Annotated in this window: 61 protein-coding genes (1 of these 61 cut by a window edge); 34 read left to right on the forward strand and 27 right to left on the reverse strand. The window is 59.6% G+C overall.

From position 1 onward, the window contains the following. Nucleotides 1-20: 20 nt before the first annotated feature. The 8 genes from BFQ03_RS05375 to BFQ03_RS05410 all read right to left on the reverse strand — a co-directional run bounded on the left by BFQ03_RS05375 (nucleotide 21) and on the right by BFQ03_RS05410 (nucleotide 8804). A complete protein-coding gene (locus BFQ03_RS05375; RefSeq protein ID WP_032859910.1) occupies nucleotides 21-755 on the reverse strand; it encodes an amino acid ABC transporter ATP-binding protein in 735 nt (244 codons plus the stop codon). Further along, on the reverse strand, nucleotides 752-1423 hold the full coding sequence (locus BFQ03_RS05380; protein ID WP_032859909.1) for an amino acid ABC transporter permease: 672 nt from the start codon (nucleotides 1421-1423) through the stop codon (nucleotides 752-754). Before BFQ03_RS05380 ends, BFQ03_RS05375 begins: the two co-directional genes overlap by 4 nt. Next, nucleotides 1423-2169, reverse strand: a complete 747-nt coding sequence (locus BFQ03_RS05385; RefSeq protein ID WP_032859908.1) for an amino acid ABC transporter permease — start codon at nucleotides 2167-2169, stop codon at nucleotides 1423-1425. Before BFQ03_RS05385 ends, BFQ03_RS05380 begins: the two co-directional genes overlap by 1 nt. A 192-nt stretch (nucleotides 2170-2361) precedes the next feature. Then, complete coding sequence (locus BFQ03_RS05390; protein ID WP_029295166.1) at nucleotides 2362-3294, reverse strand: glutamate/aspartate ABC transporter substrate-binding protein; 933 nt, start codon at nucleotides 3292-3294, stop codon at nucleotides 2362-2364. A 385-nt stretch (nucleotides 3295-3679) separates the two neighbouring features. Next, nucleotides 3680-5218: a glycerol-3-phosphate dehydrogenase gene (glpD, locus tag BFQ03_RS05395; RefSeq protein ID WP_065942642.1), complete on the reverse strand. Its 1539-nt coding sequence runs from the start codon at nucleotides 5216-5218 to the stop codon at nucleotides 3680-3682. Nucleotides 5219-5512: 294 nt separating this feature from the next. Beyond that, a complete protein-coding gene (locus BFQ03_RS05400; RefSeq protein ID WP_032859906.1) occupies nucleotides 5513-6268 on the reverse strand; it encodes a DeoR/GlpR family transcriptional regulator in 756 nt (251 codons plus the stop codon). Nucleotides 6269-6365: 97 nt separating this feature from the next. Beyond that, nucleotides 6366-7871 carry a glycerol kinase GlpK gene (gene glpK, locus BFQ03_RS05405; protein WP_065942643.1) on the reverse strand — a complete coding sequence of 502 codons (1506 nt, stop codon included), beginning with the start codon at nucleotides 7869-7871 and terminating at the stop codon, nucleotides 6366-6368. 78 nt (nucleotides 7872-7949) lie between these two features. Then, nucleotides 7950-8804, reverse strand: coding sequence for an MIP/aquaporin family protein (locus BFQ03_RS05410; RefSeq protein WP_065942644.1), 855 nt, complete (start codon nucleotides 8802-8804; stop codon nucleotides 7950-7952). A gap of 371 nt (nucleotides 8805-9175) precedes the next feature. Here BFQ03_RS05410 and ybaK point away from each other — a divergent pair, with 371 nt between their 5' ends. Then, a complete protein-coding gene (gene ybaK, locus BFQ03_RS05415) occupies nucleotides 9176-9646 on the forward strand; it encodes a Cys-tRNA(Pro) deacylase (protein WP_032859903.1) in 471 nt (156 codons plus the stop codon). 153 nt (nucleotides 9647-9799) lie between these two features. Here ybaK and BFQ03_RS05420 read toward each other — a convergent pair whose 3' ends face one another. Then, nucleotides 9800-10909 (reverse strand): ABC transporter ATP-binding protein, encoded by a 1110-nt coding sequence (locus BFQ03_RS05420; RefSeq protein ID WP_032858450.1) that lies wholly within the window; start codon nucleotides 10907-10909, stop codon nucleotides 9800-9802. After that, nucleotides 10906-11826, reverse strand: coding sequence for an ornithine carbamoyltransferase (gene argF, locus BFQ03_RS05425; protein ID WP_065942645.1), 921 nt, complete (start codon nucleotides 11824-11826; stop codon nucleotides 10906-10908). Before argF ends, BFQ03_RS05420 begins: the two co-directional genes overlap by 4 nt. Before the next feature lie 435 nt (nucleotides 11827-12261). On the opposite strand from argF, the gene BFQ03_RS05430 reads away from it, so the two are divergent. Together BFQ03_RS05430 and grxD are read left to right on the forward strand one after the other, a co-directional pair. Continuing rightward, complete coding sequence (locus BFQ03_RS05430) at nucleotides 12262-14370, forward strand: molybdopterin oxidoreductase family protein (RefSeq protein WP_032858448.1); 2109 nt, start codon at nucleotides 12262-12264, stop codon at nucleotides 14368-14370. A 103-nt stretch (nucleotides 14371-14473) separates the two neighbouring features. Next, on the forward strand, nucleotides 14474-14812 hold the full coding sequence (gene grxD / locus BFQ03_RS05435; RefSeq protein ID WP_032858447.1) for a Grx4 family monothiol glutaredoxin: 339 nt from the start codon (nucleotides 14474-14476) through the stop codon (nucleotides 14810-14812). A 166-nt stretch (nucleotides 14813-14978) separates the two neighbouring features. On the opposite strand, the gene bfr is transcribed toward grxD, so the two are convergent. Both bfr and BFQ03_RS05445 read right to left on the reverse strand, forming a co-directional pair. Then, on the reverse strand, nucleotides 14979-15449 hold the full coding sequence (gene bfr / locus BFQ03_RS05440) for a bacterioferritin (protein WP_032858446.1): 471 nt from the start codon (nucleotides 15447-15449) through the stop codon (nucleotides 14979-14981). A gap of 201 nt (nucleotides 15450-15650) precedes the next feature. Continuing rightward, entirely contained in the window at nucleotides 15651-15869 is a 219-nt protein-coding gene (locus BFQ03_RS05445) for a bacterioferritin-associated ferredoxin (RefSeq protein ID WP_032858445.1), read from the reverse strand. Between the two features lie 236 nt (nucleotides 15870-16105). On the opposite strand from BFQ03_RS05445, the gene BFQ03_RS05450 reads away from it, so the two are divergent. Next, complete coding sequence (locus tag BFQ03_RS05450; RefSeq protein ID WP_032858443.1) at nucleotides 16106-16708, forward strand: peroxiredoxin; 603 nt, start codon at nucleotides 16106-16108, stop codon at nucleotides 16706-16708. Between the two features lie 70 nt (nucleotides 16709-16778). Here BFQ03_RS05450 and rnt read toward each other — a convergent pair whose 3' ends face one another. Together rnt and pyrC are read right to left on the reverse strand one after the other, a co-directional pair. Beyond that, nucleotides 16779-17450, reverse strand: a complete 672-nt coding sequence (gene rnt, locus BFQ03_RS05455; RefSeq protein ID WP_029295237.1) for a ribonuclease T — start codon at nucleotides 17448-17450, stop codon at nucleotides 16779-16781. Further along, a complete protein-coding gene (gene pyrC, locus BFQ03_RS05460) occupies nucleotides 17447-18493 on the reverse strand; it encodes a dihydroorotase (RefSeq protein WP_065942646.1) in 1047 nt (348 codons plus the stop codon). Before pyrC ends, rnt begins: the two co-directional genes overlap by 4 nt. Before the next feature lie 156 nt (nucleotides 18494-18649). On the opposite strand from pyrC, the gene BFQ03_RS05465 reads away from it, so the two are divergent. The 3 genes from BFQ03_RS05465 (at nucleotide 18650) to BFQ03_RS05475 (ending at nucleotide 22162) form a co-directional block, all read left to right on the forward strand. Next, nucleotides 18650-19558, forward strand: a complete 909-nt coding sequence (locus BFQ03_RS05465) for a flagellar protein MotY (RefSeq protein WP_032858438.1) — start codon at nucleotides 18650-18652, stop codon at nucleotides 19556-19558. A 128-nt stretch (nucleotides 19559-19686) separates the two neighbouring features. Then, a complete protein-coding gene (locus BFQ03_RS05470; protein ID WP_003208700.1) occupies nucleotides 19687-20904 on the forward strand; it encodes an argininosuccinate synthase in 1218 nt (405 codons plus the stop codon). 625 nt (nucleotides 20905-21529) lie between these two features. Further along, on the forward strand, nucleotides 21530-22162 hold the full coding sequence (locus tag BFQ03_RS05475) for a response regulator transcription factor (RefSeq protein WP_032858436.1): 633 nt from the start codon (nucleotides 21530-21532) through the stop codon (nucleotides 22160-22162). Nucleotides 22163-22223: 61 nt separating this feature from the next. On the opposite strand, the gene BFQ03_RS05480 is transcribed toward BFQ03_RS05475, so the two are convergent. The 8 genes from BFQ03_RS05480 to metG all read right to left on the reverse strand — a co-directional run bounded on the left by BFQ03_RS05480 (nucleotide 22224) and on the right by metG (nucleotide 29137). Further along, nucleotides 22224-22406, reverse strand: coding sequence for a PA3496 family putative envelope integrity protein (locus tag BFQ03_RS05480; RefSeq protein WP_065942647.1), 183 nt, complete (start codon nucleotides 22404-22406; stop codon nucleotides 22224-22226). Between the two features lie 107 nt (nucleotides 22407-22513). After that, nucleotides 22514-23152, reverse strand: a complete 639-nt coding sequence (gene nth / locus BFQ03_RS05485) for an endonuclease III (RefSeq protein ID WP_032858433.1) — start codon at nucleotides 23150-23152, stop codon at nucleotides 22514-22516. A gap of 16 nt (nucleotides 23153-23168) precedes the next feature. Then, entirely contained in the window at nucleotides 23169-23672 is a 504-nt protein-coding gene (locus BFQ03_RS05490) for an Rnf-Nqr domain containing protein (protein WP_032858431.1), read from the reverse strand. After that, nucleotides 23665-24270, reverse strand: a complete 606-nt coding sequence (locus tag BFQ03_RS05495) for an RnfABCDGE type electron transport complex subunit G (RefSeq protein ID WP_065942648.1) — start codon at nucleotides 24268-24270, stop codon at nucleotides 23665-23667. Before BFQ03_RS05495 ends, BFQ03_RS05490 begins: the two co-directional genes overlap by 8 nt. Beyond that, nucleotides 24267-25232, reverse strand: coding sequence for an RnfABCDGE type electron transport complex subunit D (locus BFQ03_RS05500; protein ID WP_065942649.1), 966 nt, complete (start codon nucleotides 25230-25232; stop codon nucleotides 24267-24269). Before BFQ03_RS05500 ends, BFQ03_RS05495 begins: the two co-directional genes overlap by 4 nt. Further along, on the reverse strand, nucleotides 25219-26427 hold the full coding sequence (gene rsxB, locus BFQ03_RS05505) for an electron transport complex subunit RsxB (RefSeq protein WP_032858427.1): 1209 nt from the start codon (nucleotides 26425-26427) through the stop codon (nucleotides 25219-25221). Before rsxB ends, BFQ03_RS05500 begins: the two co-directional genes overlap by 14 nt. Further along, the gene (locus tag BFQ03_RS05510) at nucleotides 26424-26975 is read right to left on the reverse strand and encodes an Rnf-Nqr domain containing protein (protein ID WP_065942650.1); all 552 of its coding nucleotides are present in this window, start codon (nucleotides 26973-26975) and stop codon (nucleotides 26424-26426) included. Before BFQ03_RS05510 ends, rsxB begins: the two co-directional genes overlap by 4 nt. 110 nt (nucleotides 26976-27085) lie before the next feature. Then, the gene (gene metG, locus BFQ03_RS05515) at nucleotides 27086-29137 is read right to left on the reverse strand and encodes a methionine--tRNA ligase (RefSeq protein ID WP_032858424.1); all 2052 of its coding nucleotides are present in this window, start codon (nucleotides 29135-29137) and stop codon (nucleotides 27086-27088) included. A gap of 171 nt (nucleotides 29138-29308) precedes the next feature. On the opposite strand from metG, the gene apbC reads away from it, so the two are divergent. Next, a complete protein-coding gene (gene apbC / locus BFQ03_RS05520; protein WP_065942651.1) occupies nucleotides 29309-30403 on the forward strand; it encodes an iron-sulfur cluster carrier protein ApbC in 1095 nt (364 codons plus the stop codon). Between the two features lie 497 nt (nucleotides 30404-30900). On the opposite strand, the gene fdxA is transcribed toward apbC, so the two are convergent. After that, nucleotides 30901-31224, reverse strand: a complete 324-nt coding sequence (fdxA, locus tag BFQ03_RS05525) for a ferredoxin FdxA (RefSeq protein WP_032858421.1) — start codon at nucleotides 31222-31224, stop codon at nucleotides 30901-30903. A 142-nt stretch (nucleotides 31225-31366) separates the two neighbouring features. Beyond that, nucleotides 31367-33958 carry a DNA mismatch repair protein MutS gene (mutS, locus tag BFQ03_RS05530; RefSeq protein ID WP_032858420.1) on the reverse strand — a complete coding sequence of 864 codons (2592 nt, stop codon included), beginning with the start codon at nucleotides 33956-33958 and terminating at the stop codon, nucleotides 31367-31369. Nucleotides 33959-34327: 369 nt separating this feature from the next. On the opposite strand from mutS, the gene BFQ03_RS05535 reads away from it, so the two are divergent. From BFQ03_RS05535 to recX, 23 genes are all read left to right on the forward strand, one after another. After that, nucleotides 34328-35056 carry a LexA family transcriptional regulator gene (locus BFQ03_RS05535; protein ID WP_082445537.1) on the forward strand — a complete coding sequence of 243 codons (729 nt, stop codon included), beginning with the start codon at nucleotides 34328-34330 and terminating at the stop codon, nucleotides 35054-35056. Nucleotides 35057-35657: 601 nt separating this feature from the next. Beyond that, nucleotides 35658-35990 carry a phage holin family protein gene (locus tag BFQ03_RS05540; RefSeq protein ID WP_032858418.1) on the forward strand — a complete coding sequence of 111 codons (333 nt, stop codon included), beginning with the start codon at nucleotides 35658-35660 and terminating at the stop codon, nucleotides 35988-35990. Nucleotides 35991-36011: 21 nt separating this feature from the next. Continuing rightward, complete coding sequence (locus BFQ03_RS05545) at nucleotides 36012-36524, forward strand: hypothetical protein (protein WP_065942652.1); 513 nt, start codon at nucleotides 36012-36014, stop codon at nucleotides 36522-36524. Nucleotides 36525-36527: 3 nt separating this feature from the next. Beyond that, nucleotides 36528-37139 (forward strand): phage baseplate assembly protein V, encoded by a 612-nt coding sequence (locus tag BFQ03_RS05550; protein WP_032858415.1) that lies wholly within the window; start codon nucleotides 36528-36530, stop codon nucleotides 37137-37139. Between the two features lie 9 nt (nucleotides 37140-37148). Further along, nucleotides 37149-37481, forward strand: a complete 333-nt coding sequence (locus BFQ03_RS05555; RefSeq protein ID WP_065942653.1) for a phage baseplate protein — start codon at nucleotides 37149-37151, stop codon at nucleotides 37479-37481. Beyond that, nucleotides 37478-38473, forward strand: coding sequence for a baseplate J/gp47 family protein (locus BFQ03_RS05560; protein WP_032858412.1), 996 nt, complete (start codon nucleotides 37478-37480; stop codon nucleotides 38471-38473). The genes BFQ03_RS05555 and BFQ03_RS05560 overlap by 4 nt, the downstream gene beginning before the upstream one ends. Further along, nucleotides 38470-39108, forward strand: a complete 639-nt coding sequence (locus BFQ03_RS05565; RefSeq protein WP_032858410.1) for a phage tail protein I — start codon at nucleotides 38470-38472, stop codon at nucleotides 39106-39108. Before BFQ03_RS05560 ends, BFQ03_RS05565 begins: the two co-directional genes overlap by 4 nt. Continuing rightward, complete coding sequence (locus BFQ03_RS05570) at nucleotides 39105-39638, forward strand: phage tail-collar fiber domain-containing protein (protein WP_032858408.1); 534 nt, start codon at nucleotides 39105-39107, stop codon at nucleotides 39636-39638. The genes BFQ03_RS05565 and BFQ03_RS05570 overlap by 4 nt, the downstream gene beginning before the upstream one ends. A 33-nt stretch (nucleotides 39639-39671) precedes the next feature. Continuing rightward, on the forward strand, nucleotides 39672-40424 hold the full coding sequence (locus BFQ03_RS05575; protein WP_032858407.1) for a hypothetical protein: 753 nt from the start codon (nucleotides 39672-39674) through the stop codon (nucleotides 40422-40424). Nucleotides 40425-40435: 11 nt separating this feature from the next. Continuing rightward, on the forward strand, nucleotides 40436-40672 hold the full coding sequence (locus BFQ03_RS05580; RefSeq protein WP_032858406.1) for a tail fiber assembly protein: 237 nt from the start codon (nucleotides 40436-40438) through the stop codon (nucleotides 40670-40672). Nucleotides 40673-40762: 90 nt separating this feature from the next. After that, nucleotides 40763-40966, forward strand: a complete 204-nt coding sequence (locus BFQ03_RS05585; protein WP_032858404.1) for a hypothetical protein — start codon at nucleotides 40763-40765, stop codon at nucleotides 40964-40966. 2 nt (nucleotides 40967-40968) lie between these two features. Beyond that, nucleotides 40969-42135: a phage tail sheath protein gene (locus tag BFQ03_RS05590; protein WP_032858403.1), complete on the forward strand. Its 1167-nt coding sequence runs from the start codon at nucleotides 40969-40971 to the stop codon at nucleotides 42133-42135. Beyond that, entirely contained in the window at nucleotides 42135-42641 is a 507-nt protein-coding gene (locus BFQ03_RS05595) for a phage major tail tube protein (protein WP_032858402.1), read from the forward strand. Before BFQ03_RS05590 ends, BFQ03_RS05595 begins: the two co-directional genes overlap by 1 nt. A 154-nt stretch (nucleotides 42642-42795) precedes the next feature. Further along, the gene (locus tag BFQ03_RS05600; RefSeq protein ID WP_032858401.1) at nucleotides 42796-43362 is read left to right on the forward strand and encodes a phage tail assembly protein; all 567 of its coding nucleotides are present in this window, start codon (nucleotides 42796-42798) and stop codon (nucleotides 43360-43362) included. Between the two features lie 128 nt (nucleotides 43363-43490). Next, nucleotides 43491-44861 (forward strand): glycine zipper domain-containing protein, encoded by a 1371-nt coding sequence (locus BFQ03_RS30535; protein ID WP_032858399.1) that lies wholly within the window; start codon nucleotides 43491-43493, stop codon nucleotides 44859-44861. Further along, nucleotides 44861-45244, forward strand: coding sequence for a phage tail protein (locus tag BFQ03_RS05610; RefSeq protein ID WP_032858398.1), 384 nt, complete (start codon nucleotides 44861-44863; stop codon nucleotides 45242-45244). Before BFQ03_RS30535 ends, BFQ03_RS05610 begins: the two co-directional genes overlap by 1 nt. Next, nucleotides 45237-45449 (forward strand): tail protein X, encoded by a 213-nt coding sequence (locus tag BFQ03_RS05615; protein ID WP_032858397.1) that lies wholly within the window; start codon nucleotides 45237-45239, stop codon nucleotides 45447-45449. The genes BFQ03_RS05610 and BFQ03_RS05615 overlap by 8 nt, the downstream gene beginning before the upstream one ends. Nucleotides 45450-45458: 9 nt before the next feature. Further along, the gene (locus BFQ03_RS05620) at nucleotides 45459-46469 is read left to right on the forward strand and encodes a contractile injection system protein, VgrG/Pvc8 family (RefSeq protein ID WP_032858396.1); all 1011 of its coding nucleotides are present in this window, start codon (nucleotides 45459-45461) and stop codon (nucleotides 46467-46469) included. Between the two features lie 19 nt (nucleotides 46470-46488). Then, nucleotides 46489-47037 carry a glycoside hydrolase family 19 protein gene (locus BFQ03_RS05625; RefSeq protein ID WP_032858458.1) on the forward strand — a complete coding sequence of 183 codons (549 nt, stop codon included), beginning with the start codon at nucleotides 46489-46491 and terminating at the stop codon, nucleotides 47035-47037. After that, on the forward strand, nucleotides 47028-47531 hold the full coding sequence (locus BFQ03_RS05630; RefSeq protein ID WP_032858395.1) for a lysis system i-spanin subunit Rz: 504 nt from the start codon (nucleotides 47028-47030) through the stop codon (nucleotides 47529-47531). The genes BFQ03_RS05625 and BFQ03_RS05630 overlap by 10 nt, the downstream gene beginning before the upstream one ends. A gap of 81 nt (nucleotides 47532-47612) precedes the next feature. Next, a complete protein-coding gene (locus tag BFQ03_RS05635; protein ID WP_032858393.1) occupies nucleotides 47613-48113 on the forward strand; it encodes a CinA family protein in 501 nt (166 codons plus the stop codon). Between the two features lie 83 nt (nucleotides 48114-48196). Then, nucleotides 48197-49255: a recombinase RecA gene (gene recA / locus BFQ03_RS05640; RefSeq protein WP_029295312.1), complete on the forward strand. Its 1059-nt coding sequence runs from the start codon at nucleotides 48197-48199 to the stop codon at nucleotides 49253-49255. 8 nt (nucleotides 49256-49263) lie between these two features. After that, entirely contained in the window at nucleotides 49264-49731 is a 468-nt protein-coding gene (gene recX, locus BFQ03_RS05645) for a recombination regulator RecX (RefSeq protein WP_032858392.1), read from the forward strand. A 171-nt stretch (nucleotides 49732-49902) separates the two neighbouring features. On the opposite strand, the gene BFQ03_RS05650 is transcribed toward recX, so the two are convergent. After that, a complete protein-coding gene (locus BFQ03_RS05650) occupies nucleotides 49903-51015 on the reverse strand; it encodes an LOG family protein (RefSeq protein ID WP_032858390.1) in 1113 nt (370 codons plus the stop codon). Between the two features lie 332 nt (nucleotides 51016-51347). After that, nucleotides 51348-51782 carry a PA3611 family quorum-sensing-regulated virulence factor gene (locus BFQ03_RS05655; RefSeq protein ID WP_032858389.1) on the reverse strand — a complete coding sequence of 145 codons (435 nt, stop codon included), beginning with the start codon at nucleotides 51780-51782 and terminating at the stop codon, nucleotides 51348-51350. Nucleotides 51783-51974: 192 nt separating this feature from the next. Here BFQ03_RS05655 and BFQ03_RS05660 point away from each other — a divergent pair, with 192 nt between their 5' ends. From BFQ03_RS05660 to BFQ03_RS05670, 3 genes are all read left to right on the forward strand, one after another. Continuing rightward, entirely contained in the window at nucleotides 51975-52685 is a 711-nt protein-coding gene (locus BFQ03_RS05660; RefSeq protein WP_065942654.1) for a tRNA-uridine aminocarboxypropyltransferase, read from the forward strand. A 162-nt stretch (nucleotides 52686-52847) separates the two neighbouring features. Continuing rightward, complete coding sequence (gene erdR, locus BFQ03_RS05665; protein ID WP_032858386.1) at nucleotides 52848-53495, forward strand: response regulator transcription factor ErdR; 648 nt, start codon at nucleotides 52848-52850, stop codon at nucleotides 53493-53495. A gap of 77 nt (nucleotides 53496-53572) precedes the next feature. After that, nucleotides 53573-53935 (forward strand): diacylglycerol kinase, encoded by a 363-nt coding sequence (locus BFQ03_RS05670; protein WP_032858385.1) that lies wholly within the window; start codon nucleotides 53573-53575, stop codon nucleotides 53933-53935. Here the strand turns inward: BFQ03_RS05670 and BFQ03_RS05675 are convergent. Next, nucleotides 53932-54265: the 3' end of a LysR family transcriptional regulator gene (locus BFQ03_RS05675; RefSeq protein WP_032858383.1), read on the reverse strand. 593 nt of this gene lie beyond the right edge of the window; the window shows 334 of its 927 coding nt (coding positions 594-927); its start codon lies beyond the right edge, outside the window; the stop codon is at nucleotides 53932-53934. The two genes, BFQ03_RS05670 and BFQ03_RS05675, sit on opposite strands and share 4 nt — an antisense overlap.

Raw genomic sequence — 54265 nt, forward strand, 5'->3', positions numbered from 1 at the left:
AGGAGCGAGTTGCGGCTTTTTTAGTGCTGCAGGATTTTTTCGAGGAAGTGCTGCGCACGTTCGGAACGGGCGCTGATATCACCGAAGAACTCCTCTTTGGGGCAGTCTTCGATGATCTTGCCGGCGTCCATGAAGATCACGCGGTCGGCCACTTTACGGGCGAAGCCCATTTCGTGGGTCACGCACATCATGGTCATGCCTTCCTGGGCCAGTTGCACCATCACGTCCAGTACTTCGTTGACCATTTCCGGGTCCAGGGCCGAGGTCGGTTCGTCGAACAGCATGACGATCGGGTCCATGGCCAGTGCACGGGCAATCGCCACGCGCTGCTGCTGGCCGCCGGACAGTTGGCCCGGGTGCTTGTCCTTGTGCGCCGACAGACCCACACGTTCCAGCAATTGCAGGCCTTTCTTCTTGGCCTCTTCTTCGCTGCGACCCAACACTTTCACCTGCGCGACGGTCAGGTTCTTGATGATGGTCATGTGCGGGAACAGTTCGAAGTGCTGGAACACCATACCGACGCGCGAGCGCAGTTTTGGCAGGTTGGTCTTCGGGTCGGCAATCGAGGTGCCGTCGACCACAACGTCACCTTTCTGGAACGGTTCCAGGGCGTTGACGCACTTGATCAGGGTGGATTTGCCCGAGCCGGACGGCCCGCACACCACGATCACTTCGCCTTTTTTGACATCAGTGCTGCAATCGGTCAGCACCTGGAAGTCGCCATACCACTTGTTGATATTCTTGATAGAGATCATACGGCAAACCTTTTTTGCAGACGCTTGACCAGCAGCGAGGCGGCAAAGCTGATGATGAAGTAGACGACACCGGCGAAGATCAGGAACTCATTGGAACGCCCGATGATGTCGCCATTGGCGCGCGAAGCATTGAGGAAGTCCACCAGGCCCACGGTGTAGACCAGCGAGGTGTCCTGGAACAGGATGATGCTCTGCTGCAACAGCAGCGGGGTCATCTTGCGGAACGCCTGGGGCAGGATGATCAGGCGCATGGTCTGGCCGTAGGTCATGCCCATCGCTTGTGCTGCAGCCATCTGGCCCTTGGGGATCGACTGTACGCCGGCCCGCACGATTTCGCAGAAGTACGCCGCCTCGAACATCATGAACGCTACGACGCAGGAGGTGAATGCACCGATTGGCGTGTCTTCGCCGGTGATCCAGCGCAATACGAACGGCACCGCCAGGTAGAACCAGGTGATCACCAGCAGCAGCGGGATCGAGCGGAAGTAGTTCACATAGGCGCCAGCCACGCGCGACAGCAGTTTGCTGGAGGACAGGCGCATCAACGCCAGGATGGTGCCGAGGATGATGCCGCCGACCACGCCCATGACCATCAGCTTCAAGGTCATGACCATGCCGTTCCACAGGCCGGGGATGGCCGGGATAATGCCGCTGAAATCGAATTCCATTATTTACCCCCCACGGAAATCAGGCCGGGCACTGCGACTTTCTTCTCGACCAGGCGCATCAGCAGCATCAGGCTCATGTTCAGGGTGAAGTAGATCAGCGTGGCCAGGGTGAAGGCTTCGAACAGGTTGGCCGAGAATTCGGCGGTCTGCTTGGTTTGCGCCAACAGTTCCATCAGGCCGATCAAGGACGCCACGGAGGAGTTCTTGAAGACGTTGAGGAACTCCGAGGTAAGCGGCGGAATGATGATCCGGTAGGCCTGGGGCAGCAGCACGTTCCAGTAGATCTGCGACAGGCTGAAGCCCATGGCGCGCGCGGCGGCTTCCTGGCCACGGGGCAGCGCCTGGATGCCGGTACGCACTTGTTCACATACGCGGGCGGCGGTGAACAGGCCCAGGCACACGACAACGCTCAGGTAGGCCGAGGTGGTCGGGTTCAAGTCTTGTTTGTACCAGTCCTGCAGGTTCTGCGGCAGCAGGTCGGGTACCAGGAAGTACCAGATGAACAGCTGAACCAGCAGTGGCACGTTACGAAAAAGTTCTACATAGCAGGTCGCGATGCCGGCCACGAGGCGGTTAGGCATCGTACGCATCACGCCTAGCATCGAGCCCAGCAGCAAGGCGACGATCCAGGCCACGATGGCGATGGCGATGGTCCAGCCCAAACCGGAGATGAACCAGTCGAGATAGGTCTCGCTGCCCACGCCGGTGGACTTGAAGAATACGCCCCAGTCCCAGTTGTAATTCATTAGGGTCTCCCCCGAAATCGATCGATGTACAAGCACCCGCTTGGGGAAAATCCATTCCCGCCTGACGGTGAACGTCAGGCACACGCGATCGGCTCGGAAACCGCCAGGTCGAGTGTTCCAAATAATGCCAGCAGGTAGTAACAGGCACCTGAGGGAGGGTTGGCTCCCTCAGGGGATAAGGTTAGTTCGGAATCAGGACTTTTTTTCAGCCGTTTTGTCGTCAGCCGCTTTGTCAGTCGGGTTGGCGATCAGGGCCTTGAGTTCGTCGCTCATCGGGAACATCAGGTTCAGGCCTTTTGGTGGGATCGGCGAGCTGAACCACTTGGTGTAGATGTTGTTGATTTCGCCGGACTTGTAGGTAGCGACGATGGCGTCATCCACAGCCTTCTTGAACGGGGCATCGCCTTTGCGAACCATGCAGCCGTAGATTTCGAAGGATTGTGGGGTGCCGGTCACGGCCCAGTCGGTTGGCTTCTTGGCCTTGGCCATTTCACCGGCCAGCAGTGCGTCGTCCATCATGAAGGCAACGGCACGGCCGCTTTCCAGCATCTGGAAGGATTCACCGTGGTCCTTGGCGGAGATGACGTTCATGCCCATTTGCTTGTCAGCGTTCATGGACTTGAGGATGCGCTCGGAGGTGGTACCGGCGGTGGTTACGACGTTCTTGCCCTTGAGGTCAGCGAAATCCTTGTAGGTCGAGTCCTTTTTGGACAGCAGACGGGTACCGATTTCGAAGATGCCGACGGAGAAGTCGACTTGCTGCTGACGCTCGACGTTGTTGGTGGTGGAACCACATTCAACGTCCACGGTGCCGTTCTGCACCAGCGGGATACGGGTTTGCGAGGTGACCAGGTTGTATTTGACCTTCAGCTCGCCTTCTTTCATGCCGAGGTCTTTCTCGACAGCCTTGACGATGGCCAGTTGAATGTCGTGGGAGTAGCCCACTGGCTTGCCCGAGCCGTCTGCGATGTAGGAGAACGGGATGGAGGCGTCGCGGTGGCCCAGGGTGATGGTGCCCGACTCTTTGATTTTCTTCAGGGTGCCGGTGAGCTCAGCGGCAAAAACTGGAGTGCTAATCAGAGCGGCAGCGATAGCTGCGCCCAAAATATGGGGAACGATACGCATCAATACTTCCTCGACATTTGTTTTTTTTATGAAGCCTGGACGGCTCTTTCGATACAGCGAATGCCTGTGACGGCTCCTGAAGCATCTCAGGCAAACACGTACCAAGTGTAGAGCATGAGTCGTGCCAGACCGTTAATAAAAGTCTAACTATATGATTTATATGGTTATTAACTTTATGTGACGCTGTTTAATCGATGTTTAAGTCCGGCAAACCGAATCGGCGACAGCAGCGTGTTCGGAAAACCGAATCCATAGGTGTTGGCTTACCGTCGATTGTCATCAGTCAGTCCGCCATCGCAGGCAAGCCAGCTCCCACATTGATCGCATTTCACATTAAGACGGCCATAAAAAACCCCTGGACCTTCCGGTGCAGGGGCTTCGTTAATCAGGCCGCTTCGATCTTGCTGCGGTTCTGCTCGACCTTGATCAGGTAGCGCTGCAGGTTCTCCTGCTCTTCGGGGGTGGTGAACAGCCCGAGTTTGGTGCGGCGCCACAGGATGTCGTAGGCCTGGGTCGCCCATTCCTCGGCGCACAGGTAGTCGACTTCCCGGGTGTAGAGGCCACCGCCCAGGTGCTCACCCATGTCTTCCAGCGATTGCACGCCTTCAAGCAGGCGCCAGGTGCGGCTGCCATAGGTCGTCGACCAGCGCCGGGCGATTTCGCTGGGGATCCACTCGAACTTGCTGCGAATATCCGTGGCCAGGGCTTCTGGTGTGGTCATGTCTTCGCCGCCGGGCAGGCTGGCCTTGGCGGTCCAGCTTGGCTTGATATGTGGGAAGTACGGGGCCAGTTGCGCCAGTGCCGATTCGGCCAATTTGCGGTAGGTGGTCAGCTTGCCGCCGAACACCGACAGGATCGGCGCTTCTTCGCCCGTGCCCGACAGCGCCAGGGTGTAGTCGCGGGTAATGGCCGACGGGTTGTCGGATTCGTCGTTGCACAGCGGGCGCACGCCGGAATAGGTGTGCACGATGTCGTCGCGGCTCAACTGCTGCTTGAAGTGGGCATTGACCACATTGAGCATGTAGTCCGTTTCACCTTCGGTAATCGCCACTTTTGCCGGATCGCCGGTGTACTCACGGTCGGTGGTACCGATGATGGTCAGGTGATTGAGGTACGGAATGGTGAAGACGATGCGCCCGTCTTCGTTCTGCAGGATGTGCGCGTGGGCACCTTCGTACAGTTTCGGCACGATCAGGTGGCTGCCCTGGATCAGGCGGATGCCGTAGGGCGAATCCAGCTTCAGGTCATCCTTGATGAACTTGGCTACCCACGGGCCGGCAGCGTTCACCAGCGCCTTGGCGCGGATCGAGAACAGGCTGCCATCGGCACGTTCCAGGTGCAGATGCCACAGGCCCTTGCTGCGACGGGCGCTGACGCAACGGGTCTGGGTGTGGATATGTGCACCTTTTTCCCGGGCTGCCATGGCATTGAGCACTACCAGGCGCGCGTCATCCACCCAGCAGTCGGAGTATTCGAAGCCTTTGGTGATTGTGCTTTTCAGCGGGCTGTCGGCGCCGAACTTCAGGCTTTTGGAGCCGGCGAGTTTTTCGCGTTTGCCGAGGTGGTCATACAGGAACAGGCCGGCGCGAATCATCCAGGCCGGGCGCAGGTGCGGGCGATGGGGCAGCACAAAGCGCATCTGCTTGACGATGTGCGGGGCCTTGGCCAGCAGCACTTCGCGCTCTGCCAGGGCTTCGCGCACCAGGCGGAATTCGTAATGTTCAAGATAGCGCAGGCCGCCGTGGATCAGCTTGCTGCTGGCGGACGAAGTGTGGCTGGCCAGGTCGTCCTTTTCGCAAAGGAAAACCGACAGGTCGCGACCGGCCGCGTCTGCCGCGATGCCCACGCCATTGATCCCACCGCCAATAACGGCGACGTCATAGACTTCGGCTAGGGGTGGAGCAGGCAAGGTAGAAAGGGGCATCGGCGGGCCTCACGATGTATTTTTAATATTGGAATTCGAACATTAATGTTCATTTGCGAAAATGGTAGCTCATAAACGCAGGCGCAGCCAGTCGACTTCGATTGAAAAAACTCATCGAAGGGCCGAAAAAGGAAAATTTGTGAACATTGAGCCGGGTGCTGGCTCAAGAGAGTTGTTGCCCTACAGGCAGCCATCGCGGGCAAGCCCGCTCCCACAGTTGGAATGCGATCAACCTGTGGGAGCGGGCTTGCCCGCGATGACGGTGGTCCAGGCGCCAGAGATCTCAGGGATAGATCAGACGACTTCCAGGCGAATCTTATGCTGATTGAGCAACTGCACCAGCGCCGGCACCGGCGGCTGATCGGTGACCAGGCAATCAATCAAACTGATCGGCCCCAGGCGAATCATGGCATTGCGCCCGAATTTGCTGGAGTCCGCCGCCAGGATCACCTTGCGCGCATTGGCAATGATCGCCTGGGAAACCCGCACTTCCTGGTAGTCGAAGTCCAGCAGGCTGCCGTCCTCATCAATGCCGCTGATACCTACCAGGGCAAAGTCGACCTTGAACTGGTTGATGAAGTCCACGCTGGCCTGGCCTACCACACCGCCGTCACGGCGCACATTGCCGCCGGTCAGCAGCACATCGAAGTCGTCCTTGGCGCTGAGCATCATGGCGACGTTGAGGTTGTTGGTGATGATTTTCAGGTGGCTGTGGTTGAGCAGCGCCCGGGCGATGGATTCGGTGGTGGTGCCGATATTGATGAACAGCGAGGCGTGATCGGGGATCTGTGCGGCAATGGCTTCGCCGATACGCTGTTTTTCATCGCGCATCTGGTCGGCACGCATGGCGTACTCGGTGTTTTCGACACTGGAGTCATAGGCCGCGCCGCCGTGGTAGCGCCGTAGCAGGTTGGCATCTGCCAGTTGATTGATATCGCGGCGGATGGTTTGCGGGGTGACAACGAACAGCTGCGCCATTTCCTCGATGCTGACGTAGCCGCGTTCGCGGACCAGTTCGAGGATTTGCTGCTGACGGGGAGGCAGATTCATGGGGCGTCCTTTGGGCTGCCGTACAAAAAAGTGGCCCATGATGACGCAGGAATCTGCTCCCTGCCAGTTACAACCCTAAGTGGGTCCGGCGCTTGGCTTATTCGGCGCCTTCGTGGGGTTCCCAGTCGCGGGTGCGGCTGACCGCTTTTTTCCAGCCGGCGTAGAGTTTTTCTTTGGCTGGCTCGTCCAGTTGCGGTTCGAATTCACGCTCGATCACCGCCTTGCCACGCAGTTCTTCCAGGCTGCCCCAGAAACCACAGGCCAGGCCGGCCAGGTAAGCGGCGCCCAATGCAGTGGTTTCGCGCATTTGCGGTCGTTCGACCTGGGTGCCAAGGATGTCGGCCTGGAACTGCATCAGGAAGTTGTTGGCCACTGCGCCGCCGTCTACCCGTAGGGATTTGAGGCGTTCACCGGAATCCTGCTGCATGGCGTCGAGCACGTCGCGAGTCTGGTAGGCAATCGACTCCAGGGCTGCACGAATGATGTGATCCACGCGTACGCCACGGGTCAGGCCGAACAGCGCGCCACGGGCATACGGGTCCCAGTACGGCGCGCCCAGGCCAGTGAAGGCCGGTACCAGGTACACGCCGTTGCTGTCCTTGACCTTGTTGGCGAAGTATTCGGTGTCGTGGGCATCGTTGATGATCTTCAGCTCGTCACGCAGCCATTGCACGGTGGAGCCGCCGTTGAAGACAGCGCCTTCGAGGGCATAGGCCACTTCGCCACGGGGGCCGCAAGCGATGGTGGTGAGCATGCCGTGCTTGGATTTGACTGCCTTGTCGCCGGTGTTCATCAGCAGGAAGCAGCCGGTGCCGTAGGTGTTTTTCGCCTGGCCCGGCTCGACGCACATCTGGCCGAACAGGGCGGCTTGCTGGTCACCAGCGATACCGCCGATGGCAATCCCGCTTTTGGTACGGCCATAGATTTCCGAGGAGGATTTAACTTCTGGCAGCATTTCCCGTGGGATATCCAGCACCTCCAGCATCTTCGCGTCCCACTCCAGGGTGTGGATGTTGAAGAGCATGGTGCGCGAGGCGTTGGTGTAGTCGGTGACGTGGGTCTTGCCACCGGTAAATTTCCAGATCAGCCAGCTGTCGATGGTGCCGAACAGCAGCTCGCCATTGCGCGCGCGTTCACGGCTGCCTTCGACGTTATCGAGGATCCACTTCAACTTGGTGCCGGAGAAGTACGGGTCGGTGACCAGGCCGGTGGTGTCGCTGATGTATTGCTCGTGGCCGTCGCGCTTGAGCTGCTGGCAGATCTCGGTGCTGCGGCGGCATTGCCAGACGATGGCGTTATAGATCGGGCGGCCGGTGATCTTGTCCCAGACCACCGTGGTTTCACGCTGGTTGGTGATGCCGATGGCGGCGACCTGATCGTGGTGCAGGCCGGCTTGCGCCAGGGCCTCGACCATCACGGCGCTCTGGGTGGCGAAGATTTCCATCGGGTCATGCTCGACCCAGCCGGCTTGCGGGTAGTGCTGGACGAATTCACGTTGGGCGGTGCACACCACGTTGGCGTCACGATCAAAGATGATCGCCCGTGAACTGGTGGTGCCCTGATCAAGGGCAATGATGTAGTTCTTATTCTCTGTGTCGGTCATGTCGATTGCCTTGGACGGAAAAAGGGAGTGGGTGAGTAGCCTGGGCCGCAAAGGGCAGGAGGGCTCAGGCTACCGCTATCAGGATGTTCGGGTATTACCGCTGGCGGCGGTGTCGGCTGCATCAGTTGTAGCAGGTGCGGCGTTGGGCAAGTGGCGGGCAATCAGCCCGCGATAGGCCGCAGCGCCGAGGCAGGCACCGACAATCGGTGCAAAGATCGGAATCAGGAAGTACGGAATGTCGCGCCCGCCAGTGAAGGCCATTTCACCCCAACCGGCGAAAAAGGTCATCAGTTTGGGGCCGAAATCACGGGCCGGGTTCATCGCAAACCCAGTCAAAGGGCCCATGGCGCTGCCGATGACGGCGATCAACAGACCGATCAGCAGCGGGGCCAGGGGGCCGCGGGGCAGGCCATTATTGTCATCGGTCAGGGCCATGATCACGCCCATGAGGATGGCGGTGATGACCATTTCCACCAGAAACGCCTGGGCTGTATTCAGCAAGGCGTGAGGGTAGGTGGAGAACACCGAGGCCAACTCCAGGCTGGCTGCGGAGCCACGGACCATCTGGTGGGTTTGTTCGTAATCGAAAAGCAGGTTGCTGTAGAGCGTGTAAACCAACGCGGCGGAACAAAAGGCGCCGGCGACCTGGGCGATGATATAGAAGGGCAGTTTGCGTTTGTCGAAGTCGGCAAAAATGCACAGCGCGATACTGACGGCTGGATTGAGATGAGCCCCGGAAATGCCGGCGCTCAGGTAGATCGCCATGCTCACGCCGATCCCCCAGATGATGCTGATTTCCCACAAGCCAAAGCTGGCACCCGCGACCTTGAGCGCAGCGACGCAGCCGGTGCCGAAGAAGATCAGCAGCGCGGTGCCGAGGAACTCGGCCATGCATTGGCTTGAAAGTGAAGGCTGTTGAAGAGCAGTTGTCATTGAAAACCTCGGTTTTTTTTCTTGTCTGGCGCGTTGTCACAACGGACAAGGCGCGATTTTCACCATGGACAGGATCCCCATCCTGTTTGTGGCTTACTGCTCGATTACTGCAGGAAGATTCGTACGGTATTCGGAAACGAAAAAATATAGACAAGAAACACTGCTGTCAAAGGTCGAAAGTGAACGGTCGGTCATTTTCTAACTATTAGTGTGATGAATGATCGCGACAGCACGACAAATGAATGGGCGGCAAGCGGGGTCAGGCTCTGCGCGGATTCGCCGCACGGCGCCCTGCACTAGAGCGTTTTGCCTGGGTTTGTCCTAGAATCGGCGGTCTGCTTTGCCACGTTTTCCCCAAGCCTGGAGCCTCCATGACACCCGCATTGGACTTGTTGAAGAAAGTTCGCGCCGAACATCGTATCCACAGTTATGAACATGACCCCAAGGCCGCCTCTTATGGCCTGGAGGCCGCGGAAAAGTTGAGCCTTGACCCGGCGCAGGTGTTCAAGACCTTGCTCGCCAGTAGCGAAAAAGGTGAGTTATTGGTGGCGGTGGTGCCAGTCGTCGGAAGTCTGGATTTGAAGGCCCTGGCTCACGCAGCAGGCGTCAAGAAAGTCGAGATGGCCGACCCGGCTGCGGCGCAGCGTTCTACCGGTTATTTGTTGGGCGGGATCAGCCCGTTGGGGCAGAAGAAACGCTTGCGCACGTTCATCGATGTGAGTGCCCAGCCTTTTGCGACAATTTTTGTCAGCGCCGGCAGGAGAGGGCTGGAGGTAGAGTTGGGAGCAGCAGTGCTGGCAGAGCACACCCAGGGTAAATTTGCGCCGATTGGCCGGGCCTGACGTCAACTTCGAAGGTATCGGCAATCTAAATGTGGGAGCGGGCTTGCTCGCGAAAGCGGTGGGTCAGTCAACCTCTATATTGGCTGATCTACCGCTATCGCGAGCAAGCCCGCTCCCACACAAGCCTGCTCTCACATTTTGGATTTGGTTGCTTCAGCTGGCAGTGCTATAGCGCCGCACACCGGACTCCACCTGCGGAATCTGCGCCGCCGTGCTCCCCGAGGCCTGGAACAGCACCAGGTGTTCGGCCGCCACGCGAATCCCGACCTGTACACCCACCTGATGATCGGCATGGCTGGGGAAGATCGACTCTAGCTGGGCCCCGGTCGGCAACTGCAGGCGGTACAAGGTCGAGGCACCCAGGAAGGTCTTGCCGACGATCTGTGCTTTCAGCGCGCTGTCCGGTGCGTAAACGATGTCATCCGGGCGCAGCAACACGTCCACTGCACAGCCGGCCGGCCAGGTGTAGGCACGATTACCGCGCAACTCACCCAGTTCAGTGGTGACCGACTCCGGCGTAATCAACTGCCCACGGATGAAATAGCCCTGGCCAATAAAGCTCGCGACATAAGGTGTCAGCGGTTCGTGATAGAGGTTGTAGGGCGTATCCCACTGCTCCAGGCGGCCCTCCTTGAACACGCCTACATGGTCACTCACGGCAAAGGCTTCTTCCTGGTCATGGGTCACCAGGATCGCACTGGTGCCACGGGCCTTCAGGATGTCCCGCACTTCATGGCTGAGCTTGCGCCGCAGTTCGCCGTCGAGGTTGGAGAAGGGCTCGTCGAGCAACAGTAATTGCGGTTCCGGCGCCAATGCACGGGCCAGGGCCACGCGTTGCTGCTGCCCGCCAGACAGTTCGTGGGGGAAGCGTTTGCCCAGGTTCTTCAGGTTGACCAGCTCCAGCAGCTCACTAACCACGCGCTCTTTGTGCGGGTGTTTGCGGATACCGAAGCCGATGTTGTCGGCCACGCTGAGATGGGGAAACAGTGCGTAGTCCTGGAACACCATGCCAATGCGACGTTTCTCCGGAGCCAGGGTAAACCCTGCACTGGAGATGACTTCGCCGGCCAGGTTGATTTCGCCTTCGTGCACCGGCTCGAACCCGGCAATTGCCCGCAGGGTGGTGGTCTTGCCACAGCCCGAGGAGCCCAGCAGGCAGCCGATATCACCTGCGTTGAGGTGCAGATTGAGGTTCTGCACCACCCGTTGGTCCTGATAGCCGCATGCCAGATTGCGCAGGTTCAGCAGAAGTGGCTGGCTCATGCGTGGTGGTACGCCGGTGGGACCAGGAACTCCAGCAAGGCCTTCTGGGCGTGCAGGCGGTTTTCTGCCTGGTCCCAGGCGACGGAGCGCGGGTCGTCCAACAGGTCGAGGCTGATTTCTTCACCGCGATGCGCCGGCAGGCAGTGCATGAACAGCACATCTGGCGCGGCGAGGTCGAGCAATTCACGGGTGACCTGATAAGGCGCAAACAGGGCCAGGCGCTTGGCGGTTTCGTCTTCCTGGCCCATGGAGGTCCAGACGTCGGTGCTCACCAGGTGCGCGCCGATCACGGCGTCTTTCGGGTCACGCACAATTTGCACGCGGGCGTCGGCCTTGGCCAGGAATTCGGCGCTGGGCTCATAGCCCACAGGGCAGGCAATGCGCAGATGGAAGTCGAACTGGATCGCCGCTTCTATATAGCTGTTGCACATGTTGTTGCCATCGCCGATCCAGGCCACGGTCTTGCCCTGGATCGAGCCGCGATGTTCGAGGAACGTCTGCATATCGGCCAGCAACTGGCACGGGTGCAGGTCATCGGACAGCCCGTTGATCACCGGTACCCGCGAGTTGGCGGCAAATTCGGTGAGCGTGCTGTGGGCGAAGGTACGGATCATCACCGCGTCGAGCATGCGCGACATGACGATGGCGCAATCGCTGATCGGCTCGCCACGGCCCAGTTGGGTGTCCCGTGGCGACAGAAAGATGGCCTGGCCGCCGAGCTGGATCATGCCGGCTTCGAAGGACAGGCGGGTACGGGTGGACGACTTCTCGAAAATCATCCCGAGTACGCGGTTTTTCAAAGGCTCGAACAGTACGCCGCGATTACGCAGGTCTTTAAGCTCAATGCCTCGACGGATCACGCTGACCAGCTCTTCGGGCGTGCAATCCATCAGGGAGAGAAAGTGCCTTGCGCTCATCATTAACTACCTTTTTGCAACAGACCGCAGATACTCAAAGCCTTGTTTATTGTGACAACGGGCGAGACCTGCGGCGAAAGCCGCACGGGGCGACGAAATAGGGGAAGGCGCGATATTGACACTAAATGTCGCGTCTTACCAATAGGCTACGGTTTTTTAGAGGGGTTCAAAGGGGCGGGAATTGCACTTTTGAGGCCTGTTTACGCACTGCAGCGGGTCATTTGTACACTGGCGTCGCGACCTTTTGCAATGTGTGATGGCGGCCTGAGGCCAGGTTGCGTCGGTTTCCTGGGCAACGCGGGCGCTCTCTGAAACATTTACTCATGCTTGGCCATGGCCTGGCCTGATGCCCGTTGATTCACGGGGCGAACGTTGCTGGCGCCACTAGTGGCCGCGGCCCATAGTTGGGCCAAAGCCCTAATAAAGAGACTGGCCATGACCAAGACTCTCCATCACCGTGCCTGCCACCTGTGCGAAGCCATCTGCGGCCTGACCCTGGAAACCACCACCTCTGAGGAGGGCGGCATCGCCATCACCTCGATCAAGGGTGACGCCCAGGACACCTTCAGCCGTGGCCATATCTGCCCCAAGGCCGTGGCCCTGCAGGATATCCAGAATGATCCCGATCGCCTGCACCAGCCGATGCTGCGGGTGGGCAGCGAATGGCAACCGATCCCGTGGGGCGAGGCCTTTACCCTGGTGGCCGAGCGGCTGGCGGGCATCCAGGCGCGGCATGGGCAGAATGCGGTGGCGGTATACCAGGGCAATCCCAGCGTGCATAACTATGGCTTGATGACTCACAGCAACTACTTTCTCGGGCAGTTGAAGACGCGCAATCGTTTCTCTGCAACGTCGGTGGACCAACTGCCTCACCACCTTTCCAGCCACCTGATGTATGGCCATGGCCTGTTGCTGCCCATCCCGGATATCGACCAGACCGACTTCATGTTGATCCTGGGCGGCAATCCACTGGCCTCCAATGGCAGCATCATGACCGTGCCAGATGTGGAAAAGCGCCTGAAGGCGATTCAGGCGCGGGGCGGCAAAGTGGTGGTGGTCGACCCCCGGCGCAGTGAGACGGCGGCCATGGCCGACCAGCATCTGTTTGTGCGTCCCGGTGGGGATGCGGCGCTACTGTTCGGGCTGCTCAACACCTTGTTTGCCGAGAACCTGACCCGCGACAGTCACCTGCCGGTGGACGGCCTGGATGAAGTGCGCCGCGCGGTTGAGGGTTTTACCGCCGAGGCCATGAGTACCCGGTGCGCGATCCCGGCGGCACAGATTCGCCAGTTGGCGCGGGATTTTGCAGCGGCAGACAAGGCGGTCTGCTACGGCCGGATGGGGGTGTCGACCCAGGCATTCGGCACCTTGTGCCATTGGTTGGTGCAGTTGATCAACCTGGTCACCGGCAATCTGGATCGGGTAGGCGGCGCCTTGTGCACCGAGCCCGCAGTGGACCTGGTGGCGGCGACCTCCGGCGGGCATTTCAATCGCTGGCAGAGTCGGGTTTCCGGGCGTCCCGAATACAGCGGTGAACTGCCGGTGTCGGCCCTGGCCGAAGAAATGCTCACCGAAGGCGAAGGGCAAATCCGCGCACTGGTAACGGTCGCCGGCAATCCGGTGTTGTCCACGCCCAATGGGCGGCAACTGGAGCAGGCGTTGGACGGCCTGGAGTTCATGGTCAGCGTGGACTTGTATATCAATGAAACCACGCGCTATGCCGACCTGATCCTGCCGTCGACCTCGGCCCTGGAAAACGATCACTACGACACCACCTTCAATATGTTTGCGGTGCGTAACGTCACGCGCTTCAACCGGGCGATCCTGCCCAAGCCTGAGGGCGCGTTGCACGACTGGGAAATTTTCGTCGGCCTGGCCCAGGCGTTTGCGGCCAGGACCGGCAACCCGCTCAAGCCCACGATGGCGCCAGCGCAGATGATTGATTTTGGCCTGCGGGCGGGCGCCTATGGCGATGCCTCCAGCCATAAACTGTCGGTGGCCATGCTGGCCGAGCATCCCCATGGCCTGGACCTGGGGCCGTTGAAGGCCAACCTGGCAGGGCGCTTGAAAACCGCCAATGGTCGGGTGCAGGCGGCGCCAGCAGTGATCCTGGCGGACCTGGCGCGGTTTGCAGCCTTGCCGTTGCCCAAGGCCGATGAGTTGCTGCTGATCGGTCGCCGGCATGTGCGCAGCAATAATTCATGGATGCATAACTATCACCGGTTGGTGAAGGGCAAGCCGCGGCATCAATTGCTGATGCATCCGGATGACCTCGCCAGTCGCCAACTCAGTGATGGGCAGCAGGTGCGGGTCAGCTCGCGGATCGGCATGATCGAAGTGCAAGTGCTGTCCAGCCTGGAGATGATGCCTGGCGTAGTCAGCCTGCCTCACGGTTGGGGGCATGACCGGCCGGGCGTACACATGAACATTGCCAGCGCACAGCCTGGAGCCAGTGCCAACGACCTCACGGATGAGCGGCAGTTGGACGAGCTGTCGGGCAACGCAGCATTGAACGGCGTGCCAGTGCAGGTCGCGGCGGCGTGACGCAGTGAGTCTGTCGGGGAGCCTGAGCACCACGCTGGGATTTTGCGTTACAATGCGCCACCGTGCCGACCTGTGAGTCGCAAAGTTCCAGCCGAGGTGTTCCATGGATATCATCGAAACGATTAAAGAGCAGATTGCCAACAACACCATTCTGCTTTACATGAAGGGCGCCCCGAATGCCCCTCAGTGTGGCTTCTCCGCGAAGGCTTCCCAGGCTGTCATGCAGTGTGGTGAAAAGTTCGCTTACGTGGATATCCTGCAAAACCCGGAAATCCGCGCCAACCTGCCGAAGTACGCCAACTGGCCAACTTTCCCACAACTGTGGGTAGCCGGTGAACTGGTCGGCGGTAGCGATATCATCACCGAAATGGCGGCTGATGGTTCGTTGCAGGCGCTGATCAAGGACGCTGCTGAAAAAGCCGCTGCCAAGACCGAAGCGTAATTCGCGCGCAATAAAAAGCCCCGCTTCTCATTCGAGAGCGGGGCTTTTTTGTACCTGTAGGAGCGAGCTTGCTCGCGAAAAGCGTAAAGGCGCCGCGTTCATTCAGAATGCTCGCGTTATCGTTAACGTCCTTCGCGAGCGAGCTCGCTCCTACAATAGTTAGAGATTATTCACCCATCTGCGATTGCAGGTAATTCTCCAGGGTCACTTTGTCGATCAGGCCGACTTGGGTTTCCAGCCAGTCGATGTGCTCTTCCTGGTCTTCCAGGATATCTTCCAGCAGCTCACGGCTACCGAAGTCGCCCTTGGTCTCGCAGTGGGCAATGGCGGCCTTGAGGTCGGCGTGGCTCTTGCGCTCCAAGTTCAGGTCGCTGTTGAGCATTTCCAGGGTGTGCTCGCCGATGTTCAGCTTGCCCAGGTCCTGGACGTTCGGCAGGCCTTCGAGGAACAGGATGCGCTTGATCAGCGCGTCTGCATCCTTCATGGCCTTGATCGATTCCTTGTACTCACGCTTGCCGAGCTTTTCCAGGCCCCAGTCGTCATACATGCGTGCATGCAGGAAGTACTGATTGATCGCGACCAGTTCATTGGCAAGGATTTTGTTGAGTTGCTGGATGACTGAGATGTCGCCTTTCATGATTGGGGTCCTGCCCTGTATTCGTTGTATATAGGGCAGAGTTTGAGCTGCACAATTACGAGTGTCAAACCTAAGTTATTGAATAATAAATGAAAATTAATCGGAATAAGAATGTTTGTGTTCCGCGTCTTGGTGCTAACTATTTGAATTACAGACATAAAAAAACCGGACATTAAGTCCGGTTCTTTAAAATAGGCTGATTCAGGCGTGTGTAAATTCTACTGAATAGGGGATTGCGGCCTGGGCTACCTGCAGTTTTGTCAGGGTTTCCCGTACCACTTGCTTGGCGAGGCAGGCACATTTGCCACATTGGCTGGCTACGCCGGTGGTTTCACGCACTTCCTTGTAGCTGCAGCAACCTTCATAGATCGCTTCGCGGATTTGTCCGTCGGTGACGCCAGTGCAGAGGCAGACATACATAAGGGAGAACCATCGCGGGTTTAAGGCTTAAGTGCGATGGATCTTAATGTTAACGAGAATGATTGTCAAAGTGCTTTCTCAAAGCATTGCCCCCCATATGGCCCTCGCTGACGAACGGCTTTTTTCAGGTATGATGGTTGGTCTTTACGAAGCGTGATCGCGTCACGGGCCTGTCGTCAAATCACGGCAGACTCAAAGGCGGTCCATTTACTTCAATTACCATCAGGAGATAACCAATGAGCGTACTCGTCGGCAAACAAGCCCCGGATTTCGACGTACCAGCCGTCCTCGGCAATGGCGAAATCGTTGACAGCTTCAAGCTGTCTGAAGCCATCAAAGGCAAATACGGCCTGGTGTTCTTCTACCCGCTGGACTTCACCTTCGTCTGCCCGTCCGAGCTGATCGCCCTGGATCACCGCATGGACGACTTCAAGGCGCGTAACGTTGAAGTGGTTGCCGTTTCCATCGACTCCCATTTCACCCACAACGCCTGGCGCAACACTGCCATCAATGATGGCGGCATCGGCAAAGTCAAATACACCATGGCTGCCGACATGAAGCACGACATTGCCAAGGCCTACGACGTTGAGTCCGAAGGCGGCGTGGCATTCCGTGGCGCGTTCCTGATCGACGACAAGGGCGTTGTGCGCTCGCAGATCATCAACGACCTGCCGCTGGGCCGTAACATGGAAGAGCTGATCCGTCTGGTCGACGCTCTGCAATTCCACGAAGAGCACGGTGAAGTCTGCCCGGCCAACTGGAAAAAAGGCGACAAGGGCATGAACGCTTCGCCAGCAGGCGTTGCGGCTTACCTGACCGAGAACGCTGGCAAGCTGTAAGCCAGGTTCGCGGTAAAAAAAACCGGCCTGAGAGGGCCGGTTTTTTTATGCATGGGATTCAGGGACGCAATCAGTCGCTGAAGTCTTCCCAGCCGCCCATCTGTTTCCAGCGGTTGACGATGCCGCAGAACAGGTCGGCGGTCTTCTCGGTGTCGTAGCGAGCCGAGTGGGCTTCACGTCCGTCGAAGTCGATGCCGGCTGCCTGGCATGCCTTGGCCAATACGGTCTGGCCATAAGCCAGGCCAGCCAGGGTGGCGGTGTCAAAGCTGGAGAACGGGTGAAACGGGTTGCGCTTCATGTCCAGGCGCGCCACGGCGGCGTTGAGGAAGCCCAGGTCGAAACTGCTGTTGTGGCCGACCAGGATCGCGCGTTTGCAGCCATTGGCCTTCAACGCCTTGCGCACACCACGGAAGATGTCGGTCAGCGCAGCTTCTTCGCTGACGGCCATGCGCAACGGATGATCGAGCTTGATACCGGTGAACTCCAGGGCAGCGGCTTCGATGTTGGCGCCTTCAAACGGCTCGACGCGGAAGAAGTGGGTGTGTTCTGGATACACAAAGCCCTGTTCATCCATGCCGATGGTCGTCGCGGCAATTTCCAGCAGCGCATCGGTGGCGCAATTGAAACCGCCGGTCTCTACGTCGATAACGACAGGCAGATAGCCGCGGAAACGCTCGGCCATCGGGTGACGCGAACCGCCGCCACCGTGTTCCTGTTCGTCGTCGTAATGGTCTTCACTCACTTGTGTTCCTCCAGCAGGCGCCAGCGCAGTGTTTCACCGGCGCGCAGCGGGATAACGGTCAACTCGCCAAATGGCAGGCTGGTGGGGGCGGTCCAGTCTTCACGGACCAGGGTAATGCGGTCGGTATTCGCCGGCAGGCCGTAGAAGCGCGGGCCATTGAGGCTGGCGAAGGCCTCTAGTTTGTCCAGGGCGTTGCGCGCCTCGAAGGCCTCGGCGTACAACTCGATCGCCGCATAGGCGGTGTAGCAGCCGGCACAGCCGCAGGCCGCTTCCTTGGCGTGCTGGGCGTGGGGCGCCGAGTCGGTGCCGAGGAAAAACTTCGCGCTGCCACTGGTGGCGGCATCGAGCAACGCTACCTGGTGAGTGTTGCGCTTGAGGATCGGCAGGCAATAGAAGTGCGGCCGGATCCCGCCCACCAGCATGTGGTTGCGGTTGTACAGCAGGTGGTGCGCGGTGATGGTCGCGCCAACGTTGGCCGAGGCCTCGCTGACGAACTGCACGGCATCTGCGGTGGTGATGTGCTCGAACACCACCTTGAGGGTCGGGAACAGCTCGACCACACGGCGCATGTGTTCGTCGATGAAGATCTTCTCGCGATCGAATACATCGACATCGCCACGGGTGACTTCACCGTGGATCAGCAGCGGCATGCCCACTTCGGCCATGGCTTCGATGGCGGGCAGGATCTTGTCGATACTGGTCACGCCGGAGTCGGAGTTGGTCGTGGCACCGGCCGGGTACAGCTTGGCGGCGTGTACGAAACCGCTGGCCTTGGCCTCGCGGATTTCGGCAGGCTGGGTGCGGTCGGTCAGGTAGAGCACCATCAACGGTTCGAAGCGGCTACCGGCCGGCCGCGCAGCGAGGATGCGCTGGCGATAGGCGTCGGCTTCAGCGGCATTACGCACCGGAGGTACCAGGTTAGGCATGATGATGGCGCGGCCAAACGTGCGCGCAACATCGGCCACGGTTTGGGGCAACGCAGCACCATCGCGAAGATGAATATGCCAGTCGTCGGGACGCAGCAGGGTCAGGCGGTCGGACATTGGGGATTCCAGGCGGGTCAATCTGGTGGGAATGCTACCGGAAAAGACTCTTGCAGGCACTCGCTATCAAGTTTTGCAGGGCCCGACCGATATCCCTGGGTATGCCTTAACGATGTATGACGCCTTGATGTGTTGTAGAAACCAGTGGAGCCGCCCGTGCGCCAGCAATATCTAGCCCTGCTCAGCGTGTTCGCCAGCCTGCCCGCGATGGCCCTGACATTCCAGACGCGCCTGGAGAATATCGAGTGGAAGGTGGAAGGCGACAAGTTCGAGTGCCGCTTGAGCCAGCCGATCACCGATTTTGGTTCGGGTGAGTTTGTGCGCCGGGCCGGCGAGCAGGCAACATTCCGTCTGAAAGCCTATAACAGTGCGTTGGGTGTTGGTTCCGCAACGCTATTGGCGGCGGCGGCACCGTGGCAGCCGGGGCGCGGTGATATCAACCTTGGTGCCGTACGTGTCGGCAGCGGCGATGTGCTGTTCAACAGCTCCCAAGCCCAGGCCGGGCGCCTGTTCAATGGTTTGCTGGAGGGTCGCAGCCCCACCGTGCGCCACTATTCCCGGGACGGCGGCTATTCGGAAATCCGCCTGCTGCCGGTGCGATTCAATAAGGCCTATAGCGACTACCAGTTGTGTACCGCGAAATTGCTGCCGATGAATTTCGAGCAGGTCAAGCAGGCTGAAGTGGGCTTTCCGGGTGGTGGTATCGACCTGGATCCGGCGGCCAAGGCCAAGTTGATGGTGATGCTCGAATTCATCAAGGCCGATCCTACGGTCAACCATATCGAACTGGACGGCCATTCGGACAACAGCGGCAACCGCCTGACCAATCGCGACCTGTCCCGGCGCCGGGGCCTGGCGGTGATGGACTTCCTCAAGGCCAACGGTATTCCTGAGTCGCAGATCGTTCTGCGCTTCCACGGTGAACGTTATCCGCTGGTGCCCAATACCAATCCGGCCAACCGGGCGAAGAACCGGCGAGTGAATATTCACCTTGATCGCGTGCCTGCCCCCGAGAAACCAGCGCCCCAGGCCACGGCTCCGGCGAATGCGGCGGCGACGTCCTGAGTGCGGCCATTCGTCGCGCGCCCGACATAATCTGTCGCTTTATCTTCATTTGCTGTCGCGCCCCTGTAATTTCACGGTTTTGATCGGTAGAATCGACGCCTTTCCGTAAAACCCCGTGGAGTGATGGCATGGCCGACGTAAACAAGGTCGTTCTCGCGTATTCCGGCGGCCTGGACACTTCGGTGATCCTCAAGTGGCTGCAGGATACTTATAACTGTGAAGTGGTGACCTTCACCGCTGACCTGGGTCAGGGCGAAGAGGTCGAACCTGCACGAGCCAAGGCGCAAGCCATGGGCGTCAAAGAGATCTACATTGACGACCTGCGCGAAGAATTCGTCCGCGATTTCGTTTTCCCGATGTTTCGCGCCAACACCGTCTACGAAGGCGAGTACCTGCTGGGTACTTCCATCGCACGTCCGCTGATCGCCAAGCGCCTGATCGAAATCGCCAATGAAACCGGCGCTGACGCCATTTCCCATGGCGCCACTGGCAAGGGCAACGACCAGGTGCGTTTCGAACTGGGCGCCTATGCCTTGAAGCCTGGCGTAAAAGTGATTGCCCCTTGGCGTGAATGGGACCTGTTGTCCCGTGAAAAGCTGATGGATTACGCTGAAAAGCACGCAATCCCGATCGAACGCCACGGCAAGAAGAAGTCCCCGTACTCGATGGACGCCAACCTCCTGCACATCTCCTATGAAGGCGGCGTGCTGGAAGACACCTGGACCGAGCACGAAGAAGACATGTGGAAATGGACCGTCTCCCCGGAGAACGCTCCTGACAAGGCCCAGTACCTGGAACTGACCTACCGCAACGGCGACATCGTCGCGCTGGACGGCGTCGAAATGACCCCGGCCACCGTACTGGCGACCCTGAACCGTATCGGTGGCGAGCACGGCATTGGCCGTCTGGACATCGTGGAAAACCGTTACGTGGGCATGAAGTCCCGTGGCTGCTACGAAACCCCAGGCGGCACCATCATGCTGCGCGCTCACCGCGCCATCGAGTCCATCACCCTGGACCGCGAAGTGGCTCACCTCAAAGATGAGCTGATGCCCAAGTACGCCAGCCTGATCTACACCGGCTACTGGTGGAGCCCTGAGCGCCTGATGCTGCAACAGATGATCGATGCGTCCCAGGTCCATGTGAACGGTGTTGTGCGCCTGAAGCTGTACAAGGGCAACGTGATCGTGACCGGCCGCAAGTCCGATGAGTCGCTGTTCGATGCCAACATCGCGACCTTTGAAGAGGACGGCGGTGCCTACAATCAGGCCGATGCCGCTGGTTTCATCAAGCTCAACGCCCTGCGCATGCGCATTGCGGCCAACAAGGGCCGCAAGTTGTTCTGAAAAGCCTGAAGCCTCATAAAGAATGGTTCCTTGAAAGAGGGGCCATTTTTTTTACCTGCGATTCAGGAGGCGATTGTGTTTATCAATGTTTAATGTTCTTTTGGTCGTCGGAATTTTTGGTGTTTATTATTTTTTACATTTGATTTTTTGTGTCAGAAAGTTGGTGTTTCAGGCGAATAGTCTTATTTGTGTTTGAATTCATCCAGTTGTTTAGTAGTAAAAAGGAAGCGTTAGGTTTCGTTTGTAGAAATATCTGTCAGATAATTCCAGTTGTTGTCAGGGGGTGTTGCACGAGGGAACTTTTTGGAAACGGCTTTGGTGGCTCCGACGCCCGCCGATGCAAACCGTGCAAGGGGTATTTCCTGAAAGTGGCGTGCGTCACGTTTACTTTTCCTCGGCGATGGGGGCTTTTTTGAGTCAAGATATGTTTGCCAGCGGAAAGTTCTGAAAGGCCGAACAAAAACCGACACATCCATATAGTCGTTTTTTTGTAGGCTTATTCTCATAACTTTGTGGGCTGGGTCTCTGCTTGTCGTTACTTGGGGGGGAGTGCTATGCCAAGGAGGAAACGACTAGGCTATTGTGCTGGTTCTGAATAATTCGAACAGCGAAATTGGACTTGCCCATGAATAAAGTGCTGATCGTGGATGATCATCCCGTCATTCGTCTTGCTGTACGCATGCTAATGGAACGTCATGGTTATGAGGTCGTTGCAGAGACCGATAACGGAGTCGACGCGTTGCAACTAGCGCGGGAGCATATGCCGGATATTGTCATCCTGGATATTGGAATTCCCAAACTTGACGGTTTGGAAGTTATTTGTCGCCTGTCTTCCACAAAGCAGGCGCAACCCTTCAAGGTGCTGGTCTTGACGTCACAGGCGCCAGGCCACTTTTCCATGCGTTGCATGCAGGCTGGTGCCGCGGGCTACGTGTGCAAGCAACAGGATCTCACCGAGTTGCTGAGTGCGATCAAGGCGGTGCTGTCTGGCTACAGCTACTTCCCCAACCAGGCCCTCAACTCGGTGCGCTCCACGCAAGGCAATACCAGTGAGGCGGATATGGTCGAGCGGCTCTCAGGCCGGGAGATGATGGTGTTGCAGCAACTGGCCCAGGGCAAAACCAACAAGGAGATCGCCGACGGCATGTTCCTCAGCAACAAGACGGTGAGCACGTACAAGACACGCTTGCTGCTCAAGCTCAATGCCCGGTCCCTGGTGGACCTGATCGAGCTTGCCCAGCGTAACGGCCTGGTTTAATAAGCAGGGAGCAACAGGCAGGAAAAGCCTCCATGGCGGAGGCTTCTGTGTGATCGTTTGGCTAGAGATCGAAATCGTAATCGGCCAACTGTTTTTGCAAGCGTCGCTCTTCCAGAAGATTGTCGATGGTGCGGCGTTTGCTCAAATTGGTCTTGGCAACTTCTACAGGTGCCTCGGCTGCTTCGTCAGCGTCTGCGGCCACAAAGTCATCTTCTACATCCAGTTGCTCTTTGCCAGTGCTCATAAGGTTAACTCCAGGCTAAGACTGCCGTTGGCGCTCCTTATATCGACAATCGTGCACCGGGTAAAAAAGATTTTTTCAATCGACTGATCAATAAAATCAATGATTACTCAATCGTCCGACGTCTTTTCCTTGTATTCACACAGATCCTCGATGCGACAGCTGCCACAACGCGGCTTGCGGGCCTGGCACACATAACGTCCGTGCAGGATCAGCCAGTGGTGGGAGTCGAGCAGGTAAGGCTTGGGTACAAACTTCATCAGTTGCTTCTCCACCTCCACCACATTTTTGCCAGGCGCCAGCCCTGTACGGTTGCTGACTCGGAAAATATGGGTGTCCACTGCCATCGTCAGTTGGCGAAACGCTGTATTGAGCACCACATTGGCCGTCTTGCGCCCCACGCCGGGCAATGCTTCAAGTGCTTCGCGGGTCTGTGGCACTTCACCGCCATGCAACTCGACCAGCAACCGGCAGGTTTCAATGACGTTCTTCGCCTTGCTGTTGTACAGGCCAATGGTCTTGATGTACTGCGACAGCCCTTCCACCCCCAGGGCATGGATCGCCGCCGGGGTGTTGGCCACGGGAAACAGCTTGGCCGTGGCCTTGTTCACGCCCACATCCGTCGATTGTGCAGACAGGATCACGGCGATCAGCAACTCGAACGGTGACGAGTAGGCCAGTTCGGTCTTGGGTTCCGGATTGTCTTCGTGAAACCTTCGAAAGATCTCCAGGCGTTTTGCGGCGTTCATTGGGCGAGCGGTTCCTTCAGTGTGGTTTGCGGCGTTGAGTCCAGGCCTGCCATCCGGCAAGCAGCAACCCGAGCAGAATAAACCCTGTTGGGGCGAGCATGGCGATGCTGCTGGCGAGTAAAAAGCGCGCAACAGTGATTGCAACCAACAGCCCGGCTGACACAGCGATCAGTTGAAGCCGTGCCCTGCGCTGGTTGGCAGCGAACAGGCCGTCATGTTCAAGCAGTACGCATTGCATGGCGATCAGCGCCAGGTATGCCCCAAGGCCCATAGACGGCGCAAAGGCCAGGGCCTGCGCCACCAGGTACGCGCAACTGACCCAGGTGGTGGCCAGCAACACATTGGCCATCAGCCGCCAATGGCCACTGAGGCGATTGCGCACCCAGCCGCAGCTCCAGCCATGGAGCGTTACGATTAGCACCCACGAAACCCAGAACATTGCGGCGCCCGACGGCGTAGCACTGACACCCAGCAGCGCAGGTAGCAACAACAGGCTGGCGAGGGCGAACGGTTTAGTCATGGTCGGTGGGCTCCAGCAGTGCCTGGCGATGCCCGTCAAAGTAGCGCAAGGCATCATGGATCGCATTGATCACCGCGCGAGACGTGATGGTGGCGCCGACCATCTGGTCGAATTGGCCGCTGTCTCTCTTCAGCGCCCAGGCCTGTGGATTTTCCAGTGACAGCCCCTTGAATGCAGCAATCCACGCATTGCCGGACTCGCCAATGTGTCCGCCCAGACTGGGTGTTTCCGTGTGTGCCAGGGTTTTTACCCCGAGCAGCTTGGCGTTGCGGTCGATGGCAATCAGCAACTCAATGCGCCCACCATATCCATCGATCTGTGAGCGCAGCACAACCGCACTGGGTTTACCGGCCAGGGTCGCTAGGTAACCACCCAGCAGTTGACTGTTGTCCAGCATTGGCGAGGTGATGCCCAGTGGGTGCTCCAGCGGTTGATTGTCATAGCCGCCAGTGGGCAGCACATCCAGCAGCGCCCGGTTTTGCAGCGCGCGCTGCTGCTCGGCAATCGGCTTGGCGGTCAGCTGTTGCAGGCCGATGGTCAGGCCCACTGCGCCAACCGCGATCAGCAGCACGATCAAGGCTTGAGAGGTGCGCTTCATGCATTCACCGCCTGCGGTCGCGCCCAACGCTCCAGCGCGGGCACCGCCAGGTTCATCATCAGTACCGCGAACGCTACGCCATCCGGGTAGCTGCCCCAGGTGCGGATCAGATAGGTCAATACACCCACACCCACGCCAAACAGCAAGCGCGCCCGCGCACTTTTCGCACCCGACACCGGTTCGGTGATGATGAAGAAGGCCCCCAGCATGGTGGCCCCAGTCAACAGATGAAACAGCGGCGAGCCATGGGAGTCGGAGCCCGAGCCGTTCCAGCACAGCAGGCTGATGACGAACAGGCTGGCGAGCATGCCCACTGGCGCGTGCCAACTGAAAACCCGTTGCTGCAGTAAAAAAAGCCCGCCGGCGAGAAACGCCAGGTTTACCCACTCGCTTCCTTTGCCTGCGATCTGGCCGAAAGCCGGGTGGCGGGCGAACAGCTCATCGATGGTCAGGCTATTGTTGATGCGCAAAGCGTCCAGCGCCGTGGCTCGGGCCCAGGCATCGGCGGCCTCGCCGTGCAGGCCGAACACCTGTTGCAGGCCGGCCAGCAGGTCGAGGCCGTGGGACGCCGGCCAATGGGTCATTGGCTGGGGAAAGGCCAGTAACATCAGGGCATAACCGACCATGGCCGGGTTGAATGGGTTCTGCTTGCCGCCATACAGGTGTTTGCCCAGCAGCAATGCACTGCTGACGGCGCCCAGGCATAACCACCACGGGCAATAAGGTGGCAATGCCAGGGCCAGCAGCACCGCGCTGACCAGACCGCTCAGGTCGCGGGAGTCATGGCCGCGCAACCGACGCACACAGGCTTCGACGGCCCATGCACAGGTGCCGGCCAGCAACAGATTGATCAGCACGCCCCAGCCATACAGCCAGAACAGCACCAGCAAGCCAGGCGTTACTGCCATTAACAGGCGCTGCATGGCCTGTTGCTGGCGCTCGACTGCTTCAGGCGCCAACATGTTCATCCACCCAACGTTGGGCGTCAGCCAGGCGCTGCCTGGCGTCCATCAGCTCGATTGCACTGCTGGCGGGGTGGCGTTCGAGCTTGCTCAGGTCGGCGCGGGCATAGGCCAGGGCGGTCTTCAACTGGCGCAGTTGGTTGTCGATCGGCCGTTTCTCGACACGTTGCAGGTCTGGCCTGGGCTGGGCTGAGTTTTCCTCGGCAGCGTGCAACGCCTGTTCAGCAGCGGCCAGGGCTGTGCCCAGTGTGGCCAACTGTTCGGCGCCGGCCAGCGCGTCCTGGGCTTTTTTCAGCTCGGCGCGACGCATGGCCAGCTGGATTTTTGCGCGCTTGAGCTCAGGATCTTTATTGGTTTGCGGGATCGCCACGGCGGGGGCGTTCGCTTCGAGTGCGTTTAATGCCTGTTCGGCGGACTCAAACTGTTGTTGCAGGATGATCAACTGCGACTGCTGCTCAAAGGTTGGCGGGTGGCCAAAGGCTTTGAGGGATTTGTGCAGTTGCGCTCGGCTCATTGCCAGGTTGATTTTGGCCTTTTTTACCGCCGCATCGATGTCGGCAGCTTTTTGCGCGCGGACCCGCTCGATGGCGGCCTGCATAGGGTCGCTCTCAACCTGCGGGCTGGGGGCCGGGCGTTTGCTGCGGGCCAGGCGTTCCGCCAGTTTGTGTTCTTCCTCGCGTTGCAGCCGTGCATTGCGCTGTTCGAAGCGACGCCGGGCGCGGTCGCGCTTGGTCGCTCGCGCCTGGAGCTCCTCGGCGGTACTGGCAAAGCCTGCGACTATCGGCAGCACCGTGGCCTGGGGCAGCGCCAGCATATCAATGCAGTCCACCGGGCACGGGGCCACGCACAAGTCGCAGCCGGTGCATTCATCGACGATGACCGTATGCATCAACTTTGCTGCGCCGACAATCGCATCCACCGGGCAGGCCTGGATGCACTTGGTGCAGCCGATGCACTCGGCCTCGCGGATAAAGGCAATCTGCGCGGGAGCTTCGCCACGGGAACGGTCCAGCTCCAGCGGCGCCAGGTTCAACAGCTGCGCCAGCTCGGCGATGGTTTCGGTGCCGCCAGGCGGGCACTTGTTGATGGCCTCGCCCTGGGCGATACCCTCGGCGTAGGGCCTGCAACCCGGGTGTCCGCATTTGCCGCATTGGGTCTGGGGCAGCAGGGCGTCGATACGTTGAATCAGGCTCATGGTGTGATCATTGCGTTTAAGCCCAGCAACGCCACGGCCATCAGCCCGGCGCTGAGCAGGTTCACGGGCAGGCCTTTGAAGGGCTGGGGGATATCGTTTTGGTCTATTCGCTGGCGCAGGTCATTGAACAGGCTGAGGATCAGCCAGAACGCCGGGCCGATGCCCAGGCAATAAATCAGTTGGCTGGTATTGCCAGGGCTCAGGAGCACCACACTGAGCACGCCGGCGTTGGCCAGCAGCGGCCCCCACAACCCAGTAAAGGGCAGTGCGGGCACGCGGCGGGAAAGCACATTCAGCAACGGCTGGCTCAACAGGATCACCGCGGGCACGTAGGCAAACAGCCATAACGCGCCCAGCGCCAACGGCTGCAACAAAAAAAGGTCCAGCAGATAGCTCGAAATACCGGCCAGCGCCACCAGCAGCGTGGTCGCGAGCCCAAGGGCATGCACCCGCAGTCGTTCCAACTGTGGATCACCAGGCAGCAACCGGCGCAGCATGTACTGGCTGATCAGGGTGGCGCTGAGAAGGGCGACTAGCATTTCGGTCATGGTCGAGCCGGTTAAGCAAACAGGGCCTGATTATCCGGCAAGCAGGGAGAGGGTACTAGCGCAAACCGCCCTGTCGCGGCTAATCACCACGGCAGGGCAGGCTTGAGGTGTTACTTGATGCGCTGGCCAGGCTTGGCGCCGCTGTCCGGGCTGAGCAGGTAGATCTCTTCACCGCCAGGGCCGGCAGCCATCACCATGCCTTCGGAGATACCGAACTTCATTTTCCGTGGCTTGAGGTTGGCGATCATCATGGTCAGGCGACCATCGAGCTTGGACGGGTCCGGATACGCGCTCTTGATCCCGGAGAACACGTTGCGTTGTTCATCACCGATATCCAGGGTCAGGCGCAACAGCTTGTCGGCGCCTTCCACCGCTTCGGCCTTGATGATCAGCGCGACACGCAGGTCCACTGCGGCAAACGCGTCGAAGTCGATTTCCGGCGACAGCGGATCCTTGGCCAACTCGCCATTGCCCGCTGGGGCTGCCTGGCCGGTATCGGTCTGGCTGGCGGTCAGGTCTTCCTTGGAGGCGTCAGTCATGGCCTGCACCTTGACCGGATCGATACGGGTCATCAACGGCTTGAATTCGTTGAGCTGATGGCTGTTGAGCAGGCGGGTATGGTCATTCCAGGTCAGCGGTGCAACGTTGAGGAATGCCTCGGCGTCGGCGGCCAGCAACGGCAGCACCGGCTTGAGGAAGATCACCAGTTGGCGGAACAGGTTGATGCCGGTGGCGCAGATGGCCTGGACTTCATCCTGCTTGCCTTCCTGCTTGTTCAGCGACCACGGCGCCTTGTCGGCGATCCAGGCGTTGGCACGGTCGGCCAGGCCCATGATCTCGCGCATGGCACGGGCAAAGTCGCGGGCTTCATAGGCATCGGCGATGCTTGGCGCGGCGGCCAGGAAGGCGTCGGTCAGTTCTGGCGCGGCGTTGACCGGAACCATCACGCCAGCATTGCCCTTGTGGATAAACCCGGCGCAACGGCTGGCGATGTTGACTACCTTGCCCACCAGGTCCGAGTTGACCTTCTGCACGAAGTCTTCCAGGTTCAGGTCCAGGTCGTCTACGCCACGGCCCAGCTTGGACGCGTAGTAGTAGCGCAGGTACTCCGGCGACAGGTGGTCCAGGTAGGTGCGCGCCTTGATAAAGGTGCCACGGGACTTGGACATCTTCTGGCCGTTGACCGTCAGGTAGCCGTGCACGGCGATGCCGGTTGGCTTGCGGTAGCCCGAGCCTTCGAGCATGGCCGGCCAGAACAGGGCGTGGAAGTTGACGATGTCCTTGCCGATGAAGTGGTACAGCTCGGCGGTGGAGTCCTTGCCCCAGAACGCATCGAAGTCCAACTCTGGCGTGCGGTCGCAGAGGTTCTTGAAGCTGGCCATGTAGCCGATTGGCGCGTCCAGCCACACATAGAAGTACTTGCCCGGTTCATCGGGGATCTCAAAACCGAAATACGGCGCATCACGGGAGATGTCCCACTGTTGCAGGCCGGCATCCAGCCATTCGGCGATCTTGTTCGCCACGGCGTCCTGCAGGGTGCCGCTGCGGGTCCAGGCTTGCAGCATTTCCTGGAAATCCGGGAGCTTGAAGAAGAAGTGCTGGGAATCCTTGAGCACCGGGGTGGCGCCAGAGATCGCCGACTTCGGATCCTTCAGGTCGGTGGGTGCATAGGTGGCACCGCATTTTTCGCAGTTGTCGCCGTACTGGTCTTCAGTGCCGCACTTGGGGCAGGTGCCCTTGATGAAGCGGTCGGCCAGGAACATTTTCTTTTCCGGGTCGAAATACTGGGTGATCGAGCGCGTAGCAATGTGCCCGGCGTCACGCAGCTTCAGGTAGATCTGGCTCGACAGCTCGCGGTTTTCTTCGGCGTGGGTCGAGTGGAAGTTGTCGAAATCCACCAGGAACTCGGCAAAGTCGGCGCTATGTTCAGCCTGGACGTTGGCGATCAGTTGTTCCGGAGTGATGCCTTCCTTTTCGGCGCGCAACATGATGGCCGAACCGTGGGCGTCGTCTGCGCAGACATAGATGCATTGATTGCCGCGATGCTTCTGGAAGCGCACCCACATATCGGTCTGGATGTACTCAAGCATATGGCCAAGATGGATGGAACCATTGGCATAGGGCAGGGCGCTGGTGACGAGGATCTTGCGTGGCTCGGACATGGGGCTCGGCTACTTGATGAAACGGAGGTCGGCCACTATAAAGCGCCGGCGAATTTATTTCACCCCGTGAGGCTGTTTCAGGGTTTTCCAATGTCGCGAAAGCATGCCCCTCGGGCGCGGGAACGGTTAGGATAGCCGCCTGTTTTAGTCTGTCTTTTCCGGGAGTAGCCCATGAGCGCCGTCAATCGCGCAGCGGTGGAAGCCGTTCTTCGCCAGTACATCGACCCCTATCTGAACCAGGACCCGGTCAGCGCCGGCTGTGTCCGGGCCATTGATGTGCAGGGCGATCAGGTCACGGTCCAGCTTGAACTGGGCTACGCCGCCGGCCTGTTCAAGAGCGGCTGGGCGCAGATGCTGCAAATGGCCATTGAAGGCCTGGACGGTGTGCGTTCGGCCAAGGTCGACATCCAGTGCGTGATCGCCGCGCACAAGGCCCAGGCACAGATCCCGGGCCTGGCCAACGTCAAGAACGTGGTGGCCGTGGCGTCGGGCAAGGGCGGCGTGGGCAAATCGACCACGGCGGCCAACCTGGCCCTGGCCCTGGCCCGTGAAGGCGCGCGGGTGGGGATTCTCGACGCGGATATCTATGGCCCCAGCCAGGGCGTGATGTTTGGCATTGCCGAAGGTTCGCGGCCCAAGATCAAGGACCAGAAGTGGTTCGTGCCAATCCAGGCCCATGGCGTGGAAGTCATGTCGATGGCGTTCCTCACCGATGACAACACGCCGATGGTCTGGCGTGGGCCGATGGTGTCCGGGGCCTTGATGCAACTGGTGATGCAGACCGACTGGGGCAACCTGGACTACCTGGTGATCGATATGCCGCCAGGCACCGGTGATATCCAGCTGACCCTGGCGCAAAAAGTGCCGGTGGCCGGTTCAGTGATCGTGACCACCCCCCAGGACCTGGCGCTGCTCGACGCGCGCAAAGGCGTGGAGATGTTCCGCAAGGTCAACATCCCGGTGCTGGGCGTGGTGGAAAACATGGCGGTGCACATCTGTTCCAACTGCGGTCACGCCGAGCATTTGTTCGGTGAAGGCGGCGGTGAAAAGCTCGCCACGCAATATGACGTTGAGTTACTGGCTTCATTGCCGCTGTCGATGGGCATTCGTGAGCAGGCTGATGGCGGCAAGCCGACGGTGGTCGCCGAGCCGGATGGGCAGATCGCCATGGTTTACCAGGAACTGGCCCGCCATGTGGGCGCGCGGATTGTCTTGCAGGAAGCCGGTGCCCAGGCAATGCCGACCATCACTGTCAGCGACGACTGATCAGCCTGAAGGCAGAAAAGCCTCGACCCTGTCGGGGCTTTTTCTTGTCTTGCGTAAACCTTTTGGACGGTCGAGTGCGCATTTCCCTAATGGACCGTGTAAGCATTCGCTTACTTTTTCGTAAGTGTTTGGTTTTTTAGCCGCGCCAGGACGCCTCGAATTACCTGGATATATTTCTATGCAATTGAAAAATAACATTTATTTATTGTGGTTCGAAGGCGGCGACAGGTTGTGCTTGCGAATGGATCCCGTTGAACTTGTTCGGGAAGTCTCTACTATCAGCCCTGTGTCCACGGATTGACACAGTCATCAAGGATCGATGACTCAGGGAACCTCGCAGGATGCGATTCATCAGGACGATGAAAGGGAACACAGGGACTAGGGAAAAAATGTGGGCGGGTCAAACCGCCCCTTTTTTTGCCTGCAGAAAAGTAAAAGACCGGCGTGCAGAAACGCAAAAAGGCCCGCAAGGGGCCTTTTGAAGGGGCGCGACGCTGTTAGCGTTCGAGGTCTTTGATCTTGCCTTTTACGCCATCCCACTCTTCCGCATCTGGAAGCGATTCTTTTTTCTCAGTGATGTTTGGCCAGATTTCCGCCAGCTCGACGTTCAACTGAATAAATTCCTGCATCTCTGCCGGGACTTCATCCTCGGAGAAAATCGCAACGGCCGGGCATTCTGGTTCACACAGGGCGCAGTCAATGCACTCATCCGGGTGGATCACCAGGAAATTCGGGCCTTCGTAAAAGCAGTCCACCGGACACACTTCTACGCAGTCGGTGTACTTGCACTTGATGCAGTTGTCGGTGACGACGAAGGTCATTTCTAATTTTCTCCTCAGGCGGCGGCAGCGAAACCCCTTGTGGCAGGGCTCGCGAGGTTCGGGAGCGATAGTCTGCGGGCCAGGCTAAAAGCCCGCAGCATCCCAAACCGCGCGAGAGTCTACCAGCTTGCAAGCGTCTGCGTTATATCCGAGTCTTCAGTGCATATAACATTTCGAGCGCTTTACGCGGTGTCAAGTCATCCAGGTCAAGCTTTGCCAACTCATCCAGCACCGGATGGGGCAGGCTGGCGAACATATCGCTCTGGTGCGGTGCCGCAGGTTTGCTGGTGGCCTTGGCGGGGCTGGCGACCACATTCTCATGGGGCAGGGCCGTGGTTTCCAGGCGGCTGAGGTGCTCGCGGGCGCGCAAAATCACGTCGTTCGGTACACCGGCCAGTTGCGCCACGGCCAGGCCGTAACTCTGGCTGGCCGGGCCTGGCAGCACATGGTGCAGGAACACGATGCGTTCGTTGTGCTCGGTGGCATTGAGATGCACGTTGGCCACCAGCGGCTCGCTTTCCGGCAATACGGTCAGCTCGAAGTAGTGGGTGGCAAACAGCGTATAGGCCCGCAGGTGCGCCAGGCGCTCGGCTGCCGCCCAGGCCAGGGACAAGCCGTCGAAGGTACTGGTGCCGCGCCCCACTTCGTCCATCAATACCAGGCTGCGGTCGCTGGCGTTGTGCAGGATATTGGCGGTTTCGCTCATTTCCACCATAAAGGTCGAACGGCCACCGGCCAGGTCATCGCTGGAGCCGATCCGGGTAAAAATGCGGTCCACCAGGGACAACTCGCAACTGGCCGCCGGCACGAAGCTGCCGATATGCGCCAGCAGCACGATCAATGCGGTCTGGCGCATGTAGGTGGATTTACCACCCATGTTCGGACCGGTGATCACCAGCATGCGCGTATCGTCGTCCAGCGACAGGTCGTTGGCCACGAACGGGGTGGTCAGCACTTGTTCCACTACCGGATGGCGACCCTGGACAATGCGCATGCACGGCTCGCTGACAAAACGCGGGCAGTTCAGGTCAAGGTTCAAGGCGCGCTCGGCCAGGTTGCTCAACACATCCAGCTCGGCCAGGGCCGCGGCGGTGTCCTGCAACGGTGCCAGCTTGCCGATCAGGTCTTCGAGCAAGGCCTCATAGAGCATTTTCTCCCGGGCCAGGGCGCGGCTCTTGGCCGACAGTGCCTTGTCTTCGAATGCTTTGAGCTCGGGCGTGATGAAGCGCTCGGCACCTTTGAGGGTCTGGCGGCGCTGGTAATCGATAGGTGCCTGCTCGGCTTGCTTGCTCGGCAATTCAATAAAGTAGCCGTGCACACGGTTGTAGCCGACCTTGAGATTGGCCAGGCCGGTGCGGGCTTTTTCGCGGGCCTCCAGGTCAATCAGGAACTGCCCGGCGTTTTCGCTCAGGGCTTGCAGCTCGTCCAGCTCGCTGTCGTAGCCGGTCTTGAGCACGCCTCCGTCGCGGATGATCGCAGGCGGGTTGTCAATGATGGCTTTTGCCAGCAGCGCCGCCAGTTCCGGGTAGGTGCCGGCCGTGACGGCAAGTTGTTGCAGGTGCGGCGCTTCCAGTTCGGTCATCGCCTGTTGCAACTCGGGCAATACGCCCAGCGCGTCTCGCAAGCGTGCCAGGTCGCGAGGGCGAGCGTTACGCAAGCCGATTCGCGCGAGGATTCGCTCGATATCACCGATCTCCTTGAGCTGCGGCTGCAGCTTTTCAAAACGGTAGACGTCCAGCAGGCAGGTAATAGATGACTGACGCGCTTGCAGCACCGTCAAGTCGCGCAGCGGGCGGTTCAGCCAGCGGGTCAGCAAACGGCTGCCCATGGCGGTCTGGCAACGGTCGACCACCGACTGCAGGGTATTGTCGCGCCCGCCCGCCAGGTTGGTGTCCAACTCCAGATTGCGCCGACTGGCGCCATCGAGCACCACGGTGTCGTCCAGGCGCTCATGGCGCAGGCTGCGCAAATGCGGCAGGGCGGTGCGCTGGGTTTCCTTTGCATAGTTGAGCAGGCAACCGGCGGCGCCGATGGCCAGGGTCAGGGTCTCGCAGCCAAAGCCCTTGAGATCCTGCACGGAGAATTGCTGGCACAGACTTTTTAGCGCCGAATCACGCTCAAAATCCCACGGCGCACGGCGCTTGGTCCCACGACGTTTTTCCGCCGGCAGGTCCTTGGGCCAGTCATCCGGGATCATCAACTCCACCGGATTGATCCGCTCCAACTCTGCCAGCAGGTTTTCCCAGCCCTTGATCTCCAGGACTGTGAAGTTGCCACTGGTGATATCCAGCACCGCCAGGCCGAACAGCCGCTCATCCCCCAGCACCGCCGCGATCAGGTTGTCGCGGCGCTCATCCAGCAGCGCCTCATCACTCACCGTCCCCGGCGTAATGATGCGCACCACCTGACGTTCCACCGGCCCCTTGCTGGTGGCCGGGTCGCCGATCTGCTCACAGATCACCACCGACTCGCCGAGCTTGACCAGCTTGACCAGGTAACCTTCCAACGAATGATAAGGAATCCCACACATCGGAATCGCCTGCCCAGCCGACTGCCCGCGCGCGGTCAGGGTGATGTCCAGCAACTTGGCGGCCTTCTTCGCATCTTCATAGAAGATCTCGTAGAAATCGCCCATGCGATAGAACATCAACTGATCAGGGTGCTGGTTTTTCAGGCGCCAGTACTGCTGCATCATTGGCGTGTGGGAGGACAGATCGGAAGTGTTTTTACTCATTGGATAGTAGGCAAATTCGTTGAAAGTGATGGGGCAAAGGGGGCGCTTGGCCCAGCATTTTTTGCGATGGCGGCAAGGTTAACATGTGAGGTCAGTGCTTCGCAGTTCACAAACGGTCAGGTAAAACGCAGAAGGAGTACACCTAACGCCGATCTTGGCTGTAGGAGCGAGCTTGCTCGCGAAGAACGTTAACGATAATGCGTGCTTGCTGGGTAAGCGCGGTGCTCTGAGGTTTTTCGTCGGAACGCCGCCCGGAGACAAGCTCGCGCCTACAGAAAATCGGCATTAGGTGTGGATGTGCATACGTCATGCACAAAATATGCAAATTAGCATTTGCCAACCCCAAAAACTCCCGTCACTATCCCCGTTATGCAAAAACGCAACGTTTCAATCGTCTTAAGAGAGCTGCTCGATCACGACGGGATCTCCCCCACGGAGCTTCACCGGCGTACCGGCGTGCCTCAATCCACTCTGTCCCGGATCCTCAGCGGCAAGATCGTTGATCCGTCGGACAAGCACATCTCGCGTATCGCTGATTATTTCCGTATCAGCACTGACCAGTTGCGCGGGCGTGCGGCGCCGGTGCGGTTGGATGAGCGTGACCCGATGCATTCGGAGCTCAAGGATATAAGCCTGTGGGACGACGATACCCCCGTCAATGACGACGAGGTGTCGATCCCCTTTTTGCGTGAGGTTGAATTGGCTGCTGGATCAGGAAGATTCGTCATCGAGGAAAGCGAGAAGGCCAGCCTGCGGTTCGGCAAGCGCAGCCTGCGGCATAACGGTGTGCAATTCGATCAGGCCAAGTGTGTGACGGTGCGCGGTAACAGCATGCTGCCGGTATTGCGCGATGGGGCGACGGTGGGGGTCAATGCTGGCAAGAGCGGGATTGGCGATATCGTCGATGGCGATTTGTATGCCATCAACCACAACGGCCAATTGCGGGTCAAACAACTCTATCGCCTGCCTTCGGGGATTCGCCTGCGCAGTTTCAATCGTGATGAGCATCCGGATGAGGACTACAGCTTCCAGGATATCCAGGAAGAACAGATCAGCATCCTCGGTCACGTTTTCTGGTGGGGCATGTACGCCCGCTAAACCTCCTTTGTAAGAAACAGCCCGCTCATCAGCGGGCTTTTTTTCGCCTGCGGAAAACCGCCAAGTGGCTGTCTTTCAAGATGTTTATGCTGATATGCATTATCTGGGTGGAAATAAATGCATTTATGCATTGACTGTATATCCATACATGCATATTCTTCATCTCAAGCCAGCCAACAAGGTCTGGTGGAGGCGGCAAGGATGCTGCCAGGGAAGACAAGGAAGGCACGCAACACTGGCAAGGACGCCACCAAGTGATGGCAAGGACGCCAGGCAACACCGGCAAGGATGCCGACGCTCTTTAGTTTCACGGTTTCACCACAGGCAGCGATGAACCGGCCTTGACGGTTCAGAGGGTTGGCAACTGACCCGGGTGTGCAGCGTAAAGCACCAGAAGCAGTTATCCGGCAGACAGGGATCGTGGTCGGAAAAACATCGAGGAAAGATCCGTACCGCGCCAGTAGCGCCGAAAGATCGCAAGGACCGCATTACTGAAAAGCCTGGGCAACCGGGCTTTTTGGAATGCCTACCGACACATCAAACCACTTATTTATCAAAGCACCGGCCACCTGCCGGTTTTACGCATTCCAGGAGGCGTGACATGACAAACGAGCAGCAAGCGTTGGCAGAAATGCCTATCTGGCTGGTGATTATTCTGGCCCTGATCGGCGGGGTATCCGGGGAAATGTGGCGCGCCGACAAGGAGGGCGCCCGCGGTTGGTCGCTGGTCCGTCGCCTGGCCCTGCGTTCCGGGGCGTGCATGGTGTGCGGGGTATCGGCACTGATGCTGCTGTATGCCGCTGGCATGTCGATCTGGACGGCGGGCGCCCTCGGATGCCTGACCGCCATGGCCGGTGCCGACGTGGCCATCGGCCTGTATGAGCGCTGGGCCGCCAAGCGCATCGGGGTCAACCAACCCCCGGATTCAAAGTGATTGTTGCAAGGAAGCCACACCATGACCCTCATTGAAAAACCTTCACAGCTGCCGATTGCTGTCGGCGAGGCGCTGCGTGCAGCGTTCCCCGATCTGCGGGTGGGCAGCCCGCCGGGCTTTCTGGCGACGGATGAAACCGGCGTGGCGATCACGGTCGAACGCAATGGCCCCGGCGTGCGCTCCCTTGAAGGGCGCAAGGCCCATGTGCTGTCGATCTCGCTCAAAGTCATGGCCGCCCAGGGCGCGCAACCCTTTGACGCTTGTGACCTGGCGAGCCGGCTGATGGACCTGGTACTGGATAACCGTTGGCAGTTGCCGCCGGCCCAGTGCGATGTGCCGGTGAATATCGTCGCGCTGCCGTCGAGCCTGGTGGGGGCCGAAACCAACTATGACAGTTGGACCGTGTCCTTCAGCCAGACCCTTTACCTCGGCCCGCCACTGCTCAACGACCCCATCGGCAAGCCGCTGTTTGCCCGTACCTGGGAAGTGTCGAACATCGACGACCCCGATCAATACCGGCCATTGCAGGAGTAGCCCATGTTCGATGCACTGTTACGCCTGCAATTGGCGCCCCTGATCGAGCGTCTGGCCCACATGGAAACCCAGCTTGAAGACCTCTATCGGCGTGCCGAGAGCTTTTGCCGGATCGGCGTGTGCCAGGAGGTCGATGCGGCCAGCAATACCTGCAAGGTCAGCCATGGCGAGTTGCTGACCCCGGCGATTCGTTTTTTCAACCCCAGCGCCGGTGCGCAGACGGAAACGCGGATCCCCACGGTGGGTGAGCAATGCCTGCTGCTCAACTACGGCGGTGGCGAGGGTGGGGGGCAGTCGGTGGCGTTGTTTGGCCTCAACAGTGACCGCTTTCCGCCGCTGTCCAGTGCGGCCAGCCTGACGAGTCGACGTTATGAGGACGGCACGCAAAGCGCCTACGACGCCGCAGCACATGTATTGGGTTGGAACAATGGACCAGCGGCATTCAGCGGCTCTCGCGAGCAAGTGGAAATGAATTTGGGCGCTGCCCGTTTAGTCATGACCGCCGCAACCATCAGTCTGCAAGTCGGAGCCGTCGGCATGCTGCTGGATGCATCCGGCGTGCACTTGAGTGGCCCGGTGGTCGATCACCAGGGCCGAGTTATCAGCACGGCATAAGGATTTGCCATGATCGGAATTGAGAGAAACACCGGGGCCGTGGTGGACGACTGGCTGCAATTCGTCCAGCGCGCCACCCGGGCCCTGACCACACCTTTGGGCACGCGGCAGAAACGCCCGCTTTACGGTTCGATGATCCCGCAGCTGCTGGGGCAGAACCTGGGCGATGATCTGCTGATCCTCGCCCAAAGCCACGCCGCCCAGGCCTTTTACAACCCGCAGAACGGCATCGCCGATTTTGTCCCGCAAGTCATCGTCGCCAATCGCCAGGGCGCAGGCCTGCTGTTGCGGTTTGCCGGCACCTGGAAAAACCGCAAGCAATCCTTCGAGGTGGTGACATGAGCATGTTGATCCCCGGGCAGAACCAACTGGCGCCGCCCGACCTCATCGCCGTCGACGAATTCGAACCGCTGCTGGCGCAGTTCAAGGCATTTGTCGTCGACTACGTGGCCACCCGCGCCCCGCAAAGCGCGGCCAAACTCAAGGTCAGCCTGGACAATGAAAGCGAGTTGCTGACCCTGGCCCTGGAAGCCTTTTGTGTGCGCCTGCAAACCCATGAGCGCAAATACAATGCGCGGATCCAGCAGATGCTGGCGTGGTGGGCCACCGGCAGCAACCTGGATGCGCGCCTGGCCGACATGGGCCTGGAGCGCCAGGTGCTCGACCCAGGCGACCCGGCGGCGTTCCCGCCCGTGCCGCCAACCCTGGAAAGTGACGACGATGCGCGGCTGCGCTACTACCTGGCGCCCCACGCGCCGGCTGCGGGTTCACGCATGCAGTATCGTCGCGAGGTGTTCACCCTTGGCGAGCGGCCGGTGGTGAAAGTGCAGAGTGCCGCTGCTGGCGTGGTGACAGTCAGTTATACCTTCGACCCGGATGGCTATGCCGCCCAGGTCAAGGATGGCAACGCCCGGCGCACGGCACCTGGCGAGGTCATGGTCACAGTGCTCTCGCGCTCGGGTAATGGCACGCCATCGACGGACTTGCTTGACGGTGTGCGCCGCCATTTCGCCCGGCCCGATGTGCGCCCGGAAACCGATTGGGTGACGGTGCAGGGCGCGCAGATCGTGCCCTATAAGATTCGCGTGGTCGCCCGGATCAACGCCGGCCCGGACTCGGGGCTGACGCAAGTGGCGGCCCAGCAATTGCTGCAACGTTATGCCGAATCTTGCCACCGCCTTGAAGGGCGCGTGGACCCGAGTTGGATCGACTACACCATCCACACCGCCGGGGCTACGCAACTGGAGATTCTCGAACCGCTGGCGCCGATCATCACCACGGCCTTCCAGGCTCCGTATTGCACGGGTGTCGAGGTGCAGGTGCTGACGCTATGAGTGAGCACACATCCAGTTTATTGCCGGCCAACAGTTCGCCGCTGGAGAGGGCGTTGGACCTGGGTTTCGGTAAGTTGCTCGAACGGGTTGAGCCGCCGTTCCCGGCGCTGATGAATCCGCTGCACACGCCGCAGGCGTTCCTGCCTTACCTGGCCGCCGACCGTGGCGTCAGTGAATGGAACGCCGCTGCCGATGAAACCGAAAAGCGCCTCACGGTCGCCCTGTCCTGGCAGATCCAGCGCCAGGCCGGTACGCCCAAGGCGTTGAGCCACGCAGTCGAATCCCTGGGGTTTACCCCCAATATTCTGGCCTGGTACCAACAGCGCCCGCTGGCCCAGCCCTACACCTTCGACGTGCAGGCGATCATCGGCCGCAGTTGGTCCAGTGGCGACCACAACCGCTTGATCCGCCGCATCAACGCGGCCAAGAGCGAGCGCGACCTGGCCACCATCACCCTGGTGCATGAGGTGGTGGGCAGGCTGCCCATCACCAGCGTCGCCCATGCGGCGCTGAGTGACAGCGAGCTGTCGCTGCGGGGCGCCTTGCCGCAACTCATGTTGAGTTCAGGGCTTAACAGTGCGGGCGTGGCCCAGCACTACACCATTAACGACTACGACCTCAGGGCGCAGCCATGACCGATGACATTACGCGCCTGGTGCGCTTCACCTCCAAGGGTTTGGATGAAGTGTTGCAGGCAAAGAACCAAGGCTTGAAAGGCGAAATCACCCACATCGCCGCCGGCACCGGCCGCTACAACCCCACCGGCAACGAAACCGCCCTGCGCGATGAGCGCCAGCGCGTGGCGATTGTGGATTACGAAGACCTGGGCCAGCGCCAACTGCGCATGGCCGCGCTGTTTGATGGCGATGGTGAATATGAGATTGGCGAGTTCGGGTTTTACCTCGCCAGTGGCACGCTGTTGGCGGTGTACTCGGTGGCGGGGAAGTTGCTGACGTATAAGGCAGCGGCGGCGCGGGTGTTGCAGAAGTTTACGTTGGATATTTCGCCGTTGCCGGCGGATAGCGTCACCGTGATCGTGGGGTCGGAAAACCTCAACATCCTGGTGGTGGATGAGTTGGCGTCACTCTCGACGGCCAGTATCGACAACATGGCGCGAGGCATCGGAGCTTTATTTCGATTGATGGCGCTTGAAGCGAAGGCTTAACACAAGATCAATGCACTACAAGGAGTTTAAACATTGAGTACTGAACAGCAATTGGCCGCGGTTGTCAGCGCGGCAAATAATCTGACGGGTGTTGTGACGGGTAAGATCGGCGAGATTGATCGGGCCCTTGAAGTGGCGCAACGAACTTACCGCGAACAGATTGCAAGTTTGGATCAGCGTCTGCCTAGGCTGGCACTTACGCAAAATTTTAGTATGGCGCCGGATGCCACGGGCAATCTGATTGAGGGATGGGATATTCATCAACAGGTAACGACAACGAAATTGCGGACGGTTACCAGTGCTTCTCAAAAAGCTGGGCGACCCTCGGCTGATGTTGATTTTATGCAACAAGTCCAAGCTGATGTTCGGGAGCAATTTCCTGACTTTGATATTAGGGCCGCTGAGTATTGGAGAAATGGTATTCACGTATGGCAAATGAAATGGACGGATAATACTGTAAGTGCCTGGCTCGCTTATCCAAGGTCTGTCGATGACGGAAAGTTAAGCGGTGGTCGCCCGTTGCTTATGAACTCGACTGTGACAATAGGTGCTTTTGTTCGGTTAATTGACGGGGAGATCAGTGGCGCGTGGAGTACAGGGGCTGAGAAAGGTAAATGGCGCTGGTGTTCAGTGGTCATGCAACCGACTCGTATGTTTGGCCATTATTGGGTTATCCATCCAATGTGTTTTACAGCAAATGGGGTAGTTGAAGTGATGCTTGCTGGGGCCTGCACGGGTGTAGTCACTCATCCCGCTGACTGGTCATGCATGTTGGCTTTGGGTTAAGGAGAGCGTTAATGAAACCTGTATTTGCACTTGCTGAACTGCATCCTTTGATTAAGTGGACGGAAATCCGTGCCTCCCGCGACGCCGATCTTGCCGCCAGCGATTACGCCGCGATGCCCGATTACCCCATGACGGAAAAGGACCGCCCGGTCTTCGTCGCCTACCGCAAGGCCCTGCGCGATATCCCCGATCAAGGCGCCGATCCGGACGCCGTGATCTGGCCCGAAAAACCGGCCTTCCTGAAGTAATACACACCACCGCGAAAGCGGTTTTTTTTCGCCCGCCCAAAGCCCCTCCCGAAGGGGCTTTGCGCTTTTTGCACCCGGAGAATTCCCACCATGGCCAACCGCCAAACCTACACCGTCCTCATCCCATTCCCCACCCAAGGTGGCCACTGGTCCACCGTCGGTCAGGAGCTGGACTTGCTGGACGTCGAAGCAACCGCCCTGCGCACCGCCGGCCGCCTGGAACTGACCAGCGTGCTGGCTGCCGCCCAAGACACCCCACCGGCCAAGAAGGCCGTCACCAAGAAGGCTGAATAATCATGGCTGAGGTTTTGAACTTCGAGCATAACGGCATCACCGTCAATGCCAGCGAATCCCCCGAGGCCATGGGTGGCCTGGGTGACAACGTGATCGGTCTGGTCGGCACTGCGCCTAATGCGCACCTGTCGATCCCGAAAAACGCCCCGTTCCGCATCAACAGTTTCACCGCGCAGGCTCTGCTAGACCCCACCGGCGCCGAGTCGGGCACGCTGTTTCATGCGGTGTACCAGATCCTCAAAGTGGTCAAGGTGCCGGTCTATGTGGTGATCGTCGAAGAGGGCGCGACCCCCGCCGATACCCTCAACAACGTGATCGGCGGCAACGAGCCGGTGACCGGTCGCAAGCTGGGCCTCGCGGCGCTTGGCAGCGTCCCGGAAGACCTGACCATCATTGGCGCTCCAGGCTTCACCGGCACCAAGGCCGTGGCCGGTGAGTTTGCCGCGTTCGGCAAGCGCATCAAGGCCCGTGTGGTGCTGGACGGCAAAGACGCCAGCGTCGCCGATCAAGTGACCTACAGCGGCGAGCTGGGTGGCGCCGACCTGGGTTTCGACCGTTGCCTGCTGGTACACAACATGCCGTCGGTGTACTCCAAGGCCGCGAAGAAAAACGTGTTCCTCGCGCCGTCGTCCCTGGCCATTGCCGCGCTGGCCAAGGTCAAGCAGTGGGAGAGCCCGGGCAACCAGGTGACCTTCGCCGAAGACGTGTCGCGGGTGGTCGAGTACAACATCCTCGACACCTCCACCGAAGGCGACCTGCTCAACCGCTACGGCGTGAGCTACTACGCCCGCACCATCCTCGGCGGCTTCTCGCTGCTGGGTAACCGTTCCATCACCGGCAAGTTCATCAGCTATGTCGGCCTGGAAGACGCCATCAGTCGCAAGCTGGTCAAGGCCGGGCAGAAAGCCATGGCGCACAACCTGACCAAGTCGTTCATGGACCAGGAGGTCAAGCGCATCAACGACTGGCTGCAAACCCTGGTGGCCGACGAAACCATCCCGGGCGGTAGCGTGTACCTGCACCCGGAACTCAACAGTGTCGAGAAGTACAAGAACGGTACCTGGTTCATCGTGATCGACTACGGCCGCTACGCGCCGAACGAACACATGGTTTATCAACTCAATGCCCGCGATGAAATCATCGAGCAATTCCTGGAGGACGTTCTCTAATGTTTACCAACCGAGTCAGACAGGCCATTGCGGCCACTCTCCAGGGCCTGCCGCTGTCGGCGACCGTCGAGGAATTCACCCCGCCGAAGATCGAGTTCGAGATGGAAGCCATGACCGGCGGGCGCTTTATCGCCGAGGAAATGGCCAAGAGCGCCAAGGTGCTGAGCGCCAAGCTGGTGCTGCAAGGCGCCGGTCCCGAAATCATGCTGGCCCTGGGCGTGCGCTTGGGCGAAGACATCCTGCTCAACGTGCGTGAAGCGGGCCAGGACCAGGACGGCAAGGCCTACTTCACCTACCACACCGTCGGCGGCAAGCTTAAATCCCTGGAAGAAGCCAAGCTGAAGATGGGCGACAAGGCTACCACCACCCTGGATCTGTCCTGCCGCACCTACCATCGCCTGGACAACGGCGTGCCGGTGATCGACATCGACGTGCGCACCCAGAAGTTCGTGCTCAACGGCGTCGACATCCTCGGTGATGCCCGGCGTGCGGTGTTGATGCCGTAAGCCTGCCCACGGCGCGGCCACTGTAGGAGCTGGCTTGCCGGCGATTGCATCACCTCAGTTCAACTGAAAGACCGCGCTGCCTGTATCGCAGGCAAGCCGGCTCCCACACTGACCGTGCCCACGCTTTCTAAATTGTCATCAAGGAATTTTGCCCATGGCCTGGAAGCCACCCCTGCATAGCCTGCTGGCGCCGATCACCGCCGACAACGGTGCGACGATCGAGCAGATTCAACTCAACGCGCTGTTCTACGCCGCGCAAAAACAAGCGCTGGCCCGCGCTGGCGAGGACGAGGATGACCAGTTCTTCGAGCTGGCCAAACTGGCCACCGGCCTCTCGGAAAAGGAACTCGACCAACTCAAGCGCCCGGACTACGTGAGCATTGCCCAGCACGTACACGACATGTCGACACGCCCGGCCTCGTTCTTTCTGGGCGACTCCACCGAGCCTGGCGAGCAGGTGCAACTGCTGCTGCCGCTGGAAGTGGCCGGCCGTGTGTTGACCAGCGTCACCCTGGAAATGCCCGCGCTGCGCGCCACCAAGGTGATGAAAAAACTCGCCACCAACAAAGAGCGCGCCGAGTTCATCACCTCGCACTGCACCGGCCTTATGATCCCTGACCTGGACGGCCTGACCGTGCCCGACTGGACGCAACTGCAGGAGCGCATCGACGATTTTTTAAACAAACCGGCGGACTTCTTTCGCAGCGCGACATCGAAGTAATCCTCGACGTCGTTCCGCTGGTTTATTCGGTAAACGAAGCGGAAATTCTTGAATGGAATGCCGCCAAAGCATTGCGCCGCTACGACATCGCGATCACTCGCCTTGGCGTCAAATAGGAGGAGAGCGAGATGCAAGACGCTCGATATACGCTCAAGCTCGCGGACGAAGACAAACGCTGGATGACCTTTCCCGGGCTCGCCGAAAGTGGCGCCTCGCAACTGTCGGGCCTGCTTGCCGAGCCGAATGAAAGTCTGATTGGCGCTCCCACTATGGGCGTGGCGACAGAGCCACCGTCTGAGCTGAGCCTGGCCCTGGCCAACGCCAGCCTGCACATCCATGCGTTGACCGAGGAACAGGTGCGGCTGCGTGAGAGTCTGGAAACCCTCAATAGCACCCTGTTTATCACAGGCAACTCCCTGCTCGGCAGCGTCGCTGCAAGCCCCGCCCCTGTGGCTCAAGAGGAGGCTGCCAAAGACAAGGAGCCGGCAGCGGATTCCTGGTACGCCAAGGGGGCCAAGTGGTTGGGGGAGGGCTATCTCGATACGGCCAGGAGCCGGTTAACGGGCAAGGCTGTCGATGTGACGCTTGGCAAGTTGCCCGGTGTGGGGAAACTGTTTCGCGACGACAGCAAGGATTGCTGCTGCCCAGGGGCAACCGAAACCTTGAAGGGGCGTGCGCGTTTCCTGCCGAAAAAAACGGTGCGCCAGAGACTCACCGAGCGGCTGAGGCCGTCGTCGTCGAAAAAAACCACCCGCTTGGGCAGCCGCATGGCCGGGTCAATGGCAACGCTGCAGCGTGTTTTTGGACAGGCCGGCAAGGTGTTTGACGGGCCAAAAGTGGGTTTTCATGGTGCGTCGCTTCAAGCTTATCGGCCCGCTCCGCGCCTGGGCGAGGGTTCATCCAAGGCGCCTGTTTCATCCGCTCAAGGGCCGGCATTGCTCAGCACTCCAGCGCTCGCTTTGCCCAAGACTATCCCCTCCAGCCTGGTTTCAACGATGAGCAAACTGGAGTCTGTCGGCACTCGATCCCTTGCGCCGCTGCGCTACGCCGACACCGCCATCAACCTCGTCCAGGGTGTGCGCAACGGCGACCTGCAAGCGGTCGGCAGCAGCCTCGGCACTGCCGGTGGTGCGTGGGTCGGCGCCTCTGCCGGCGCGGCCCTTGGTACCCTGGTTTTGCCAGGCGTTGGCACTGCCGTCGGTGGCCTGATCGGCGGCCTGTTGGGCGGCGAGGCGGGCACCTGGCTGGGTGAAAAACTCTTCCCTTCCAGCGACCGCCTGCCATCGCCCGATTCGGTGAGCAAGGAACTCAACAGCGCGCGCTCGGACAACGTCCAGGTCACGCTGGCGCCGAGCATCCAGATCACCGGCGTCAACCCTGCCGACGCCCAGCAGGTGGTCGACCGAGTGATCCAGGCCCTGCAAAACCAATGCATGCCGATGCTGACCGATTCACTGGCGGTTCGGCGCAACGCAGCACTGACCGATGGAGGTGATTAATGCGACAGCAGATGGTACTGGGCGACTTTATATTTGGCCTGTCCCGAGGGTTCGCCTACTCCACGCTCCAACGCGGCAGTGATGGTGGCTGGGGCGACCTGGAGATTATCGCCAGCAAGCCCCAGTCGCGGCAGAACGGCCAGAAGCTGGAAAAACTGACCTTTGCCGGCACCGCCATGGCGGCTGTTGGCATGCAGCGTCTCGACCAATTACGCGTCCTGCTGGATGCACGGACGCCGTTGCCGCTGGTCGATGGTATTGGCCGCAACTGGGGCCTGTGGCGCATCACCGCACTGACGGAAAGCCAGGCCAATGTTATCGATGACGGCACCGCCATGGTGATCAAGTGGTCGCTGGTGCTGGAGGAGTTCGTCAATGCGTAGAGTCCGAAGTATTGCCGGTGATTCGGTCAACCTGCTGCTCTACCGCGAGTTGGGCCGTTGTGATGACGCGGCGGAAGAAACCCTATGGCGCTTGAATCCAGGGCTTGCCGAGCATGGCCCGGTGTTGCCGGCGGGCATCTGGGTGATCGTGCCCGAAATGGACGCGCAACCCGGTCTTGTACGACCCGTATCGGCCTGGGATTAAGGAGGCAGCATGGCAATGGGATTTACCCCGGTCGTGGAGATCTATGGCGCCAATGCGGCGTTGATCAACCCACGGCTGATGCAATGGAAACACACCGACGCGGCGGGCATCGAGTCCGACCGCCTGGAACTGACCATCAACATCGAGGGTCTGGAGGGCCTGCCGAGCCTGGGTGCAAAGATCGGCTTGCGCGTGGGTTACCGCGAGTCGGGGCTGGTGGAAAAAGGCGAGTTTGTGATTACCCAGCGCACGCCTTACCTGTTTCCCATGCGCCTGGCGATCGTGGCCACGGCGGCGCCGTTCAGCGTGATGGACCAAAGCGGTTACCGCCAGCGCCGTTCCGCCAGCCATGGCCCCACGACCCTCGGTGCGCTGTTTCGCCAACTGGCCACGCGGCACGGGTTTTCACCCCGGGTGGCGCCGGCATTGGACGGGATTGTGATCGACCATATCGATCAGTCGAATGAGACCGACATGGGCTTCATCACCCGCCTGGCCGGGCGCTACAACGCAGTGACCAAGCCGATCAACGAGTTGTATGTACTGGCCGAAAGTGGTCAGGTCAAGTCGCTGTCGGGCCAGCAACTGCCGGATGTGCGGTTGTCGGTGACCCATGACAACCGTCCTGGCGAGCAGGCGTTTATCAGCGCGCGGATTGATGAAAGCGCGCGGGCCAAATATCAGGGCTGCCGTGTCAATTGGTGGGATGGAGCGGCCTCTCGCCAGCGTGTGGTCGAGGTGGGGATCGCACCATTCAAGACTTTGCGCCAACGCTGCCAGAGCGAAACCGAAGCGCGCTCAGTGGCGCAGGGCGAGTTGCGCCGGGTGGGGCGCGAAGGGCTGACGATCGCCATTGATTGCCCTGGCAACCCGTTGCTGTCCGCCGAAGGGCTGTTGCTGCTGGATGAGACTTGGCCTGGGTATATGCAGGGGCGCTGGTCGATTGACAAGGTGACCCATGTAGGCGACACGACGACGGGCTATCGCAGTTCGATCATGGCCAGTGGGTTGGCCTCTTAGGCCGTGGAGATCAAGGATGATGACACTTTCGCAACTGCAACAGATCCTGCCTAACGCCCGTGCCCAAGCGGGCGTTTTCATTTCGGCGCTCAACGCCGCCATGCTTCACCGACACATCACCGCACCCAAACGCATGGCCGCCTTTATTGCCCAGGTCGGTCACGAGTCCGGTGAGTTGCGCTACGTCCGGGAACTGGGCGGCGAGCAATACCTGAGCAAATACGACACCGGCACCCTGGCGGTACGCCTGGGCAACAGTCCCGAAGCCGACGGTGACGGTCAGAAATACCGCGGCCGTGGGCTGATCCAGATTACCGGGCGGCGCAATTACCTGGCCTGCAGTCGCGCGCTGTTTGGCGATGAACGCCTGCTGCATTTCCCCGAACTGCTGGAACAACCGCAATGGGCGGCCGAGTCCGCCGCCTGGTTCTGGCACAGCAATGGTTTGAATGAACTGGCGGATCAGGACCAATTCACCACCATCACTCGCCGTATCAATGGTGGCCTCAATGGGCTGGAGCATCGTCAGCAATTGTGGGCGCAGGCGAGGGCGGTGTTATGCAGTTGAGCTGGCGCATGCTGGCTGTTGCCTTGCTGATGGCCGTCCCGGCGGTGGCCAGTTGGCAGGTCCAGGCCTGGCGCCTTGGCCTTGAGTTCGAACGCCAGGCGGCGCGGCACTCAGAGCTGCTGAACCAGCAAAGCCAGGCAGCGCAGCGCCACTACCTGGCCGAACAAACCAGGCGCCAGGCATTGGAGCAACAGCTCGCCGCCAGCGATCAACAGCACACGCGGGAGTTGAGCGATGCACAACGTAACCAGGTTTATCTGCGCGACCGGCTGGCCACTACTGATGTGCGCCTGTCAGTCCTTCTCGACGCCGCCGATCCCGCCGCCGGCCACTCAATGCCAGCCACCGCCACCCGCAGCGTGGTTCATGGCGCCCCGCGAGGTCGACTTGACCCGGCGCATGCTCAGCGAATTATCGGCATCACCGATGCCGGCGATAACGGATTGATCGCGCTGCGGGCCTGCCAGGCGTATGTGCGGGCCATCACCCGGTAACCTGTTGCAGCTGTCTGCCGTTTGCGTGGCCGATGGGCTCCTGTAGGGTAGGCAAACCCCCGCACTTTCCTGGAGACGACCGTGAAGGAAATTACCCAACTCGCCGCCGAACTTGGCCGACGTTTGCAGGTGCTCAATGCCCACGTCACCACCGCCGAATCTTGCACCGGTGGCGGTATTGCCGAAGCCATCACACGGATTCCCGGGAGTTCGGCCTGGTTCGAGGCCGGTTATGTGACCTATTCCAATCGGCAGAAGACCCGCCAGCTCAATGTACCGGAAGGGCTGTTCCCCAAGGTCGGCGCCGTAAGCCGTGAAGTGGTCGAGGCCATGGCCAGGGGCGCCCAGGAAAAAAGCCTGGCGCGGTTTGCCGTGGCGGTCAGCGGTGTGGCAGGCCCCGATGGCGGCTCGCCGGACAAACCGGTGGGCACCGTATGGCTGGCCTGGGGGGTCGGTGACGAGGTTACGGCCGAGTGCCAGCACTTCCCTGGCAACCGTGACGAGGTCCGCCGACAAACGGTAAAAGCCGCATTAGAGGGGCTGTTGCGACGAGCTGCAGCAGAAATAGAAAATCAGGGGTAGGCGATCCCCGATCTTTATGGAACAATACTGTCTACTTATACAGGTGTTGGCCGTCAGGCCTTATTGATTACGTGAGGACTTTAATGGACGACAACAAGAAGAAAGCCTTGGCTGCGGCCCTGGGTCAGATCGAACGTCAATTCGGCAAGGGTGCCGTAATGCGTATGGGCGATCACGACCGTCAGGCGATCCCGGCTATTTCCACTGGCTCTCTGGGGCTGGACATCGCGCTCGGCATTGGCGGCCTGCCAAAAGGCCGTATCGTTGAGATCTACGGTCCGGAGTCTTCTGGTAAAACCACCCTGACCCTGTCGGTGATTGCCCAGGCACAGAAAATGGGCGCCACCTGCGCGTTCGTCGATGCCGAGCACGCCCTGGATCCTGAATACGCGGGCAAGCTGGGCGTCAATGTCGACGACCTGCTGGTTTCGCAGCCGGACACCGGCGAGCAAGCGTTGGAAATCACCGACATGCTGGTGCGTTCGAACGCCATCGACGTGATCGTGGTCGACTCCGTGGCGGCCCTGGTGCCGAAGGCCGAGATCGAAGGCGAAATGGGCGACATGCACGTCGGCCTGCAAGCCCGTCTGATGTCCCAGGCCCTGCGTAAGATCACCGGTAACATCAAGAACGCCAACTGCCTGGTGATCTTCATCAACCAGATCCGGATGAAAATCGGCGTGATGTTCGGCAGCCCGGAAACCACCACCGGTGGTAACGCGCTGAAGTTCTACGCTTCGGTTCGCCTGGACATCCGTCGTACTGGCGCGGTGAAGGAAGGTGACGAGGTTGTCGGTAGCGAAACCCGCGTCAAGGTTGTGAAGAACAAGGTAGCTCCGCCATTCCGTCAGGCCGAGTTCCAGATTCTCTACGGCAAGGGTATCTACCTGAACGGCGAGATGATCGACCTGGGCGTGCTGCACGGTTTTGTCGAGAAGTCCGGTGCCTGGTATGCCTACAACGGCAGCAAGATCGGTCAGGGCAAGGCCAACTCGGCCAAGTTCCTGCAGGACAACCCTGATATCGCGGCGACGCTTGAGAAGCAGATCCGCGACAAGCTGCTGACCCCGGCGCCAGACGTCAAGGCTGCAGCCAACCGCGAACCTGTTGATGACATGGCAGAAGCCGACGCTGATATCTGAGACCAGCGATGACCGTTGTACTCGATACGCTGGTTGCCGTACGGCGTACGGCAATGGACCTGCTCGCACGACGCGAGCATGGTCGGGTCGAGCTGACGCGTAAACTGCGTCAGCGTGGCGCCCCTCCCGAAATGATCGAAACAGCCCTCGACCGCTTGACGGAAGAGGGGCTGCTTTCGGAAGCCCGTTATCTCGAAAGTTTTGTTTCCTACCGCGCACGCTCGGGCTACGGGCCTGCGCGGATTCGCGAAGAGCTGAGCCAGCGAGGCTTGCAGCGTGCCGATATCGATCTGGCGCTGCGTGAGTGTGGCATCAGTTGGCAAACGCAACTGGAAGACACCTGGCGCCGTAAGTTTGCTGGCCATCTACCAATTGATGCCCGTGAACGCGCCAAGCAAGGGCGCTTTTTGAGCTATCGCGGATTTTCGATGGAGATGATCAGCCGCTTGTTGAGCGGTCGGGATCTGGATGACTGAAATGTGAGCGCTCCCTTGTAGGAGGCGGCTTGCCGGCGATAGCGGTGGGTCAGGTATCAATACCGTGGCAGATAGACCGCTATCGCTGGCAAGCCAGCTCCTACATGGATTTTGCGTTTATACAAAAAGGCCCGCTATGAAAATAGCGGGCCTTTTTTGCGTTTTACGGCATCACGCTGGCTCCGGCGTCACCCGTTGCTGTGCTTTACCCTGGGCTTGAGCCCAGTTTTCCGGCAAGTTGATGTAGTCCACCAACTCCCGCAGCCGGCCCTGATTACGACCGGTGAAGTTGAATACCAGTCGCGTCAGGTGGTTGAAGCGAGGCTCATCGTATTCCTCACCGGCATAGGCCAGTTGCTGGAAACCGTCGCTGAGCAACAGGTCTGCGAAGGCTGTTTGTATATGCGTCAACGCATGCTCGCTGAGAGGATGGTTCATGCGGACCACGAATTGACGTTTCAGCCAGCGGGTAGAGTGGAAGTTGGCATAGAACTGGTTGATTTCATGGACCGCCTCCTCGGCGCTATGCACCAGGCGCACCAATTTCAGGTCGGTGGGCAGGATGTAGCGGTTGGCCTCCAGTTGGTTGCGAATAAACTCCAGGGCGCCTTTCCAGAAACCGCCCCCCGGTTCATCCAGCAGTACCACGGGAACCAGCGGGCTCTTGCCGGTCTGGATCAGGGTCAAGACTTCCAGCGCTTCATCCAGGGTGCCGAAGCCGCCAGGGCACAGCACCAGCCCATCGGCTTCCTTGACGAAAAACAGTTTGCGGGTAAAGAAGAAGTGGAACGACAGCAGGTTTTCCGTGCCATCGATGGTCGGGTTGGCATGCTGTTCGAAGGGCAGGGTGATGTTGAACCCCAGGCTGTGTTCCAGGCCCGCGCCTTCGTGGGCGGCGGCCATGATGCCACCGCCACCACCGGTGATGACCATCAGGTCAGAACGGGCCAGGGCTGCGCCCACTTCCCGGGCCAGGGCATACAGGGGGCTTTCGACCGGGGTGCGGGCCGAACCGAATACCGTGACCTTGCGCCGGCCCTTGAACTGTTCGAGTACGCGGAAGGCATGGTCCAGCTCGCGTATGGCCTTCAAGGTGATCTTGGCATTCCAGCGGTCACGGTCGTCCTGGGCCATGCGCAGCACGGTGAGGATCATGTCGCGATACAGGGGAATGTTCGGGCTGCTGGGGGCAATCAGGTTGAGTTGCGCTTCGACCTGCTGGGCGAGGTCGGTCCCGTTGTCTGGAAAATGACGGGTGAGGAGGTCATTCGGTTGATCAGGCATTCAGCTTCTCCTTCGTTACAGAGCCCCGGCGTCTTGTTGCAGGCTGCTGACGGCGACGAAACAGGCTCTGTATGTTCCTTGTGATTAAAAACCTTTGCACTGCAAGTCACGCGAGGGCAACCCTTTTTTGCCCTGGAAATGTTACCGGATCACTCGATCATGACCCCCTAAAGTCTTGTCTGGCAATAACTTATTGGAGATGAAGGAGAGTGGTGGTGCAACTGTAGGAGCGAGCTTGCTCGCGAAGATCGTCATCGGTGACACGGGCAATCTGAATGAATGGGTTGCCCTGACGTTTTTCGCGAGCAGGCACGCGCCTGGAGGATGAAGGCTTACTTTTTCTTCTTGGCCGGGGCAGGGCAATCAGCCTCGACGAACTTGACCGACGCCACCGGGCGGTTGCTCTTGTTTTCGGTGATTTCGTAGCGCATCACGGCACCCTTGGCCATCAACTCGCGGTAGCCTTTGTTCAGGCAAACGCTTTGCCCCAACTGGAAATACACCGCCTTGGGGTTGGCGCGCATTTGCTCGGCACGTTCTGGTAATACGCTCAGGTGGTCAATCAACTGCATGCCTTCGACGGTGTAGGCCACTTCCAGGGTTTGTTCATCGATTTCCCTGGGCAGGTCTTTGTTGCTTTCCGCCGCGACGCTTTGCAGTTTCTTGTTCATTTGCAGCTCCACCAGGGAGGCTGCCTGGGCGCCCAGGGGCAATACCAGCGCCAGGGCGACGGTCGGGGCGGCAAGACGCAACATAAGACGCAGCATGAAACTCTCCTGATTCGGTTACTGGTCCATAGACCCGCCACTGCGCTGTGCGTTCAGTGGCGCGCGATTATAGGTGACCTGGAGCCGCGACGGCCAGGCGTATTGGCTGGGCAGCTCTGGTAAACTGCCGGCACTTTTGCCTGTCCCGAGTTTATCCGTGTCGATTTTCATCGCTCCACCCTGGCGCCCGCTATGAGTCACGCAGTCTTTCGCTTGCGTACCCAGCGCCTGGCCCGTGCCGTCAGCCCTTTTGTTGCTCGGGGCTCGCGTGCCGAACGTTGCCCCAGATGCCGGGTCATCCCCCAATACTGCCTGTGTGCATGGCGGCCAAAGGTTCAGGCCAGGTCGGCCATGTGCCTGTTGATGCACGACGTGGAGCCGATGAAACCCAGCAACACTGGCTGGCTGATAGCCGATGTCATCGAAGACACCAGCGCTTTCCCCTGGTCGCGCACGGCCGTCGAGCCAGAGCTGCTGACCCTGTTGGCCGACCCGCAATGGCAGCCTTATATCGTCTTTCCCGGCGAGTTCGTTGCACCGCAGCGAGTGGTCAACGAGGTCAGGGTGACGGACGGCAAACGCCCGTTGTTTATCCTGCTCGATGGTACCTGGAGCGAAGCGCGCAAGATGTTCCGCAAGAGCCCGTACCTGGAGCACCTGCCGGTACTGAGCCTGGAACCGGAGCAGTTATCGCGCTACAAGTTGCGTCGCTCCAAGCGCGATGACCACTTCTGCACCGCCGAAGTGGCCGCCTTGTGCCTGGAACTGGCCGAGGACCAGCAGGCCAGCGAAGTGCTGGATGCCTACCTGGATGTTTTCAGTACCCACTACCTGGCGGCCAAGTTCCAGTTGGCGCTGGACCCGACAGACAACGTGCATACGCGTCTTGCACCTTATCTGTAGGCATTCGGGGCCAGAGGACCTTTGCATGATGGCACTGCAGCGCCTGAGCCGGCTAAAATGCCATCAGGCGTAACTGTTCGTGACAGCCGCTGGCTGGCACCTCGTACGTTGGCGAGCACCGAACCCATCGGTGCTCCCATAAAAAACAGGATCATTTAATAAATGGCCACATACGAAATCCTGATTGCCGATGACCACCCTCTTTTCCGCAGCGCGCTGCACCAGGCCGTCACGCTGGGCCTGGGCCCGGATGTGCGCCTGGTTGAAGTGGGCAGCATCGCTGAGCTGGAAACCTGCCTGACCGACAAGACCGATTGGGACCTGGTGCTACTGGACCTGAATATGCCTGGCGCCTATGGGTTTTCCGGCCTGGTGCTGTTACGCGGGCAATACCCGCAGATTCCAGTGGTGATGGTGTCGGCCCAGGAAGAGGCAGACGTCGTCGTGCGCTCCCGCGAATTCGGGGCCAGTGGCTTTATCCCCAAGTCCAGCTCCATGGAGCAGATTCAAGCGGCAGTGCGTACGGTGTTGGACGGTGACGTCTCGTGGCCGCCCCAGGCATTTGAAGAAATCAATGTGTCCGCCGAAGCCAAGGCCGCCCAGGAAGGGCTCGCCAGCCTTACCCCGCAGCAGTTCCGTGTATTGACCATGGTCTGCGAAGGCTTGCTGAACAAGCAGATCGCCTATGAGCTGAGTGTGTCCGAGGCGACCATCAAGGCCCACGTTACCGCGATTTTCCGTAAGTTGGGCGTGCGCACCCGCACCCAGGCGGCGTTGCTGCTGCAACAACTTGAGTCAATTTCCCACTGATAGGGCGGCTCGATTCACGCTTTTTTGACCTGGCTTACTCTAGCTTCCCACCATCTTTTTGCGCAGTTGCCTACTCTATGTCGCCTTTCAAGGGTCAAACCGGTATCAAACGTATCTTCAACGCAGGGGGCTATTCCCTCGATGGCCTGCGTGCGGCTTTCACCGGCGAGGCGGCCTTTCGCCAGTTGGTGTTGCTCAACGTCATCCTGATTCCATTGAGCTTCTTCCTCAATGTCAGCCGCGTAGAGCGCGCACTGCTGATTGCGGTGTGCCTGCTGGCGTTGATTGTCGAGTTGCTCAACTCGGCCGTGGAAGCGGCGATCGACCGGATCTCCCTGGATCGCCACCCTTTGTCGAAAAACGCCAAGGACATGGGCAGCGCCGCGCAGTTCGTGGCATTGACCATGATTACCGTGGTGTGGGCCGTGATCCTGGTCTAAGCGATATTCGGCAGCACGATTTCGTCGCTGCGCTGCACCCCGGCGGTGAAGGCGCGGCACAGTTCGAGGAACTCGCGCATGGCCGAGGTCTGGTACTTCTGTTTATGCCAGATAAAGTAGAACTGCCGGGCCAGGTCCAGGTCCGGGGTTTCCACCGGCACCAGGCTGCCACGCCGGAACGCGTCCCGTAGCGCCAGGCGGGAAATGCAGCCAATCCCCAAACCAGACTCCACGGCCCGCTTGATGGCCTCGGTGTGCTCCAGTTCCAGCCGGATGTTCAGCGCACTGCGATGGTGGCGCATGGCTTGATCAAAGGTCAGGCGTGTCCCG

It is taken from the genome of Pseudomonas sp. 25 R 14, from assembly GCF_900004755.1.
Taxonomy (GTDB): domain Bacteria; phylum Pseudomonadota; class Gammaproteobacteria; order Pseudomonadales; family Pseudomonadaceae; genus Aquipseudomonas; species Aquipseudomonas brenneri.

Excerpts from the sequence above, each read along its gene's own strand:
- BFQ03_RS05375 (WP_032859910.1), bottom strand. The coding sequence starts at position 755 with ATGATCTCTATCAAGAATATCAACAAGTGGTATGGCGACTTCCAGGTG.
- BFQ03_RS05380 (WP_032859909.1), bottom strand. The coding sequence starts at position 1,423 with ATGGAATTCGATTTCAGCGGCATTATCCCGGCCATCCCCGGCCTGTGG.
- BFQ03_RS05385 (WP_032859908.1), bottom strand. The coding sequence starts at position 2,169 with ATGAATTACAACTGGGACTGGGGCGTATTCTTCAAGTCCACCGGCGTG.
- BFQ03_RS05390 (WP_029295166.1), bottom strand. The coding sequence starts at position 3,294 with ATGCGTATCGTTCCCCATATTTTGGGCGCAGCTATCGCTGCCGCTCTG.
- glpD (WP_065942642.1), bottom strand. The coding sequence starts at position 5,218 with ATGCCCCTTTCTACCTTGCCTGCTCCACCCCTAGCCGAAGTCTATGAC.
- BFQ03_RS05400 (WP_032859906.1), bottom strand. The coding sequence starts at position 6,268 with ATGAATCTGCCTCCCCGTCAGCAGCAAATCCTCGAACTGGTCCGCGAA.
- glpK (WP_065942643.1), bottom strand. The coding sequence starts at position 7,871 with ATGACCGACACAGAGAATAAGAACTACATCATTGCCCTTGATCAGGGC.
- BFQ03_RS05410 (WP_065942644.1), bottom strand. The coding sequence starts at position 8,804 with ATGACAACTGCTCTTCAACAGCCTTCACTTTCAAGCCAATGCATGGCC.
- ybaK (WP_032859903.1), top strand. The coding sequence starts at position 9,176 with ATGACACCCGCATTGGACTTGTTGAAGAAAGTTCGCGCCGAACATCGT.
- BFQ03_RS05420 (WP_032858450.1), bottom strand. The coding sequence starts at position 10,909 with ATGAGCCAGCCACTTCTGCTGAACCTGCGCAATCTGGCATGCGGCTAT.
- argF (WP_065942645.1), bottom strand. The coding sequence starts at position 11,826 with ATGAGCGCAAGGCACTTTCTCTCCCTGATGGATTGCACGCCCGAAGAG.
- BFQ03_RS05430 (WP_032858448.1), top strand. The coding sequence starts at position 12,262 with ATGACCAAGACTCTCCATCACCGTGCCTGCCACCTGTGCGAAGCCATC.
- grxD (WP_032858447.1), top strand. The coding sequence starts at position 14,474 with ATGGATATCATCGAAACGATTAAAGAGCAGATTGCCAACAACACCATT.
- bfr (WP_032858446.1), bottom strand. The coding sequence starts at position 15,449 with ATGAAAGGCGACATCTCAGTCATCCAGCAACTCAACAAAATCCTTGCC.
- BFQ03_RS05445 (WP_032858445.1), bottom strand. The coding sequence starts at position 15,869 with ATGTATGTCTGCCTCTGCACTGGCGTCACCGACGGACAAATCCGCGAA.
- BFQ03_RS05450 (WP_032858443.1), top strand. The coding sequence starts at position 16,106 with ATGAGCGTACTCGTCGGCAAACAAGCCCCGGATTTCGACGTACCAGCC.
- pyrC (WP_065942646.1), bottom strand. The coding sequence starts at position 18,493 with ATGTCCGACCGCCTGACCCTGCTGCGTCCCGACGACTGGCATATTCAT.
- BFQ03_RS05470 (WP_003208700.1), top strand. The coding sequence starts at position 19,687 with ATGGCCGACGTAAACAAGGTCGTTCTCGCGTATTCCGGCGGCCTGGAC.
- BFQ03_RS05475 (WP_032858436.1), top strand. The coding sequence starts at position 21,530 with ATGAATAAAGTGCTGATCGTGGATGATCATCCCGTCATTCGTCTTGCT.
- BFQ03_RS05480 (WP_065942647.1), bottom strand. The coding sequence starts at position 22,406 with ATGAGCACTGGCAAAGAGCAACTGGATGTAGAAGATGACTTTGTGGCC.
- nth (WP_032858433.1), bottom strand. The coding sequence starts at position 23,152 with ATGAACGCCGCAAAACGCCTGGAGATCTTTCGAAGGTTTCACGAAGAC.
- BFQ03_RS05490 (WP_032858431.1), bottom strand. The coding sequence starts at position 23,672 with ATGACTAAACCGTTCGCCCTCGCCAGCCTGTTGTTGCTACCTGCGCTG.
- BFQ03_RS05495 (WP_065942648.1), bottom strand. The coding sequence starts at position 24,270 with ATGAAGCGCACCTCTCAAGCCTTGATCGTGCTGCTGATCGCGGTTGGC.
- BFQ03_RS05500 (WP_065942649.1), bottom strand. The coding sequence starts at position 25,232 with ATGTTGGCGCCTGAAGCAGTCGAGCGCCAGCAACAGGCCATGCAGCGC.
- rsxB (WP_032858427.1), bottom strand. The coding sequence starts at position 26,427 with ATGAGCCTGATTCAACGTATCGACGCCCTGCTGCCCCAGACCCAATGC.
- BFQ03_RS05510 (WP_065942650.1), bottom strand. The coding sequence starts at position 26,975 with ATGACCGAAATGCTAGTCGCCCTTCTCAGCGCCACCCTGATCAGCCAG.
- metG (WP_032858424.1), bottom strand. The coding sequence starts at position 29,137 with ATGTCCGAGCCACGCAAGATCCTCGTCACCAGCGCCCTGCCCTATGCC.
- apbC (WP_065942651.1), top strand. The coding sequence starts at position 29,309 with ATGAGCGCCGTCAATCGCGCAGCGGTGGAAGCCGTTCTTCGCCAGTAC.
- fdxA (WP_032858421.1), bottom strand. The coding sequence starts at position 31,224 with ATGACCTTCGTCGTCACCGACAACTGCATCAAGTGCAAGTACACCGAC.
- mutS (WP_032858420.1), bottom strand. The coding sequence starts at position 33,958 with ATGAGTAAAAACACTTCCGATCTGTCCTCCCACACGCCAATGATGCAG.
- BFQ03_RS05535 (WP_082445537.1), top strand. The coding sequence starts at position 34,328 with ATGCAAAAACGCAACGTTTCAATCGTCTTAAGAGAGCTGCTCGATCAC.
- BFQ03_RS05540 (WP_032858418.1), top strand. The coding sequence starts at position 35,658 with ATGACAAACGAGCAGCAAGCGTTGGCAGAAATGCCTATCTGGCTGGTG.
- BFQ03_RS05545 (WP_065942652.1), top strand. The coding sequence starts at position 36,012 with ATGACCCTCATTGAAAAACCTTCACAGCTGCCGATTGCTGTCGGCGAG.
- BFQ03_RS05550 (WP_032858415.1), top strand. The coding sequence starts at position 36,528 with ATGTTCGATGCACTGTTACGCCTGCAATTGGCGCCCCTGATCGAGCGT.
- BFQ03_RS05555 (WP_065942653.1), top strand. The coding sequence starts at position 37,149 with ATGATCGGAATTGAGAGAAACACCGGGGCCGTGGTGGACGACTGGCTG.
- BFQ03_RS05560 (WP_032858412.1), top strand. The coding sequence starts at position 37,478 with ATGAGCATGTTGATCCCCGGGCAGAACCAACTGGCGCCGCCCGACCTC.
- BFQ03_RS05565 (WP_032858410.1), top strand. The coding sequence starts at position 38,470 with ATGAGTGAGCACACATCCAGTTTATTGCCGGCCAACAGTTCGCCGCTG.
- BFQ03_RS05570 (WP_032858408.1), top strand. The coding sequence starts at position 39,105 with ATGACCGATGACATTACGCGCCTGGTGCGCTTCACCTCCAAGGGTTTG.
- BFQ03_RS05580 (WP_032858406.1), top strand. The coding sequence starts at position 40,436 with ATGAAACCTGTATTTGCACTTGCTGAACTGCATCCTTTGATTAAGTGG.
- BFQ03_RS05585 (WP_032858404.1), top strand. The coding sequence starts at position 40,763 with ATGGCCAACCGCCAAACCTACACCGTCCTCATCCCATTCCCCACCCAA.
- BFQ03_RS05590 (WP_032858403.1), top strand. The coding sequence starts at position 40,969 with ATGGCTGAGGTTTTGAACTTCGAGCATAACGGCATCACCGTCAATGCC.
- BFQ03_RS05595 (WP_032858402.1), top strand. The coding sequence starts at position 42,135 with ATGTTTACCAACCGAGTCAGACAGGCCATTGCGGCCACTCTCCAGGGC.
- BFQ03_RS05600 (WP_032858401.1), top strand. The coding sequence starts at position 42,796 with ATGGCCTGGAAGCCACCCCTGCATAGCCTGCTGGCGCCGATCACCGCC.
- BFQ03_RS30535 (WP_032858399.1), top strand. The coding sequence starts at position 43,491 with ATGCAAGACGCTCGATATACGCTCAAGCTCGCGGACGAAGACAAACGC.
- BFQ03_RS05610 (WP_032858398.1), top strand. The coding sequence starts at position 44,861 with ATGCGACAGCAGATGGTACTGGGCGACTTTATATTTGGCCTGTCCCGA.
- BFQ03_RS05615 (WP_032858397.1), top strand. The coding sequence starts at position 45,237 with ATGCGTAGAGTCCGAAGTATTGCCGGTGATTCGGTCAACCTGCTGCTC.
- BFQ03_RS05620 (WP_032858396.1), top strand. The coding sequence starts at position 45,459 with ATGGCAATGGGATTTACCCCGGTCGTGGAGATCTATGGCGCCAATGCG.
- BFQ03_RS05625 (WP_032858458.1), top strand. The coding sequence starts at position 46,489 with ATGACACTTTCGCAACTGCAACAGATCCTGCCTAACGCCCGTGCCCAA.
- BFQ03_RS05630 (WP_032858395.1), top strand. The coding sequence starts at position 47,028 with ATGCAGTTGAGCTGGCGCATGCTGGCTGTTGCCTTGCTGATGGCCGTC.
- recA (WP_029295312.1), top strand. The coding sequence starts at position 48,197 with ATGGACGACAACAAGAAGAAAGCCTTGGCTGCGGCCCTGGGTCAGATC.
- recX (WP_032858392.1), top strand. The coding sequence starts at position 49,264 with ATGACCGTTGTACTCGATACGCTGGTTGCCGTACGGCGTACGGCAATG.
- BFQ03_RS05650 (WP_032858390.1), bottom strand. The coding sequence starts at position 51,015 with ATGCCTGATCAACCGAATGACCTCCTCACCCGTCATTTTCCAGACAAC.
- BFQ03_RS05655 (WP_032858389.1), bottom strand. The coding sequence starts at position 51,782 with ATGCTGCGTCTTATGTTGCGTCTTGCCGCCCCGACCGTCGCCCTGGCG.
- BFQ03_RS05660 (WP_065942654.1), top strand. The coding sequence starts at position 51,975 with ATGAGTCACGCAGTCTTTCGCTTGCGTACCCAGCGCCTGGCCCGTGCC.
- erdR (WP_032858386.1), top strand. The coding sequence starts at position 52,848 with ATGGCCACATACGAAATCCTGATTGCCGATGACCACCCTCTTTTCCGC.
- BFQ03_RS05670 (WP_032858385.1), top strand. The coding sequence starts at position 53,573 with ATGTCGCCTTTCAAGGGTCAAACCGGTATCAAACGTATCTTCAACGCA.